A 57,671-nucleotide genomic window follows, 5' to 3' on the forward strand; every position below is an offset into this window, starting at 1 on the left:
GGCAGCATTCGCCTCGGATCAGTTCAACAGCGATTCCTAGGGCCGAACCAGCACGATGGCATCGTAGGCCGGCAAGGTGACTTGCGTGACGGCGGCGCCGTCATTGACGGGATCCTGTCCGGTGCCGCGGATGCGCTGGAAGGTGCCGCCAAGATCGACCGTCCGTGCGGTCGGTGTCGCATTGACCACCACCACCGCGTTGTCGAAGTCGCGCCGGAACACATCGGCATTGCCGGCGAACAGGTACACCGAGTCAACCCACACATCGGTGCTCTCGCGGCCCACGTTGAACTTCACCTGGAAATTGCCGGTGCGCGGGGCGGTGAACGTAAACACCTGCCGGCTCCACTGCGCGGGGATCGTCATCTGTTCGGTTTCCTCGCCCACCGCGACCTGGATCGTGCGGATGGCGCTGGACTTCACGGCGAAGGCCAACGTGTACTGAACTCCGCTCTGGAGGCTCAGCGTCGGACCCTTGGCGGCGGCACCGGCCTCCGTCTTCGCATACACTTGATGTCGGCTGATGCGCAGCGCACCCGCGCCCTCCAGGACGTTGGCCGCACCGCTTTCACGCGTCACCGAGACATTGGTGCCGCTCCAGCCGGTCACGTTCGTGTCGAAATTGCCGTTTGTCAGCAGATTACGCTCGGGGGCAAAGACCACCGGGTCATAGATGCGATAGCGCGGCCCCAGCGGGAATCCCATCCAGCCCTTGTGCTGGAGCACCTGCGCCTCGTTCGCCGGGTTCGAGGCGATGGCCCGGCCGAAGGTCGGCGAGCCGGCCACCACGTCGACAGCATACTCGTCCCACCAGGGATCACCCACGCCGGTATTGTTCTCCTGCGCGTAGTAGCCGTCATCGAGTAAGGTCAGGCCCAGGCTGAAGCGGAATGGCGCATTGCTGGTTCCGGGCGTATCGTAATACTCATAGCGCAGGGTCGACACCCGATTGATGGTTTGCGAATAGCGGGGGCCGATATTGCCCTGGTGCATCAGCATACTATACTGCGACAATCGGCCGTCGATCTCCCGATAATCGGGTGCCGCGCTGCCGATGTTCCGCTGGGGCCAGGCTTCCATATCGTTGCCGTTCAGCGAGGTGAAGCCGCGGGACTCGGTCATCCCACCGACGATCAGCGCATTTGGTATACGCTCGCGCAAGATGGTATAGAAGTCATCCAGCCCTTGACCCCAGAGGTTGACGCCGGTGGAGGAGATTCCCTCATCCAGCACCAGATCATTATTGACATCCGGTTTCTTATTATAGGAATCCATGATGAAATGGAAGTCCGTGTCGAACATCACGCCGGCGATCTTGGCGGTTGTCGCCTTGCCGTTTTGATCCTTGTCGTAGTTGGCGGCCAGCCATTCGGCCATGACCCGGTTCATGCGTTTGCCGTTGGCGTCCAGCGGACAGGTGGTGCTGTGGTTGTAGACCCAGATCTCGGGCTCGCCGGCGTCGCCATTGCCGATGACATGCTCGGCGACGATCGCACCCGCCGGATGCGACCGGGCGGTCGATTTCATGCCGCGAGTGCTCAGGGTCAAGGTCTTGGTCGCGGTGTTCACCGCGGTGACGCGCGCATGTTCCGCATTGAGGAAGGCGCCCGCACCACCGTCATAGATGACGATATAGCGGCCGGCGGTGAACCGACTCGGGTCGGAGACCTGGACGGAGGTCGTGGTGGCGGTAATGGCGCTCAGCAACGCACTGCCGGGGGCATAGAGCCAGTGACCGGCATAGACCTCACAGCCNGTGGTGGCAGGGCCGGTGCCGTTGAAGGGCATGCCGCTGCCGAAGGCGCAGGGGTTTGNATCNCCATAGCCCTGGTAGCCGAACGGTGAATGGATACGCAAGGCCGCGGTATCCGGATTGATCGCCTGGACTGTTGCCATCCAACTGAAGCGGGACGACTTCGCCTCGATCACATCATATTTTGAGAATTGCTCGGCAGTGCCGGTGACCCGAATCGGGCCGGTGGTAATCCGGGGGAACGGCCGCTCGCCCAAGTCGGAATCTACTTCGGTGTCCACACTGTCGGTGGTATCCGCGTCTTCCAGATAAGGATGACCGCACGGCCCCATGGTCCGCAGATCCACGGGCGAACTGACCGGCGTCCGACTGGGCCCGACCAGCAGAACGCCGGTCGGCGCCGTCACGTTAACGCACACCGGCGCACCAGACGGAAACTTGAAATCAAAAGCATCTTTGGCCGTTCCTTTGGAAAGCAAAAGGAATTGGATGATCGACGGATCGCTATTATCCAATAGATCGGTTGTCTCGATCGACGATTTGACGACTGACTCCGCCGCTTGCGCGCCCGTCACTGTACCGATATAGGTCAAATTGGTCGCACTGCGCCCGCCGGTCGTCGACAGCGTCCAAGTTCCGGTCGCGCAGTTCTGCCACAAGAATGTAGCGGCACCGGTCGCCAAGGTGCTCGGCGGCGCCCCGCAACTGTCTACCGCGGCCCCGGCAGTGCCAATGATGACGCCATTGGCTCCAACCACTACCCCAGCGAGCAACAGCAGCTTCATGGCATGAAAGAGCCGTGTGTGCCGACATACCGGATTTAGCTTCGCGGTGGAAATGGAGATCGTCTGCTGGGTTTTCATCTTGGTGCCCCATGGGCGTTTGAGTTGCGCTTAGTTTGCCGAACAATGTCGGCAAAGCTCCCTTTACGTCTTGCTGAGTCGATGAACTGCTGCTCACCGTTGGCGAAACTATAGCGGAGCACTCCCCCGGGAGTCGTGACGCGGTTCTCGTTAATTTCCCTGCTGCTTCGTGCAGTGTGATCGCGTTCTCACATCAGTAACAACGTCCCTTTTCGGATCAGCACAGTAACGACGCGGATCCTGGTCAATAAGCAAGTGGCGGAACAGTACTGCTCAAAGCATGGCCGCGGCCCCTGTCGTTGGCGGCAACGCCGAATAGCAAGTACAGCGCTGCCGCCTTGAGAAACGACGGGCGGTCCCAGCGAAAGATTTGTCGGCCCATGCGCCGGAGCGCAAACCACCCCCGACAGCGGCGGCAATGCGTGACGCGTGACGCGTGACGCGTGAGCAGGATGTCCGAACCAGCGCGGCGCCGCCAAGAGGATCTATGGTCCATCGCGCGTCGCGCGTGCCCTGACTCGGGGCCGCAGCCGGCCTGGATCATCCTTCCGGCCGGGTGGAAAAGCGCTAGTGCAGTCCACCGAATCCCGCTCCGCCGCTGGTGGACTGCGCCGCGCTTGTCCACCCTAAGAGATTCTGTGGCCGGAACCGTCATCAAGGCCCCGCAGAGCACGCACCCCTTCGCACCGATGCGCAAGGCGGCGCGACATGCTAGGCTTACGCTAACGTCACCGGGTTGGTCACCTAGGCACGACGAAAAGGTGCCGCCAACGGAGCGCCGCATGCCGCGCACCGGCTCCCAGCGGTGCGAACTTCACCGTGCCGTGGCCCGGTCAGTGACCGACCGATGGTCCGTTCGCGCTAGACGAGGTGTGTAGCAGGGGCGGCAGCGCCACTTGACTAAGAATCAGCTAGTTCCTGATGATGGTAATCAGATCGTGAAAAGACAGTTGTTCGTAGGTATCGGTGTCCAAAAATGTGCGACGACCTGGCTCTACGATATCTTGCTCGATCACCCGCAGGTCGCGTTGAGCAAGCTCAAAGAGCTCGATTTCTTCTCTTATCATTTTGGGAGAGGATATCAATGGTATGAGGAGCAGTTTCCCCAGGACCGTCCGGGGTGCTTGGTCGGCGAGATCTCGCCATCCTACTTCATCGACGCCAACGTGCCTGAGCGCTTGCAAGCCTATGCGCCGGAAGCTAAACTGGTGGTGTTGCTGCGCGATCCGGTCGAACGGGCAGTTTCCAACCACCGTCACGAAGTACGGCTCGGTAATTTCCACGGCGATGACATCTCGTTTGTTGCCGGCCTCGCGAATAACCCGCTTTACCTCGAACAGAGTCGATACGGAACTCACCTGCTGCGCTGGCTCAGGCATATTCCCGCGTCCCGTATGCTCGTCTTGTTTCAGGAAGACATCGATCGCGAACCACAGGCGGTCGCTCAGCAGGTATACCGGTTTCTTGATGTCGACGATCGACACGTCTCGAATGCAGTCGAGGGGCGCTCGAATGAAAGTCATGTCCATCGCTCTCGCGTGCTCGAACGTGCTCGGCGTGCTGCTCGCGACTTGGTGCGCCTTATGGGTATCGATGGGGTCTGGCGCGCGGCACAGAAGGCCGGGCTGCAATCGCTTTACCGGCATTTGAATCGTCGCCCGCCGGAAGCACGGATCCCACCGGTAGCGGCCGCAACTCGAGAAGGATTGCGCATGCTCTTGGCGGAAGAAATTCGATTGGTCGAAGAGATTACCGGGCGGTCGTTGCCGCAGTGGCGGGGCGAAACCCCGCAATAGGACATGGCAGTGACGGCTGTCGAGCGACGCGTTCAGCAGAGCGCAGGTTTTATTGCTACAAGAAATTTCGTGTCCGCGACGATCCAGTTCGCCGAAATCCGCGGGCGATTCGATCGCGATTGATGCGTGATCCTTTTTCTATCAAACCAATACCCATGTGACCTGCGCGTTCGTTGCGGTTGCATCGTAAAGACTGTTTGAGATCACGAGAGAGCCATGACGATCAGTTCACTGATAGAGATCCTGAAGAGCCGGCTGTGGCTTGTGCTGCTGCTCCCAATCGGTGCAGCAACGACAGCCTTGTTTCTGGGTACGCTGAATCCGGTCACCTATTCAACACATGCGACGATCCTGCTCGATTATCGCAAGCCATTGGAGGGAGAACTCGCCGGCGAGTTGCTGCCGGTTGGCATGCAGCCCAGCTACCTCACCACGCAGATGGATATCATCAAGAGTCGCCCAGTCGCTGAGAGAGTGTCAGCGTTACTCGAGCTGTCCGGCTCGCCGCTGTGGAGGGAACGCTTCGACAGCACCGACGCGCCTCCTGAAGCATTTCCAGACTGGATCGTCGGAACGTTGCTGGAGCAATTGGAGGTTACGGTCGGTATTGAGACCCGACTGATCGACATCTGGTACAAAGACCCTGATCCCGCTACCGCCGCCAGCGTGGCCAACGCCTTCGTTGACGCTTACCGCGAAACGGTCAAACAGTTGGGTGGCACGCCCGCGCTGGAAACGGCCGAATCAGTCGATAAGTTGCTTGCCAGACTCCGGGAGAATCTCGAACGTGCGGAAAATCGAGCCAGTGATTATCAGGCGCGGATGGGGATCATCGCGACCGACGAGCGACTCGATGTCGAAACCGAGCACTTGAACGAACTGATGCGTGAAAAACTGGCGGCGGACGCAGGTCTTCGGGTGGCGGAGAGCCGGCTTGACGGACCCGCTCAGGCGGATAGTCCAGCAGGAGCGGGCAGTGTCGCGTCGGAAGTCATCGGCAACGACCTGATCAATAGTTTGCAGATCGACTTGTCCCGCAAAGAAGGAGAACTCGCCGATCTTTCCACTTCGCTGGGTGAGCGACACCCACAGCTGGTCAAACTCAAGGCGGAGGTCGAAAGCCTACAGCAGAAGTTGATCGCCGAGACTGAGCGGATCGTCTCAGCGACTCGCGCGGAGGCGGTGCGGACCCGGCGCTTGTCCGAGGCAGCACAGCAAGCCGAGGAAACTCAGCGAAAAAAGGTACTTGAATTGAAGCAACTGCGCGACGGATTACAGCCGTTGCTGCGCGAGCTTGAGAGTGCCAAAACCAGCTATGACCGCGCGCTTCAGGTGTATAGCGATTATGCGATGCACAGCGAACTCGGCCAAACGAACATTTCCGTACTGAGTCCGGCAGTCGCTCCAACCGAGCCATTGCCTTCCAATAAGGCGCTCAAGGTTGCCAGTGCCTTTATCGGGGGATTGGTGTTTGCGCTTGGACTGGTGATGCTTTGGGAGTTAGCGGATCGCCGGGTCCGCGGGAAAGAAGGCATCGCAGGGCTGGGAGATGCCGGCTACCTTGGCGGGCTGCCGAAGGCTTGAATGCAGCAGCAGGTTGCGGGTATGGACTCAGTCCTTTTAAGGTTTTGTCGTCTGCTGATACAGGAGAATGAGATGCGGCGCAACAGCATTATTTCGGCGCTCACCGTGCTTCTTTTTGTTTTGTCGCTGGGTGCTCTGGCTGACCAGTCGTATCGCTTGGGCGCCAACGATGTCATCCGCGTGACTGTCTACGGACATGCTGACCTGAGTACGGTCGCCCGAGTCGCGGAGAACGGGGGGGTCACCATTCCGATCATCGGTGAAGTGTCCTTAGGCGGACTGACCGGCAGAGAAGCCGAACTTAAGATCCAGTCGCTGTTGAAGGAACAGAAGATCGTCAAGTCTCCCCAAGTGACTCTCATCGTGGATAAATATGAAAGTCAGCGGGTGTCGGTCTTAGGAGAGGTCAAGAAGCCGGGTGTGTACCCCATTACACGCGGGAGTTCTCTTATGGACCTGATCTCAGAGGCCGGCGGACTCGGCGAGGAAGCCGGGGAGGTCGCCATCGTGACCCGCAAGGATGAGGGGGCCGGCCGCGGCCGAGTCATCGATCTGGTCTCTTTGTTGGAGGGTTCGGCCGTGACGCCCGAGCCCACGGTCGCGGATGGAGATAGGATCTTCGTCCCGAGGATGGAGCGTTTCTACATTTACGGACAGGTCAATAAGCCTGGGGCCTATCGCCTGGAGCGGGGAATGACTGTTATGCAGGCGTTGTCTGTCGCCAGCGGACTCACCGACAAGGGGACTGAACGCGGAATCAAAGTCAGACGCAAGTCCGGCGACGGTACCGAACAAGAGTTTTCCGCACAGTTGACCCAGCGAATTCAGGCTAACGATGTGATTTACGTCAATGAAAGCATCTTCTAGTTCTTCGTCAAGCGATATCACCGCCGCCGTGAGCGATCTCACACCTGCGCTGGATGTACCTGTGGACAAAGCCCATGAATTCCAGTGGCTGACTGAGGTGCAGTTGCAGGGTCCGAATCACGACTTGGTGGCCGGGCGTTTTTCGCAGCGGAAACTTGGCGAAATCATGGTCATGCTGGAATTGCTCAGCGCTGAAAACAGAGATTTCGCGCTCGAACAGCAGGCAACGCTGCGGTTGCCATTCGGCGAGTGCTGCATACATCTGAACCTGATCGACGCGGAAGGTCTCTCCCAAGCGCTGGCATGGCAGTTCGGACTTCTTAGCCCGACCTCCAAGTCATTCACGCTGAGCGAAGATCTCGTGATGCTGACACGTCCGCTCGGAAGTTATGCCGAGGCGCTACGGAAACTCGGTAGCCGACTCGTGTCACACTGGTTACGACCGGGTCGAAATGTCTTGGCGATTACCAGCCCGGCGCCTGGAGAAGGCCGCAGCCATATGGCCGCAAATCTGGCAATCAGCCTGGATCAGGCGGGCTTGAGGACGCTTCTGGTCGACGCTGACTTTCGAAATCCAAGACAACACATCAACTTCAATGTGCCGCAGCATCCAGGGTTGAGTCGACTCTTATGCGGATTCGCGCCGGAAGAAGTCGTCAGGCAAATCCCGTATCTGAGTCACCTGTCGCTCATCACCTCAGGGCCAACGCCGCCCAACCCGTCTGAACTATTGACTCGCAATGGGCTGGCCGTGTTCCTGGAAAAGGCGCGGGAGTACTACGACATCATACTTATTGACACGCCGGCAAGTGTCGCGTTTTCTGACGCAGAGATGATCGCTTTGGCGTCAGGTAGTGCATTGATCATCGCCCGCAGGAACCGGACGCGCGAACGTGATGTGCGGAAACTCGCTGAACGCTTCACAAAAAACGGGGTTCAGGTTGTTGGAACCGTACTAAACAGTTACTGATCCAAGGACAGCCCCTTGCCGGCATGAGGGAAGTATGATCACTTGGCACGTGCAATAAAAATGTTCGCCATTTCCGTCATACCGACGGAACGCATGTGCCCAAGCGCCACTTCCTCCGCCACGGCAGCTGCCAAACGGCGAAGTTTATCGAAATCATGTTCATTTTCAAATTCGTAGGGATGAGCGTATAGATGAATGACTTTCTTCTCTCGCGCGGCACGGCGGATACCACGGATCATGCTGTTGACACGCAACTCACTCAAACCGATCGAATCCAAGGCGTGATCGACCCGCCGATTCAGCCCAAACAACCATCGCGACGCGGGTAGATTGACTAGCCCGGAGTCATCAATGGATGGTAGATAAACCTGAGGCGTTGAGAGAACAGAGACATAGTGGTTGAAATGACGAAGAAAATTACCGATTATCTTTCTATAGTAAGCACGCGGCCAGACTTCCGCGCCGCGAAAGCAGGTAAAGCCGGCTTCCCGTAACAGATTGAGGTGACCAATACGGTTTCGCGGAAATACCATCGCCGTGAGTTTGACACCGTTCAGCCCTGCCACCCGAACCCCTTCGTTAATCTCAATCCGTGCCGCCTCGGTGCTCATTGTTCCCTGGCTGAAGGGTGTATGGGTATAACCGTGAAAACCGATCTCTTGTGGATTTGGGCTGTTAAGCAACCCCTCGATCATGTCTCGGGCATACCACAGGGGATGATCAGTTCCGATAATTTGGTCCGCGCAGGAATAGCGATTTCGCCATTCAAGAATCGGACAGACCTCACAGTCCATGCAGCGATCAAACCACATGTGCCCAACAATCGCCCAAGTCCCGACGATACCAAATTCATTGAGAATCTTGAGTATTTTCTCGACCTTGCGCCGCTCACGTGAACCATCGGGCGAGAACAGACGAGCGCGAATATCGTCGTAGTCGTAGTGCCCCCAGGCGAATTCCGTGTCCAATGAAAAAAGAAAATAGCCGCTGTCAAAAGATTGTTTCATTTTTTCTGTTTCCAAAAAAGCCATCAGGTGCGCACCTTCTTTTCCCTTACAGCGCGTTCAAGTCCACTTTGCAATTTCGCCGCTGATACCTGCCACGTCCACCGGTCCGCAGCACTCCTGGACTCTCGGCCTAATGCAGATAGCATGTCGCGTCCGCTCCACACCTGTTTCAGCGCGTCCACCAACGCTGACTGATCTGCGGTTTCGGCCCAGAAAACATAGGGATCTTGGCCTACGACATCAGTGTGGCAGACCACGCGGGTCGCTAAAATCGGCATTCCAGCAGCCATATATTCGAATAGCTTGATCGGACTACTCACGCGGAACTTCAGCTCGTCCGGAAACGGTAAGACACCAACGTGGGCATTGGCAAGCACCTTCCAAACCTCGCGATGCGGAACCGGAGGACCGACGCTGACGACTCCGGATGTCGTGCTCGCCAGAGCCTCAAGTTCCGCTTGCTGGTTGCCGCTACCCACGATCGAAAGCTGAAAATTCATGCCGTGCGTGTTGGCTTCGAGTACTGCCCGACAGAGCGCCGACAAATTTCTCTCGTGGCGCAGTGTGCCGATGTAAACCAGCCGTATCGGTTCGTCGCCGGAGGGCCAGCGCCGCATTTCCAGGGCAGAGCGAAACGCGCCCAGATCTACGCCGGACGGCCATACACCAAAAAGGCGTTCGGTTCTGATGCTCAGTGCCGAAGCCATCTGCTCGGTGATAACCAAATAGCCATCGACCCATAGATTCGCCAAGCGGTAGGTATACCGGTAGTAATAACCGCGGAGCCGGTCTCGCAGACGCGGTGTGACCGCATCCATAAACAGAGTCCGCACGTCCATGATAAATAGCGGACGGATGCGGGACGATAAGACATATCGCAAACGGGCAGGCAACAGCATAACGGTTGACAGCTCATGAAACATCACGACGTCGATGTCGTCACGATGAAAGAGCCAGCGCATGATCGACCAATGGAAAAAGACCTGCCCGAGGAAGTAGGTCGCCGGCTTTGGAACCAGCAGCAATCCGTCGCGCATCGCAATCGGCGAGCCATCCGATGTCGGCTGCACCAGGAATACATTCCAACCATTCTCGCGAAGCGCTTGTGCCGTCGTCAGCCATGTTGCAGCGTCAAGGATGAGGTTCAGGTCTGCGGTCTGGACCCATAACAAAGTCGGCCGCCGGCCGGTCGCTATCGGAGGTTGAGTATCACTCACTGCGACCGCCCGCGGCATATCGAACGCGGGCGACTCATTCTCGGTACGCCTCGAACTCATTTTCTTGCTCCTAATCAGCTTTGCAACCCACAATGACCGATGCCGACGGCATACTGTGACCGACAATCGCAAGCCGCCACGGCGCCTATCGACGCTACAGACCGATCGTTAAAGCAAGCTGCACATTCTGAAAGTCGTAATCTTTGAGTAATCGTGTGGACTCACGTGACCCCAGGCTATAGCCCAACGATAATCCGACATTCGTTTTCCATTTCCAGTCCCACCATATCCCGACGGTTGTCACGTCATCGACTCGGGAATCATTTTCGGAGACGTCGTCGGAAGTTTGAAAACTTTGATAATCCTGGCGCTGAAAACTTGCGAGAACGCGCAGGGTCGTTTTCGTGCTGATCCTCCACGTGGGCTCCAGGCTAATGCCATCGACAATGGCGAAGCTGACACTCTCATCCTCCAGATTGCTGAAGTCGCGCCAGACCAAGGCGTCGATGGAGGTTTTCCCGGTGACTTGCCAAGTTGCTCTGATGCGCCCGACCAAACCCTCGAAATCACGCTCGGACAGCACTTCGTGTCTGAAAGTCTCGTACTCGATGTTACCCTTGATCAGCGTCTTGACTGTCGGTTTCCATTCCGCGGTCGGGCCGATGTTCACTTGCGCGTAGTCGCGATCCTCCACATTCCAGTAATGCCCCTCAGAGTATCGCGTCTCGATGCCGAATACGCTCCCGGCAAGACTTACATAGTTGAGATTGACACCAATGCCAAAAAGCGTTTGATTTAGATCGACATTCTCGTCGAAAGCGGTGGTGTTCAGGTTTGCAAGCCCGCCGAGCCGCCAGCGGGGAGAGAGCAGCCGGCGCACGGTTGCATAAACCCTGTTACGATCGATCATGTCGTTGGTCGGAACATTCTCGTTCGCGAAGTCGCGCTGCCGCCGGACAAATGTATAGCCAAGATTCCCCTCCCAGAGACTTCCTGCGACCCACTGCCAGCGGATCGCGGCATCGCCCCCCGTGTTGTCATACTCGGCGAGCTTGTCGTAGAGCACCTGATAGATTCGAGCGTTCAGAAAGAGGTTCTGGCGCCCGAGATTGATCTGGGTGTCAAATCCCGCGGCAAGCGTCGTGTAGGTATCTGCCTCGGGTTGGTAGAGCGCTGACGGTACTGTCGCAGGCACGCGAGACGCCTCATCAGAACGACGCAAGGGATTGGTGTCATAAGCAACAGCGACGGTTGCGTAGGGATGCAGACCTTTGAGTGTCTCAAGCGGTAACTCAGCCATCGCCGGCGATGGGTATGCCTCAAACCCAACAAGCAATAACGCGGCCAAGTGTGCGCAACGGCATCTGGCTGGTGAGCCGAACAAGCACGGAGGAGCGTTCATAAGAAGACTTAACGCACTGAAAGTTATCGCTAATCACTACCAGGAAACCACCGGATGCAGCGCAGACTGCTCTGGAGTTTGAACCGCGATGGAGTACGGGTCCGAGCATAACTGTACCTCTAAAACGGCAAGGATGTCACTGGAGATCGACCATAAACAGTGTTTGAAGCCTTCCGGCGACGCGATCGGCTGACTTCTTCTTGAGAGCGCAAGGGCCAGTTCGGCGCAGGTGACAACACATCGCTGCCTGCCGCTCGCCAGCCCGGACGGGGACTCTGGCCGAAGATTTTTCGGCATCGGTCATCAACCCCGCCACATCGTGACCTGGTCGACCGTCGCGCCGACGCTATAGATCCGGCACTTACCGTCGCGTCAGCAGTACCGACCAGTCACCGCTTGCCGCCATGGCGATTGAGGCGCGTCGGTCGGTTGCACGCGCTACGGATTTTCCCGGCTATCACACCAACGCCGTCGGTCTCTTGCTGCGGTCTTGATGCCAATGCGCAACCCCGTAACGGTCTTGCCCGTCACCCGCATCGGCGCTATCATCCTTGACGACGCTTCGCGGCTACTATGTTTCAGCGGTTATCCCGAACCAGGATCCAGAGACTTGAGAGCACTTCTCGCAAACAAGTTCTTCTATCGCAAAGGTGGCGCTGAAGTCGTGATGCTTCAGGAGCGTGCCTTCCTGATCGAAGCAGGATTCGATGTCATTGATTTTGCGATGCAGGACTCACGTAACCTGCCGAGTGTCTATGCTGAGTATTTCAGTCCGAACCGGCTGTATGATCAACCGCTGGGCGCGATCACCAGGATCGGTACGGCATTCAGTCTGATTCATTCGCCCGAGGCCGTGAAGAAGTTCGAACAGCTAATCGAAAAGACACGGCCGGACATCGTTCACTGCCACAATATTTACCATCAACTGACCCCATCGATCATTCGCGTGGCAAAGGGTCGGAACATACCCGTCGTACTCACGTTACACGACTATAAACCGGTCTGTCCCACCTACACGCGCCTGCGCAATGGTCAGGTTTGCTCGGACTGCCTCGATAACCGCTTCTCGAACGTCGTCAAGCATCGCTGTGCTGACGGCTCGCTGAGCAAGAGTTTGCTCTTGTATGCGGAGGCCCAGGTCCAGCGCCTGCTTGGAAGTTACGAACAAGTCGACCGATTTATCGCACCCAGCGAGTTTATGCGGTCCTCCGTCACCCGGCACCGCTTTCCGAAAGACCGGGTCGAAGTGATTTATAACGGTGTGGATTGCAGTGAGATTTCGGCTTCGCATCATGACCGGGGATATGCGCTTTACATTGGGCGCTTGACGCCGGAGAAAGGCGTGGAGACGCTGCTTGCCGCACACGCCGGGATCGCCGAGCAGGTGCCGCTGGTCGTCGCCGGGACTGGACCGATGGAGGACGACCTGCGGGCACGCTATCCCAGGGCCAAGTACCTTGGACACCTATCAGGCAGCACGTTGGAAAACACTATTCGTGACGCATCGCTGATTGTCGTCCCCTCGGAATGGTACGAAAACTGCCCGATGTCGATCCTGGAAGCCATGGCACATGGAAAAGCGGTGGTCGCCGGCGATATCGGGGGCATTCCCGAACTGGTGCTGCATGAGAAGACCGGCCTCTTATTCCCACCAGGCGACCGTGCAGCACTGAAGGAATGCCTGACACGTTTGATGGCTGATCCGGACCTCCGACGCAGTTACGGCACCGCCGCGCGAAGCCGATTGGAAGCAAAGTTCGCACTTGAACAACACAACAGCGAACTATTGAAGCTCTATCTCAGCGTGATCGAGCAGTACTCAGGGCGTGCGTCGGCGGACACTGCGGAGCAATTGATCACCCATCGATCCTGACCCGGTGTCGAATTTTTGTTGTGACGCGTCCCGTCAGGGAGCCGTCGGCGCCCGTGGAGCGGCGGTCACCCGATTCTGCCCAGAACCCTCCAACTAACGAGTGTGAATATGAAAAAGAAGATTTATATCGCAGGATGCGGCGGGATGCTCGGCGAGGCATTCTACGCCCAGTTCAAAGAAGATTTTGATTTGAAATGCACGGACAAAGACGTCAACGAAACATGGCTGTCTTTCCTGGATTTCCGGGATTTCGAGGCATACAAACGTGACGTGAAGGCCTTTGCGCCGGATTATCTCTTCCATTTGGGCGCTTACACCGACCTTGAATTCTGCGAGCTTAATGCCGACGACACCTACAATACCAACACACTCGCCGTCGAGAACGCGGTTTCGTTGGCCAACAGCCTGAATATTCCAATACTTTATATTAGTACCGCCGGCATCTTCGACGGCAAGAAGGACCTGTATGACGACTGGGATACCCCGAATCCACTGGGCGTCTATGCGCGCTCTAAGTACATGGGGGAACGGTTTGTCGTCGAGAACGCACAACGCTACCTGGTCTGCCGTGCGGGATGGATGATGGGCGCAGGCCCCGCCAAAGACAAGAAGTTCATACAGAAGTTGATGAAACAAATCAAGGAAGGGCGGAAGGAGTTGTTCATCGTAAACGACAAAGACGGCACTCCTACCTACACTCACGACTTCGCGAAGACAGTGAAAGAACTGATCTCCAAAGAGTATTGGGGTCTGTACAACTGCGTCTGCGGCGGACAAACCAGTCGCCTTGAAGTCGCCCAGGATCTGGTCAAGCTGCTCGGCAAGGAAGCTGACATCAAGATTACTCCGGTCGGATCGGATCACTTCAAAGACATCTATTTCGCCGAGCGGCCGCCGTCAGAGCGACTGCTGACGAAAAAGCTTGACCTTCGGGGTGTGAATCAGATGAAGGAGTGGCGGCAGGCGTTGGCTATCTACCTGAAAGACTACTATGCCGGATATCTCTAAGCCGATCTCGCAGAAACCGCGAGTTCACATCGTGGGAACGCATGGCGTTCCCGCGAGGTATGGCGGATTCGAAACGTTGGCGGACTTTCTCTGCCAGTATCTGGCCGATGAGTTCGACATCACCGTCTATTGCAATGCCCACAAATATCCGGAGCAGCCGAAGGAATACCATGGGGCAAAGCTTGTTTACATTAAGATAGAGGCGAATGGTTTCAAAGGTATCTTCTATGACCTAATCACCTATGTCATGGCTCTGGCTAGGTCGGACATCATCCTCTATCTAAGTCCGGTGGGCTCTGGTTACATGACGCCTCTCAAGTTCCTCAGCAAAGCAAAAGTGCTGGTGAATCATGGCGGGCTGAATGAATGGGAGCGAGAGAAGCTCACCTGGTTCGAAAAAAAGTGGGCGAAGTTCAACCATCGGGTTGCGGCACGGTTCTCCGACGTCAATATCGTTGACAACGAGTTGTACAGGGGCAGTTTGAAAGACAACTTCGATGCCGATTCGATCGTGATTCGGTATGGTGGAGATCACGCGACCAAGATCGCCGCAGACCATGCTGCACTGGCGTCCAAGTATCCGTTCGTCAAGGAACAGTATGCCGTCAGCGTGGTTCGTGCACAACTCGACAACAACATCCACCTCTTACTGGAAGCCTTCGAGGATTTCGATCGGTTCAAGCTCGTTGTCGTATCCAACTGGGACGTATCGAGCTATGGCAAGGAATTGAAGAAGCGCTATAGCAACCGCGACAACATGATCTTGCTCGATGCGATCTACGCGAAAGACGAGCTTGATTTCGTCAGGGGCAACGGTTACCTGTACATTCATTCGCATTCCAGATGCGGTACGGCGCCGTCGCTGGTCGAAGCGATGAGTCTGGGGCAAGCCATTCTCTCATTTGACGTCGCCACCAATCGCGAGACGACTGAAGGCAAAGCCTTCTTCTTTCAAGATGCCGCCTCGCTGAAGAAGGTACTTCTCGGTCTCAGTGACGAGGCAATTGCAGCCAATCGATCAGAGATGAAGCGAATCTCCGGCAGCAAGTACCGATGGGAAGTCATATCCAAGCAGTACAGTGAGCTGATGAATCGATTCGGGTAAGGCTCCGCCGCAACGGCGACCATCGCCCGGCACCGTCCGGCGGAGCAATCCGCTGGATGTGCTTGCTCCGGTCGTCACTGCCGATCGTTCCCGCCTGGACAAGCGCCGGCGCAATCTGCCGGGTTCATCTTTCCCACCGGTGGACCCAGCAGCGCCTGCGCAGCCCTGATGACGGGTGGCCGGAACCCTGACCAAGGCCGTTGCGCCTGCCGGCACACCATCTTGCCGGAATCCGAAACTCGGCTTCGAGGCTGTTGATCCAAGACGCTGTCGGCCCGCGGCGGATCCCGGCGTCGCCGCAGGTGCTCGTCTCGGGCGGAGCGCAGCGGCCACCCAGGGAAATCCCGCTAGTGATAATTACATAAAAAACAAAGACGTTGCAGCATCTTCCATTCAGGACTTGATAAAGTTCCGGGAAAACCCTAAGCTTGTCTCAGGCCCGAATCTGCTCGGGCGTCATTTAGGGTGCTACGCCGAGGTCGGCGCAGCCTTTTGCGGTCTTGGGACGAGGGGGGCCGAACGATGGTCAAACAACGCACGCTGAAGAACGTGATCCGCGCAACCGGCGTGGGCCTGCACACTGGCGACAAGGTTTACCTGACACTGCGTCCCGCCGCCCCTGATACCGGGATCATCTTCCGGCGGGTCGACCTTGACCAGCCGGTCGAGATTCGCGCCTGTCCGCACAACGTCGGGGACACCCGGCTCTCGACGACCCTCGTAAACGGCGATGTCCGGATCTCCACGGTTGAGCACCTGCTGTCCGCGTTCGCGGGCTTGGGGATCGATAACGCTTACGTCGACGTCAGCGCGCCGGAGGTACCGATCATGGACGGCAGCGCCGGCCCCTTCGTGTTCCTGATCCAGTCCGCCGGGGTAGAGGAACAGAATCGCGCCAAACGCTTTATCCGCATCAAGCGCCCGATTGAGGTGCGTGATGGCGACAAGTACGCACGGTTTGAGCCCTATGACGGCTTCAGCGTGGAATTCACGATCGATTTTGACCACCCGGCCTTCAACGCCAGGGCCAAGCGCGCCAACATCGATTTCTCTACCTCATCCTTTGTCAAGGAGGTCAGTCGGGCCCGCACTTTCGGTTTCCTGCGTGACATCGAGGCACTGCGGGCGCAGAACCTCGCGCTGGGCGGCAGTCTCGACAACGCCGTGGTCGTCGATGAGTTCCGGGTCCTGAATGAGGAGGGCCTGCGCTACGAGGACGAGTTCGTCAAGCACAAGATCCTGGACGCCATTGGCGACCTGTATCTCCTTGGCCACACCCTGATCGGCGCTTTCAAGGGCTACAAGTCGGGACATGCCTTGAACAACGAACTCTTGCGTGCGCTGGTCGCAGACTCGGAGGCCTGGGAAGAGGCGGTGTTCAAAGATGGGGCACGGGCTCCGATCAGCTACGCCCAGCCGCTGGCACTCGCCTAGCGGTCCGGATCGATCGGGGGTACGCCCTGGCGGGACGCCAGGCGCCGAAAGACCTCCGCAAGCCCCGCATCGGCCATATGCTCGGCGCTGGCCGTCAGGTGAGCAACGACCGCGGGGGTCAACCTGGCAACCCGCCCCGTGGTCTGTCGCGCCCTTCGTTGGTCGCTCGGGCGCGCCCGAATCTTCACCCTGGTGATCCCCGCGGATGCCAGGCCCTGCGCCAACTCAGGCGCCAGATAGCGAAGACGGGTCGCCCACACGGCCGCATCCACGGTTACGGTCAGCGTGTCCTCGCTGGCTGTCGCCTGGAGGCAATGCGGCCGTGCCCCAGGGTTGAGCAGATCACGCACCCGCGCCAGCAAACCGTCCTCCCGGCGCTGGCACTCCAGGGCGTGCATGACTGCCGGGCTGCCGGTGAGCAGATCCCGAACGTGCACGGAACGAAGTCGAACAGGGCGTTTAGCAGGCATAGCAGTCCAGAGTATTGCTCTATTCAATAATTTAAATGATTGATCCAGCGCAACCATCAAGTGCATCCCGACGGTCGCCTCGTCAGGGCATCTGTAGTATAAACCCGGCTCTATGCCGATTCACCACGCAGCAGAGGTCAATTGATGTATCACCTCGATCGTAGAAAAACCGTTCGCGGCCAGACAGTTGTCGCACTCCTTGCGGTCCTGTTGTTCGCTGTCGCCGGGGGTGGCGTCGGATTCTGGCTCGGCCGATACGCCACTATCCCAGCCCTGACCAGCGATCTGGCCGTCGGATTCCGGACCCTGCCGACGACGCCGAACCAAGACAGAGCGAATGATGACACGGACGCACCGGACGTCGACGCCATCACCTCCAGCCTGGGGAACATGCAGGCCGAACTCATGCGGCTCGATGCGCTGGGGGAACGTCTGGTCGAGATGGCCGGCCTGAGCGCCGAAGAGTTCGATTTCCAGAATCCCCCACCCCAGGGCGGGCCTGAAGAAGGGCTGGCCAGGGACTACACCATCAAGGAGATCGCGAGCGAGTTGGGAAGCGTGGTCGGCCTGCTCAAGGATCGCAAGCGCAAGCTGGAGATCCTTGAAGAGGCGATCATGGAGCGGGATATCACCGCCAAGTCCGTGCCGTCGGGCTGGCCGGTTCGGGCGGGATATATCACATCGAACTACGGCTTTCGTATCCATCCGATCAAGGGCCGCCGTCTGTTTCACCAAGGCGTCGACTTCGCCGCGCCCTCTGGTTCGCCGGTCGTGGCCGTGGCTGACGGACTCGTCACCTTCAGTGGGCGGCGCAGCGGCTACGGAAACATGATCGAGCTGCGTCACGTGGACGGATACGCGACCCGCTATGCCCACAATCAGGCCAATCTGGTGCAGGAAGGCCAGCAAGTGCGCCAGGGACAGAAAATCGGCGCCGTCGGAGCGACCGGCACCGCCACCGGCCCCCATGTCCACTTTGAGGTCCTGAAGAACGGCGAGCATCTGAACCCGATCCAGTTTGTCGGCAGACAATCACCATCGGTGCTCGTCGCGGCGAATCCGGATAATCCCAGCTAGACCCGATCGCTCACGGCCCAGCAACCACTCGCAGCGGCCGCCGGCCCGAACGGCCGGCGGCCTTTTGGTCCTTGATCGTAATCCCGGCCAGCGGCGTGCGTAGTCAGGGCTTCCAGCCCTGACGGTGTCAGGCCAGGATGGCCTGACTACACACCCGGCGAGCTCAAGTGGCCGGAATCTTGATCGAGGCCGCCTTTTGCGTCTGGCGCAGCGAAACGCGGATTCGACAAAGACCCTGGGCTGACCCCGGCTCAGCGGGCATCGCCGAATTCCGGTATCATTCCGGGACTTTCCTCACGGCATCTCTTCCCATCGATGGTCAGTAACCTGCTCAAGAAGGTCTTCGGCAGCCGCAATGAGCGGCTGGTCAAGAAGCTGCTCAAGTCCGTCAGTCGGATCAATGCGCTGGAGCCCGAGGTCCAGACACTCTCCGATGCGGCGCTCGCGGCCAAGACCCAAGAATTCCGCGGGCGGCTCGCGGCCGGCGAGGACGTGGAAAGCCTACTCCCCGAGGCCTTCGCCGTGGTCCGCGAGACCGGTCGGCGCGTGCTCGGGATGCGCCACTTCGATGTCCAGATGGTCGGCGGCATGGTGCTGCATCAAGGCAAAATCGCCGAGATGCGGACCGGCGAGGGCAAGACCCTGGTCGCCACCCTGGCCGCCTACCTCAACGCCCTGCCGGGCAAGGGCGTCCATGTCATCACCGTCAACGACTACCTCGCCCGCCGCGACGCCACCTGGATGGGCCGCATTTACCACGCGCTGGGTCTCTCCGTCGGGGTGATCAACTCCTCGGGCGGAATGGGGCCGGATACGGCCTCCTATCTCTATGATCCCGGGTTCGAGGCACCAGCAGGCGGCGGCTACCGCCACCTGCGCCCGGTGAGCCGCAAAGAGACCTATGCCGCGGACATCACCTACGGAACCAACAACGAGTATGGTTTCGACTATTTACGCGACAACATGGCCTTCACCGCCGAGCAGCGGACGCAACGCGTGCCTTTCTACGCCATCGTCGACGAGGTGGACTCGATCCTCATCGACGAGGCGCGCACGCCGCTGATCATCTCCGGCCCCTCGGAGGGCAATACCGACCTCTATCGCCAGATCGATGCCCTGATCCCGCGGCTGACCCGCCAGGACCCGATCACCAACGAGGAAGGCAAGCCCGACTTCGGCCCCGGCGACTTCTCGGTGGATGAGAAAGCCCGCCAGGTCTTCCTGAGCGAGGACGGTCACCAGAAAGTCGAGGACATGCTGGTGGAGATCGGGGTCTTACGCGAAGGCGATAGTCTTTACGACCCCGGCAACATCGTGCTGATGCACCATGTTTACGCGGCCCTGCGCGCCAACGCCCTGTTCCAGAAGAACGTCGAGTACATCGTGCGCGACGGTCAGATCATCATCGTCGATGAGTTCACCGGACGCACCATGCCCGGCCGGCGCTGGTCCGAGGGTCTGCACCAGGCGGTCGAGGCCAAGGAACGGGTGCCGATTCAGCCGGAAAACCAGACGATGGCCTCCATCACCTTCCAGAACCTGTTCCGGCTCTACCCGAAACTGGCGGGCATGACCGGCACGGCAGACACCGAGGCCTACGAATTCCAGCAGATCTACGGGCTCGAAGTGGCGGTCATCCCCACCAACCAGCCGATGATCCGCAAGGACCACGGCGACTTGGTCTACCTGACCCAGAAGGAAAAATATGATGCGGTCACCGAGGACATCCGCGACTGCGTGACCCGTGGTCAGCCGGTCCTGGTCGGCACGGCCTCCATCGAGACCTCGGAACTGGTTTCCAAGCTTTTAACCGAGGCCAAGATCCCGCACGAGGTGCTGAACGCCAAGCAGCACGAACGCGAGGCCGGAATCATCGCACAGGCCGGTCGCCCCGGCGCCGTCACCATCGCCACCAACATGGCCGGCCGCGGCACCGACATCGTGCTGGGCGGCAACCTCGATGCCGAATTGGAGGCAGCCGGCCCGCAAGCCGACCAGGAGGCCATCCGCACCGCATGGAAACAGCGCCACGAGGCCGTCATCGCCGCCGGCGGACTGCATGTGGTCGGCACCGAACGCCACGAGTCCCGACGGATCGACAACCAGTTGCGCGGCCGCTCCGGACGCCAGGGCGATCCCGGTTCCAGTCGCTTCTATCTGTCGCTGGAAGACAACCTGATGCGCATCTTCGCCTCCGACCGGGTGGCGGGTATGATGCAGAAACTCGGCATGCAGCAAGGCGAGGCGATCGAACACCCCTGGGTCACCAAGGCCATCGCGAACGCCCAGCGCAAGGTCGAGGGCCGCAACTTCGACATCCGCAAGCAACTCCTGGAATACGACGACGTCGCCAACGACCAGCGCAAGGTCACCTATGGCCAGCGCCGCGAGTTGATGGACACCGCCGATGTGTCCGAGACCATCGCGGCGATGCGCGCGGATATCCTGGAGCGCGTGATCGACAGCTGCATCCCGCCGCAGAGCCTGGAAGAGCAGTGGGATACGGCCGGCCTGGAAAGCGCGTTGGCGGACACTTTCGGCGGTGACTGGCCCATTCGCCGCTGGCTCGAAGCCGACGACCAACTGCACGAGGAAACCTTACGTGAGCGGATCGGCGCCACCCTGGCCGAGCGCTACGCGGAGAAAGAGCAGCGCATCGGCACCGCAACCCTGCGCCAGATCGAAAAGGCGGTCATGCTCCAGACCCTGGACACCCACTGGAAGGACCACCTGGCGGCCATGGACTACCTGCGTCAGGGCATCCATCTGCGCGGCTACGCGCAAAAGAACCCCAAGCAGGAGTACAAACGCGAAGCCTTCGAGATGTTCTCCGCCATGTTGGAGGAGATCAAACAGGAGGTCATCGGCACCCTGGCGAAGCTTCGGGTAGAACCCGAGGAGGAGTCGCTCGCCCTGGCCCCGCACGCGGCACCGGCGCACGAGTTCGCGTTCACGCACGAAGAGTTCCGGGGCTTCGACGGCGATACGACGCCGGATGACGCTGCCGAGCGGGAAGACAGGAGCGCCGCGCCGGCTCAGCCCTTCGTGCGCGATGGCCATAAGACCGGCCGCAATGAGCCCTGTCCCTGCGGATCGGGCAAGAAGTTCAAGCACTGCCATGGCAAGGTCGGTTGAGGCCGCGCCATGAGCGAGCAAGCCGAACTGCATTTCCTCCCGGTACCCGGGGTCCGCCTGGCCGCAACCGCGGCCGGCATCCGCTATCGCGACCGCAATGATCTGGTTCTCTTCGAGTTGGCGGAAGGATCACAGTGTGCCGCGGTGTTCACCCGCAATGCATTTTGCGCCGCACCAGTCACGCTGGCGCGCACCCACTTGCACGCGGGTGCACCACGCTGGTGGCTCGTCAATGCCGGTAACGCCAACGCCGGCACCGGCGCCCGCGGCCTGCTGGACGCGGCCGCCACCTGTCAGGCACTCGCTGAACTGACCGGGGCGCCCGCCGAGCGGGTACTGCCCTTTTCGACCGGGGTCATCGGCGAGCACCTGCCGGTCGACCGCTTCGCCGCCGCCCTGCCGGGGCTCTTGGGACGGCTGGACGGCGCCAACTGGCCCGCTGCCGCCCGCGCCATCATGACCACGGATACGGTACCCAAGCTGGTCTCCAGGCAGTTCGACCTTGCTGGACGTACCGCGACCTTGACCGGCATTGCCAAAGGCGCCGGCATGATCTGCCCCAACATGGCCACCATGCTCGCCTTTCTGGCCACCGATGCAGCGCTCACACCCGACCTGCTCGATGGCTGCCTGCACGCCGCGGTCGAACGCTCGTTCAACGCCATCACCGTGGACGGCGACACCTCCACCAACGACGCCTGCGTCCTGGCCGCCACCGGCGTCCTGGGCAACGCCCCCATCGCCGCGGCCGACAGCCCGGACTTCGCCTCGTTCCAGAGCGCCCTGGAGTCGGTCTGTGTGGAACTGGCCACGGCCATCGTGCGCGACGCGGAGGGCGCCACCAAGCTGGTGACGGTCCGTGTCGAAGGTGCCGCCAGTCACGCCGAGGCGCGCCAGGTCGGTTACACCATCGCCCACTCGCCGCTAGTCAAGACCGCGCTCTTCGCCTCCGACCCCAACTGGGGCCGTATCCTCGCCGCCGTGGGGCGCGCCGGGCTCCAGGACCTTGACATCAGCGGCGTGCGGGTCTGGCTCGGCGACGTGCTGATCGTCGACAGCGGGGGCCGCGCCCTCTGCTACACCGAGAACGCGGGCGCTGCCGTCATGCGGGCACCGGAGATCCTGATCCGCGTGGCGCTGGGTCGTGGCACGGCCGCCGCGGAGATTCTGACCTGCGACCTGTCCTACGACTATGTGCGGATCAATGCGGAGTATCGGTCGTAAACCGCGCCTAGCACGGTATGCGATGTTTTTGAATGGGATCGGCGTCGGCAGACTCGACGATTGCTGGAGTTGGCGCGGTTTAAGGTTTTGAACCGCGTCTCCACCGAGCTCGGTGAAATCTCAGTCGCCTATTGACTTCATGGACACCGCTTCTTCACGGCTGAGCAATATGACCCGGCAACAAATTCATGTCATGGCGGGAGCCATTCTCGATGATCAGGGCCGGGTGCTGGTCACACGCCGCCCCGATCATGTTCACCAGGGCGGACGCTGGGAGTTTCCCGGCGGCAAACTGGAGCCCGGCGAAACCCCGGAGCAGGGACTCGCCCGCGAATTGGCAGAGGAACTGGGGATCAGTATCGGCGCCAGCCGACCACTGATCCGCGTCCACCACGACTATGGCGACCGCCATATTCTGCTCGACGTGCATCGGGTCGAGACCTACTCCGGACTCCCCGTCGGCATGGAAGGCCAGCCCCTGGCCTGGCTGGCACCGGAAGCCATGGACCCCGCGCGCTTCCCGGCCGCCGACCGGCCGATCATCAGCGCCCTGCGCCTGCCCTCGCTCCTGCTGATCACCGGGGCGGACCCGCGGGACCCGGCGAATCTCCTGGCACGACTGCGACGCGCCATCCAGGACGGCATCCGCCTGATTCAACTGCGCGCCCATGCACTGGATGACCGGGCCTACCGTGAACTCGCCGCCCAAGCCTATCCGCTCTGTGCCGTGGCGGGCGCGCGGCTCATCCTGAATCGCGACCCGGCGGCCGTCGCGTCCTGTCCGCGTCACGGGCTGCATCTGCGCGCCCAGACCCTGGCCGCCCTGGATCAACGTCCTGGCGTCAGCGGCGAGTGGGTGAGCGCCTCCTGCCACACGGCCGCGGAACTGACACGCGCCGCCGCCTTGGGGCTGGACTATGCGCTGCTCTCCCCGGTCAACCCCACCGCGACCCATCCGGATGCGCGACCATTGGGCTGGGCACGCTTCCAGGAACTGATCGAGCCGACCCCCCTCCCCGTCTACGCCCTGGGCGGACTCGGCCCCGCGGATCTGACGACGGCGATCCGCCATGGTGCCCAAGGGATCGCCGCCATCAGCGGATTGTGGCCGGCGGCAGTCGACGGCGGCTGAGCGACCATTCTTCTCGTTCCCACGCTCCAGCGTAGGAATGCCGTCCGGCCGCTCCAGCGGCCGGTGGCCCCAAGTGACGCGGGAGCGTGGGAGCCAGATCAAATCCTCTTCTCGTTCCCACGCTCCAGCGTGGGAATGCCGTCCGGCCGCTCCAGCGGCCGGTGGCCCCACGTGACGCAGGAGCGTGGGAGCCAGATCAGATCCTTAGCGGTCTCTTACACCCAAGCGACGCAGAAAACCGATCGGCAGCGGGCTGCTCATGCCCGACTTGAATCGCTTCTCCGATTACGACAACGACAACGATCGTATTCGATGTTTAACTAAATTCCGACTCGTTCCTACCACTCTTTTCAGCATCACCACCACGCCTCAGCCGGTAAGCGAGACTCTCGCGCAACCCGTGATAGAGAAACTGCGGGCCATCGATGAGATCCCGCCGCCACACCTTGCGCGGCTCCATGGCCAAGCGCCAGAGCCACTCGAAACCCGCATCCCCCAGCCAGGACGGCACCCGTGTCACCGTTCCACTCAGGAACCCGAAGGCGGCACCGACACCGATCACCACCGGCACCCGCAGGCGCTCGCGATAAGCATCGATCCAGCGTTCCTGCCGCGGCAGACCCAGTCCAACCCATAGCAGATCGGCCCCCGACGCATTGATACGGTCCAGATCGGCGTCAACCTCCGCGGGGCTCAGGGGTCGGAACGGCGGCGATCGGACACCGACAATGCGATGACCCGGATAGTCACCGGCGAGGCGCCGACTCAGCGCGTCCAGGGTCGCCTCGGTATCGCCGTAGAAGAAGCTGGAATAGCCACGGGCATCGGCAGCCAGCAGCACCCGCCGCATCAACTCGGCGCCCGGCACCCGCTCCGGCAGGGGCTGCCCGCGCAGACGCGCCAGCCAGATAGGCGCGATGCCATCCGGACAGAACAGGTCGGCGCGGTTCAGGATGGTACGAAAGGCAGGGTCCCGATAACCGGTCCAGATGCCGTGGAAACCGGTCACCACGACATGGTGCGGCCGTGGGGGACGTTCGGCGATCCACCCCTCAATGCGGGCGACCGCATCGTCGGTCCCCACGCGATCGATCTGCGCACCCAGGATCGTCACCTGCGCGCGCGGCCTGACCTGCGGCAGTATGGAACCGGCGCTTGCGGTGCCGCTCATCGCGCCGCCTCCGCCGCCGCGACCTGGCCCGCGATCCAGGTATAGGTCGCCGCCAACCCCTCGCGCAGGGGTCGGCTCGGTGCCCAGCCAAGCCGGGCGCGGATCAGCCGGTTGTCCGAGTTGCGCCCACGCACTCCCAATGGACCGGCAATATGCTCGATGGTCAGCGGCTTGTCTGCAATCTCCATGATCATCCGCGCGAACTGGTTGATCGAGACCATCTCGGTCGAACCGATATTCAGTGGACCGGCAAAGTCCGACGCCATGAAACGCAGGACCCCCTCCAGACATTCATCGATAGCCAGGAAGGAGCGCGTCTGTTCCCCATCGCCCCAAATCTCGATACTGCCTCCCGGCGGCGCCGCGGCAACCTTGCGGCAAAGCGCCGCGGGAGCCTTCTCACGGCCATCGTTCCAGCTTCCCTCAGGGCCGAAGACATTGTGGAAGCGCGCGACCCGCACCTGCAGCCCGTAGTTCCTGGCGTAGGCGAAGTACAGGCGCTCGCTGAAGAGCTTCTCCCAGCCGTAGTCGCTATCCGGGTCGGCCGGATAGACCGAGTCTTCGACCGTGGTCGGCGCCTCGGGATCGCACTGGTTGTGGCGCGGATAGACGCAGGCCGACGAGGAGTAGAACACCCGCTCGACCCCGGCCCGGCGGCAAGCCTCCACCACGTTGAGATTGATCAGAGCCGAGTTGTGCATGATCTCGGCATCGTGTTCGCCGGTGAAGGTGAAGCCGGCGCCCCCCATGTCGGCGGCGAGTTGATAGACCTCGACGCTGCCGGCCACCACGCGGGCTACCAAGTCGGGGTCGCGCAGGTCACCGAGAATAAACTCATCCGCCGCGCTGGCTGCGAAGGGCGGCGACTTCAGATCCACGCCGCGAACCTGCCGGCCTTCGGCCTTGAGGCGTCGCACCAGGTGCGCGCCGATAAATCCGCCGGCACCGCAGACCAGCGCCAGATGATTGCTCATACCAGGACCTCCGGCATCCCCGCGACGGCTGGGGCGCTATCGCCGCCACCAACCAAACCCCAACGCTTGCTCATGCTCTTCCTCGCTGCAACGTCACATCGTCCAGATCCGCGCGACTGTCACGCTCCCAGTGGACCGCGCCGACCGAGGCCAGCGATGGACTGCGTCAGCCGCGCGCGTCGCCACTCCGGCCCGCGCACCCGTTCGAGGGTACCGAGATAGGCGAGCAACGGCGCATGCAGCAGCAGATCGACACTGTACAGGGCGGCGGTGTTTTCGGGGATGTTGCGAATCGTCAAATACGCCATGATACCGCCAACCTGGAGCAGGAACAGCCACTCCCCATGGTCGCGCGCATAGCCGCGCAGCACCGCTCGGGCGAACAACACCCAGCCCCACAAAAGCCCGCCGAGATAGAGTGCGGCGCCCGGATAGCCGGCGGCCAGCGCGGCGTACAGCAGTCCGTTCTGCGCATTCAGACCGATCAGGCGGCTATCCGCCTCGGGTCCGGAACCGAGCCACGGTGCCGCCTCCACCACCCGCCAGCCCAGGCGCCAGATCAGGTCGCGGCCGGTCATCGACTGCAGTTTCGACAACGCATCGCCGCGGGTCGCGAAATCGATCAGATAGCGAAGCCAGCCCTCCGGAAACAGCCCCGATAGCAGCGCCAACCCGGCCAGCAGCATCGCAGCGACTCCAACGTATCGGGTCCGACCGCCAAACAACCAGACCACCAGGCCCAGCGCGAAAGCGGCCCCGACGATGCCCTGACGGGCTTGAAACAACCAGATCGCCCCCAGCGCGGCCAGGCTAAGCGCCGCCCAGATCAAGCGTCGGAAGCCATGCCCCCCCAGCGCCATCACCAGTCCAACCACCGCGGGTATCATCGCCAGACGCGCCATACCAGTGGAGCGCGAGATCGCCCCGAACCGACCGAGATCCGTCCGGTGGACCAACCCGTGGGCAGTCATCCCAAGCTCACTCTTTACCAGCAACACATCGCGGGCGATGAATAGCATCCCGACGAATAACAGGGTTGTCAACAGCCAGATCAAGCGATTGCTCGCCATCGCCTGCGGCAGCGGAGCAACACTGCCGAAAGACCAGTCGATGGCCGCGAATACGCCGAGATAGGCGAACGCCCAGTACCAGACCGAAAAATCGGTGCCGGTCAGCAGGGCGGCCAGCAGCGCCAACAATGCATAGCCGATCCACAGCCCCTCGGCCAGGGTCGGCACCCGGTGTCGCTGCCGCAGCAGCGGCGATAACAGGGGCCAGAGGGCGAGGGGGAGCAAGGGCCCCAGCGTGCGCAGTGCATTGACCCAATCAACAAAGTCCTGTGGCGCCTCTTTCAGATGCCAAGGGCCGCCATTGATCCCTGCCCAACAGCTAAGCCAAACCAACAGCAGCCAGAACCACCGTGCGCCAAAGACGGGGGGTACCCCGTCAGCGGATCGGTGTGACCGGAACACCCGTCTCTCCTGGTATGCCGTTCGGGGTACACTGACTATCGGGGATGGCCAAAACCCGCGTATACACATATTGAAGCGCTTCGATCTTGGCCGGAAGATCGTATTGCCCGGCCCGCGCCAAGGCACCGGCGGCGAGGCGCCGACGCTCGGGTTCATCGGCCGCAAGCTGCCGCAGCGCCGCCCTGAGCGCACCAACGAAGGTCGCCGGCCGGTCGATTGGCAGACAGATCCCAGCGGCCGCCGTCACTACATCGGGGAAGCCGCAATGGTCGGGGCAAAGCACCGGCAGCCCCTGACTCATCGCCTCCAGCAACACCGTTGAGGTCAGGTCTTGCAGACTGGTGATGACAAACAGATGCGCCCGGCGCAGCCCGCTGATCGCCTCCGAGCGACGCACCTTGCCGTGCCAGGTACAGCGCGAGGCAACAAGCCCGAGCCGCGCCACCTGCCGTTGCCAGGCAGCGGTTCGTGGCCCGCTACCGTAGATGTCGAGCCGCCAGTCGAGATCCGCGGCCAATCCGGCAAGCGCCCGCAACAACAGCGGCAGGGCCTTGCGGGGGATATGGGCGCCACTCCAGGCCAGTCGCAGGGGTTCATCGGGACCGCGCAACGAGATCGCCGAGACACGGGGCGGGGACGTCACCTCGCTGACGATCGTGCTCGGGCAACCATAGCAGCGTTGCAGCGCCCCGGCGATGCCGCTGGTGGCGGCGATCAGGCCGGGACCGGCGCGGACCGCCGCCTGCCGCGGTGCCCTCAATAGCCAACGATGGAGTTGATTCATGACATTGCGCCCGCCGAAATAAAGCATACCGACGGGACCCAGCGCGCCGAACAATCGCCAAGGAGTGTCCTCCATGCCGCCGATGGGACCCCAGACGAAGGGAGGCGCGAGACGCCAGAGCCCCCCGGGGAAGCGGAACCCGACATAGGTGAGTTGATGCGTCAGATCGTAGTGCTGCCCCGCGACGAGCCGGGCCGCGATCCGCGCCGCGGACCGCAGCCAACTGCGATAGGCGTGGTTCATCAGCGGCTTCAGTAATGAGCCTTCAATCCGGCACCAGGATGGTGTTGGCCGGTAATGCCAGGGGCGGGACGGTGGATAGATGAAAGTGACATGCGATGCCCACGGGGCACTGGCAGTCCGCAGATAGGCCTCGATCGCATCACGATGAAAGCCGGCTGTGATGACGGTGACCTCGCAAAATGAGGCCATCGCCTGAACCCAATTCCAGCCTACTGCCTCCTCGGAACCCCGGGTCGGATGGCAGGCGTAGGCGCAGACCAGGATGCGCGGGCGCGGCAGCACCCAACCACTGGTCGTGCTTGGGGTCGCGGTTGGCAGAGCCATGCCCGGGCGACCTGAGGTCCAGGTCCAGCTAAGCTCATCGGCCATCGGCGTCCTGCCCTGGTCTGGCCGCGGGCACCCGATGCACCGGTTTGCTGATGAATGATAACTGCTCACCCAGGCCGCGCACATTGCCGACGAAGCGCTCCAGCATGCCGCGATCGCGATGCCGCAGGGCCGCGGCCAGCGTCATGGTGCCGCGTATCAGGAGCCCGATCAGACAGCGCGGCATGGACAAGCCATGCTTACGCACGAAGTAGAGCCGGTTGCGGACCTCGATCCGGCCAAACTCGGCGGCTCCAATCTTTCCCGCGGTGGCATACCGATGCTCGTAACGCGCGTCATTCACGACCACGAGTTCACCCACCCGGCGGGCTCGCCAACTGAGATCAAGATCCTCCAGATAGCTGTAACTAATGAAATATTCATCGAATCCGCCGATCCCACGGAACAGGTCCGCGCGCCAGACCGCGGCCCCGGTCGGCAACCAGTCGACCGACGTGTCGCAATCGACGGTGCCAATGACACTCTGCCAGCCGGACGGCGCCACGGCACCGGGACGACGCGCGTAAAGGCCGAAGCGCTCCGCCAACCAAGTGCGCTTGAGGCCGCCCCGGGCTTGGTCGGCGGCGGCATCGACCTGATTGAAACCTGCGCCCACGACACCCTCAGCCCGCGGTGAGGACCAGAAAGCGAGCATCCGCTCGAGGGCATCAGGGGCGAGCGCGATGTCATCGTCAAGGAGTGCGATCAGTTGCGCCTGGCCGTGGACCTCTTTTACGCCCCGATTGCGTTGCGCGGCGGCAGAGGGCGGCTGATGTCTGATCACCGTTACCCGGTTCGGATCTGTAAGACCCTCAAGACGAGTCACCAGGGCCTCGCCGCTCGCATCGACGACAATGACCCGCGCCGGGGGGCAGGTTTGCTCCTCCAGATCAGCGAGCAGGTCCAGCAACATGGCGCCGCGATCCTTGGTCGGGATGACTACGATGAGACTTGCAGATGGGGGCAAGGCGGCTACTCGCATGGGTTCGGCGGCGACTTCGCAAGAAACAGGATGATTGTCGCACATCCTTGATTTATCGTGCGACAGGTACGATCATTTTCTCGAAAAACTTCCTGAAGTAGTAACCGGCAATCAACACTGCGTACGTCATGACAAAAGAAAATACTGATAATATGCTATGCGAGTGCTGCGGCAACGCGACGGCCCCCGAAACTGCTTCAAAACGAGGATACGCACTAAGGAAATGTTTAAGCTGCGGTTTGTTTTTTGTTTGGCCGCAGCCGTCGCGAGAAGATCTCGGTTTCTTGTACAGTCGATCTCAGGGCTATTTCTGTACAGCAGCTACAGATCTCGCGAAGACTTCCGGGAAATCAGCTCTGAATCTACATAAGTTATTAGCAGAGCGCAGGTTGGGTAAAGGCATGCTGCTTGATATAGGGTGTTCTACGGGAGAACTTATTTTTCACATGAAAAGATTAGGCTATACAGTAGCAGGTTGTGATGTGAGTGCCGAGGCGGTACGTATCGCGATAGATAACGGACTTGATGCCAAGGTGGGCGATATTGCGAGTTTGCAATATCAAGCAAAATCATTTGACATAATAAACATGGGGGATGTTCTTGAACATGTTTCGTCGCCTTATGATACTTTAAGGACAGCTTTTTTCTTGCTCAAGCCAGGCGGCGCTATTGTCATTGCGACACCTAACTCAAATTCCGGCTTCGCGCTTTCGACCCTGTTTCTGTCAAGAATAACCGGGTTTCCGTGGGCACACTCAGAAGCGCCCTATCACCTGTTTGAATTTGCTCCGAAATCGATTCTGGAGCTACTGGGGAAAGTGGGGTTTTCTGCTTCCGAGGTCATGACGTCCGGTAATGTCTCATTTAGGTACACAGTTGGCGCTACCGGCTATTTTGATGATCTAAAGCGGGAACTTAAATCCACCGGTCAATATAAGATACGCACTTCCGTTATTCCGCATATCGCGAAGCTGTTCGCGATTGCCGGGTTGCTCTTGCCTTTTTACTTGTTTTCCAGAATAGCTAACCAAATGAAAAATAGGGGAGAAGTAATTACAGCAATTGCTCGCAAAACATACTGATCAAGGCCGCGCCCCCAAGAAGCGCATTGCCATTCTCAGACTGCAGGAGCCTTGGTATGCCCGACGCACAGCAAGACCATTACTACAACAACGTACGCCGAGACCTGATCGCGCTGATTTCCGGCCGGGGCCTTGTGGTTCTGGAAATCGGCTCCGCAGAGGGGGCAACGCTGGCGGCGCTGAAGCAACTTGGCATTGCGCAGCATGCCACGGGGGTTGATATCCGGTCCCTCCCGGGGCAGGGTCAACATCACCGCCACATCGACGAGCTGATAATAGGAGATATCGAGCAAGTCGCCCCGACGTTACCTGAGTATCGCTATGATCTCATCATCTGCGGGGACATACTCGAACACCTCATCGACCCCTGGAGCACACTTGGTCACCTGAGCCGCTGCCTGAAGCCCGACGGTAGCATCATCGCGAGCATTCCCAATATCTGCTATATCGGCGCGTTGAAAAAAATTGTGATCAACCGTGATTTCAGGTATGAAGATCAAGGTATTTTCGACCGGACTCACTTGCGCTTTTTCTGTAAACGCAACATCATCACCCTGTTTAAGCAGGCGGGGTTCAAGATCGTGGCGATCAACTCCACGGTTGACGGACGTAATCGCAGCAAGTGGCTCTTCAATACGCTGACCTTCGGCCTCTTTTACGAGTACCTGGTGAAGCAGTTTTTCGTTACGGCTGTTCTCTCAAGGGCTTCTGATGAGTAACTTGGTCCACCAGGCCGAACGCGTCGCAACCGCGCCAGCGCCGGCCGCTACCCGGTTTGCTCCAACGGTGGTCGTCGTCGTCCCGATCTACCGCCTCATCCCCACCGACGACGAACATCTGTCGCTGTCGCAACTATTCCGTCTCCTACGCGGAACGGATATTGTATTTATTCACCCGCAGTCGCTGAACACGCGCGCCTACCAGCAATGGCCTGCGGCGCGAATGTCATTGGAAGATCGACATTTTCGTTCTTCCGCCACCTATAGCCGACTGCTGTTATCGTCTGCTTTCTACCGCCGTTACCGCGCATACGAGTTTGTGCTGATACATCAAACCGATGCTTTTCTATGCCACAACGACCTCTCCTCCTTCACGCGATCTGACATCGATTATATCGGCGCACCCTGGATGACCCCTAAACGTTGCCCACCATGGTGTCTGCGAGGTACTCGCTTCTTCACTCTACCCGGGCTGACGCGCACCTTCGTGGTTGGCAACGGGGGACTGTCGTTGCGGCGGGTGACCAAGTTTATCGAAGTCATCGAGTCCAACAGATGGTATTCGGCCGCCGCCCGGCTCAGTGCGACGCACGAGGATATTTTCTTTTCCTCCCTGCGCGGCGACGCTCAGGGGCGCCTGCGGATTCCTGACCGACACCTTGCTATCTCATTCTCTTTTGACAGGAATCCGCGTGCGTCTTATGCCGCCAATGAGTACCGGCTGCCCTTTGGTCTGCACAACCCCTGGGGATACGATCGGGAATTCTTTCTGCGCGAGATCCTGCCGCAGTGTGGCGACCTGCCCCAACTCCGGTAGCCACGATCATAAAGCACCATCACCTTCAATCGTTCCGACAGAGCCAGTCTGCGACCAGCGTGCGGATCTCCGACATGAACCGCTCGATTGAGAACATCCTTGCCCGCTGCGCCAGGTCGGTTTGCAGCGCTCGCTGCCGATCTGGATTATCCAACAACGCGACGATTTTCGCGACCGCCTCATCTTGATCCCGGTAAATCAACTCATCGCTCATAACGATCTCCGCTGGTCCTCCTTGGCTCGGCACAAAGGGAATGCATCCCGCCTTAACATACTCGGCTACCGAAATGCCAAAAGCCTCTCCGGTACACCCGTGTATCGCAAAACGATGTTGCGCCAGCAACGCCATCTTCGCTGTTCCGACCAGATAGCCATCGGCAAAACACCAGGCAGCGTTGCGCGCGATCTGATCGCGGATCGCCCGCCCGTATCCATCATCGCCCACCGCCCCGACGATATGCAGGTGAACGTCGCGACCAGCGGCCCTTACCCGTCCCAGGATGTCGATCATCCGCTCGATACGCTTCTCTTGACTGACACGCCCCGTCAGGACAAAGCCGACTTCCCGTTGCTCCCAGGCAAGCGTCGGCGCCACGTCGGCGACCGGCGGAAAAATCACGCGATTGCTGATGAGTCCCAGGCGTGAACGGAGCAGATCGGCGGTCCATGCGGAATTGGCGACCAGCCAATCTTCACCGCCCTGATAATGGCTTGTGCCGGCGATCGTACGCGCCAAGGCAAGATAGCCATCGCGCGGCGTACCACCGCGATGAAACCAGCGTCGCACCCCCCCGGCGACTGGGTGGAATTGGCGACGCAACGTATCGTCAAAGGAAAAATCGGCGACGAAGTGGATCGCGGGCCTGCCGAAATCCATCATGTTATAACCACTGATACAGACATCGAACCGCGCCGCCACCGAGCGCAGGAAGCGCGCGAACAACGCACCACGTAGAGCATCCGTATGACCTATAGCCCATCGTCGCCATTGCGGTGAAAGCAATGCGTCGCAGTGATTCGCTTCGAGATTCGTTCCACAATGCCCGTTCAACCTCGCGAGATCGATCGGGCAACCGGTTGCGATGCTCACCTTGCAGGACGCGCGCAGTGCTTCGACACCCCACAGCACCCTGAACTCTGAGCCTCCGGAGGCCAGACAGGGGTGCGCGATCAAGACCGTCTGCATCGCATCCCCAGGATCATTCAGTACGCTCAAAGTGGTAATGGATTTCCGTACCGCGCGGCGCATGCCACGCTGACTGGAAGCCGTGCTCTCGCATGAACGCCACAATATCCCCGGCGGAGGCGCCCTGCGACCGCAGCAGATCCGGATGGACTTCGACAAACACGTCACGGAGATCCCGGATGCCGAATGACTCGGAGAAGCCCCCCAGCACAGCAAGCTCCCCCCCTTCCACATCGATTTTTATCACGTTTGGCCAAAGTCGTGTCTCCCTGACCAGATCATCCCCGCATCGGACCAGCACCTGCGTCACCCCAACCCCTGCTCCCGTTCGGTAGGTCAAACGATCTTTGCCCTCGGCGCCGTCACCGGCGGTCAGCAACCATCCCACTCCCGCCGTGTCGCCAAGCGCAGTTGCGACCACGCGGGTCTTGACACCGGCAACGCTATTCAAGGCAAGGTTACGTGCAGCGGTATCCGCGATGAGCGGATTGGGCTCGACGGCGAGAACTTCCCCGCCTCCGAGCCGATTGAGTCGCCGTGCCGCAAGCACCGAGAAGACACCGATGTTGGCACCCACGTCGTACACCACATCATTTTGCCGGAGACAGGCCAGGAAGCGCGCGACCAGATCTGGCTCGTGGTGGCCCGCCATATCGACACGGGTGAGTTCGGCCTTGGTCCTGGCCAGGAACTCCAGTTGGAAACCAAAGGCGCTCACGCGCTGCCGGCCACGCGCCAGCAGACGGCGCTCGTAGAGCGCCAGCAACGGGCGACCCAGACCAAGCCTCCGCAAACCGGTTTCCAAGCGCGAGCCGGCGAGCGTCTGACGCAAACGCTGGATCAGCTGCATCGCGGATTAACCTCCGATTCAGAACGCGGATCACAAGGCGGCGACCCGTCCGGACCAATGACTTGCTTATCATGGAACCCGACCGGTCCCCAGCACAACCACCAGAACCGTAACGACCAACAGCGAGGGCGCGGCCACCGCCCGCAACGCCGCCCGTCCCAGGTCTGCATCGGCCCGACGCAAACAATACAGAGTCCATGGCATGGTCAGACCCCAAGTACACAGCGATGTCGCAAGCGCGACGCCAGCGATCCCCAGCGGCAAGCCGGCCAGGATCGCCAGTCCCTGGATCAGCGCGCTGCCGAGCGCCCAGCGCCGATAGCGCCCGCTTTCGCCGCGACTGATAAAGGCCCAACCCGTCGATGAGAGCAGTGGCTGCAATGCCAGGGTCGGCGAAAGGTTACGCAACACCGTTACCACCGGGTCCCATTGGGGCCCGAACACGACTCCGACGATTTGCGGCGCCCACAATAGGGCCGTGAGCGCCAAACCGGCGCTGACCCAGGCCAAAGTCGCCAAGACGCGACGGAAGGTGCGTTGAAAGCGCTCCGGGTCGGCGGTCAGTCGGCTGAGGGTTGGTACGATCACTTCGTGCAGCGGCGTGGAGATCTGCGAACTCGGCAGCATGAACAGCTGATAGCCGCGACTATAATAGCCGAGCAATACGGGTCCGTAGAGGACACCCACCCCGATCTTGTCGATCTGGCGTGCCAGATACCCGAACAGGGTTACCCCGAGCAGATCGCCGCCGAAACGCAGCATCGGCCGCACTCCACAGCCGCGCACCGGCCGTCCCGGCCGCCAATCGGAGGCAAGCCCCAATCCGAGCAATTGGATCGCACCTTGAACCACCGGCATGGCCACCAGGGACCAATAACCGGCCCCCCACCAAGCCATCATCAGCCCCGCCAACACCGACAGAGTGAGACCGAGAATGTCGCTCAGCATCAACATGCGAAACCGCATCTGCCGTAACAGCAGCGCGCGGTAGTGGACCGCCGCGCTGGCGATGACATATACCGGCGCGCCGAGCAGCGCGATCCCGGTTAGCCGGGGGTCATGATAAACCCAGGCGATCAGCGGCGCGAACAGCATCACCGCCAGCGTCAACAAGAGGCCAAACCCGAGATTCAACCAAAACAGCGTACTGAGCTGGGCCTGGGTGATCTGCGCCCGCTGCACGATGACCTGGGACAATCCCAGACCGGCAAAGAGCCCGACGAGCCCGGTCAGCGCGGTGACCATCGCAACCAGCCCAAAGTCCAGCGGCGTCAACAGCCGCGCCAGTAGAACCATAGCGGCAATCTGAAGCCCCAGCTTGACGACCTGCGCAGCCAGCACCAACGCGCCGGCGCGCAGCGAGCGCGCACCCGAATCGGCGTTCAGATGCTCGGTTCCCGGTCACTACAACCGAATGATCCCGTCATCGTCCTCATCGACCAGCGAGATCCCCTCGATCGAACGATCCATCGCCGCGCGTTGCGCACTGCCGCCCTGAAGTTTGATCATGAGCCGGACCTCATTGGCTGAGTCGGCCAGGCGCAGGGCGTCCTCAAAGCTGATCTCGCCCTCCTGGTAAAGGTCGAACAACGCCTGATCGAAGGTGATCATCCCCTGCTCCGGCGACTTCTTCATCAGTTCCTTGAGCTTGTAGACCTCGCCCTTGCGAATCATGTCGGCGGCCAGCGGCGTATTGATGAGAATCTCCACCACGGCGCGCCGTCCATGACCCGATTTGCGCGCGATCAACTGCTGGGCAACCACGGCCTTGAGATTCAGCGACAGATCGAGAAGGAGCTGGTTGCGCGCATCCTCCGGGAAGAAGTTGATGATGCGATCCAAGGCCTGGTTGGCATTGTTGGCATGCAAGGTCGCCAGCACCAGGTGCCCGGTCTCGGAGAAGGTCATGGCATATTCCATGGTCTGGCGGGTGCGAATCTCGCCGATGAGGATCACGTCCGGCGCCTGCCGCAGCGTATTCTTCAACGCCACATCGAAGGATTGGGTATCAACCCCCACCTCGCGCTGGGTGATGATGCAGCCGTCATGATCGTGCACATACTCGATCGGGTCTTCGATCGTGATGATATGACCCGTACTATGGCGGTTGCGATAGCCCACCAAAGCGGCCAGCGAGGTCGACTTGCCCGTCCCGGTGCCGCCGACCAGGATCACCAGGCCGCGCTTGTACATGGCGAAATCACGCAGTGCGGAGGGCAGCTTGAGCTCCTCGATGGTGGGAATCTTGGTCTCGATACGACGCAGCACCATGGCGGCAGCATCCCGCTGAACCAGGGCGCTGACGCGGAATCGGCCGAGCTTGGGCCGATCGATCGCGAACTGACACTCGTTGGTCGCCAGAAACTCCGCACGCTGACGCTCATTCATCAGCGAATGCACCATGTCGCGGGCCTGTTCCACACTCAACGACTGCTTGCCGACCGGGCCAATCATCCCGTCGACCTTCACGCTCGGCGGCCAACCCGCGGTGATGAACAGGTCCGAGCCTTTCTTATCCACCAGCGTGGCCAGCAATTGCTCCAGCGTTTGCCTCAGGTCCATGGAGAAAATACCTCAATCGTGGGTTGGCAACCTTGCGTCAGTTCGGATCACCCGGTCTACCGCGAGGATCCTGTCCGCACGCAACGGTCGCGATCACATAAAGTCGTCCTTGTTTTGCGCCTTGCTGCGGGCATCCTTCCGCGAGATCAAACCTTTTTGCATCATGTCCTTGAGGTTCTGATCCAAGGTCTGCATCCCGTGGGCCTGGCCGGTTTGAATGGCCGAGTACATTTGTGCGACCTTGGCCTCGCGGATCAGATTGCGAATCGCCGGCGTGCCGATCATGATCTCATGGGCGGCAATCCGCCCGCCGCCGACCTTCTTCAGCAGCGTCTGGGCGATGACCGAACGGAGCGACTCCGAGAGCATGGACCGCACCATCTCTTTTTCCGCCGCCGGGAAGACGTCGATGATCCGGTCGATGGTCTTGGCCGCGGAGGTGGTATGCAGGGTGCCGAACACCAGATGACCGGTCTCGGCGGCGGTCATCGCCAGGCGGATGGTCTCCAGATCGCGCATCTCACCCACCAGGATGATATCGGGGTCCTGGCGCAGGGCGGAGCGCAGGGCCTCGCTGAACCCCAGGGTATCCTTGTGCACCTCGCGCTGATTGACCAGGCACTTCTTGCTGGTATGCACGAACTCGATCGGGTCCTCGATCGTCAGGATGTGGGCATACTCGTTGTCGTTCAGGTGGTCCACCATGGCCGCCAGGGTCGTCGACTTGCCCGAACCCGTAGGCCCCGTCACCAGCACCAGACCGCGCGGGACATTGACGATATCCTTGAAGATCTTCGGGGCGTTCAGGTCCTCCAGGCTCAAGACCTTGGACGGGATGGTTCGAAACACCGCCCCGGCCCCGCGTTTCTGGTTGAAGGCGTTGACTCGGAAACGCGCCACGCCGGGAATCTCGAACGAAAAGTCAGTCTCCAGAAACTCCTCGTAATCCTTACGCTGCTTGTCGTTCATGATGTCGTACACCAAAGAGTGCACGGTGCGGTGCTCCAGCGCCGCGACATTGATCCGGCGCATATCCCCGTCCACCCGGATCATCGGCGGCAGGCCGGCCGACAGATGCAGGTCGGAGGCGTTGTTCTTGACGCTGAAGGCAAGCAGTTCGGCGATGTCCAAGGCTTAACTCCCGTTGGATGCGAGGACCAGAGGAGCGCGCGGTCGCCACCCGTCTGGAGCCCGCCGCGCGCGTCAGTGCGCCAAGCATAGCGCGAAATGGGCGACGATTACGGATCACTGTCTGGTCCGACGGAAGCCGCGTTACGGGCGCGCTACTCAGCACCAAGACCGACGCCCTCAACGCGGCCGTCGCGCCGGCGATTTCTGATCCAGCGAACCGTTACCCGCTGCCTGAGGATCGCGGTTGCTCATCCGTTATGCCGGGACGAGCGTCGAGCTTTCCAACCAGATAGGCATCACGGGACAGGCCGCCGGGGAACCACCGACACTCGGATCAGCCTTGGTGGTACCGATCACCGTGTACTACTGATCCCGCACCGGTGCGTGTACTAAGGTCCCGTCCATCGCCTGCCAGTCCCACTGAATGCCTTTCAGGTCGTGAATCACGCCCTCCGCTGCAGAAATGACTCTCCTCAATCAGCTCTTATGGCCGCGCAGCCCAGCCCCGCGCAACCCATCCTGTATCTGTTGCGCGATGCTGCGCCCCCGCGACGTCTCGGCCGAATCGCCGATCCACAGCATGATCGTAGAATCCGCGTTGCCAAACTGGATCGCAACGATTCAGGAATCGGTTGCTACTCAATGCCGAAGAGGCCTTGAAGCCCTTCATGGCGTGCGACAATGTCCGGTCGTTCCCAAGCTGGAATAACCAGTGAACATGGTCCGGCATGATGACCCAGGCAAGTGATGTTAATGTTTCGCTGTCGTTTAGTGCCTGCATCTCCCTTACCACCAGCCTTGCATCGGTCGGGGCGACGCCGACATAACGGCCGGGGGTCAGGCTCCAGTCGGCGGCGGCGATCTCGGCACGGGTGACGGCTTTGCACAGACCCGGCACGGCGATCGTGCACAACGCAGATGTCGGCGGCCGGACCGCCTTCGACTGCCACCGCGGCCGTCCGGATGATCGTCTGGCCCGGCGAATTCCCATCGATTCGCCGGGGTGTCGTTTCCGTCCGCAACAAGCTACCTTGTCCGAAGAGTTGCGTTCATTCGCGGCTGAAGTTGTCCCTCCAAAGCCATCCACAGCGAAGGAAAGAACCCGCGTGAGCATCCAGTCCGCGCCCCTGCCCAGCCAGCTCGTCGATCGCTTCGGTCGGCAGGTCACCTATGTGCGCCTGTCGGTCACCGATCGCTGCGACCTGCGCTGCCTCTACTGCATGGCGGAGGACATGGCGTTCGTGCCCCACAAGCAGATTCTGACACTGGAGGAACTGGCCCGACTGGGCCGCTGCTTCAGTGAACTGGGGGTGGTGAAGTTGCGGGTGACCGGCGGTGAGCCGCTGGTGCGGCGCAACGTGGTGTGGCTGTTCGAGCAACTCGGCGTGCTGCCCGGTGTCCGCGACCTCACCCTGACCACCAACGGCACCCAACTCGCCCGCCATGCCGCCGGGCTCAAAGCCGCGGGCGTCACCCGCATCAACATCAGCCTGGACTCACTGCGCCCCGAGCGCTTCCACGCCATCACCCGCTTGGGCGACCTGCACAAGACCCTGGCGGGGATCGACGCGGCCCTGGCGGCGGGCTTCCAACGGGTGAAGTTGAACGCGGTGATCCTCAAAGGCCGCAATCATGACGAGGTACCGGATTTGGTGCGCTTTGCCGCTGAGCGGGGCCTGGACATCAGCTTCATCGAGGAGATGCCGCTCGGATCGATCGGCGATCACGACCGCGCCGCGGTCTATTACTCCAGCGACGCCATCCGCCGCGACCTGGACCGTCACTGGGAGCTGATCCCCACCACCGAGTCCACGGGCGGGCCGGCGCGGTATTTCCGGATCGCGGGCAACGACACGCGGGTCGGTTTCATCTCCCCGCACAGTCACAATTTTTGCGGAGACTGCAACCGGGTACGGGTCACCGCCGAGGGCCGGCTGCTGCTGTGTCTCGGGCAGGACCACTCGGTCGACCTGCGCCGCGCGCTGCGTGCCAATCCGACCGACGATGCGCGGGTCAAACAGGCTATTGTCGGCGCCATGTCCATCAAGCCGCGCGGACACGAGTTTGCCTTGAACGGCCATCCGCTGATCCTGCGGCACATGAACGCCACGGGCGGCTAGCAGGGGGTTCCGTCCTGCGTAGTCCGCTAACAGTGGCCACCGATTCCGGCGGGTTGGGGGCGGGAGCTGAGGAACCAGCAAAGGCGCTTACCATTCGCGGGTACCCGCATCGTCGCAAGTCTTGTTATAGACCTTGATCGCCAGTTCGCGACTGGCACCGCTGATCTCGACGGTCCCTGAGCAGACCTGGAGGTTTTGGCCTTCCCCGAACTGCGCTGACCATGAGTAGGTACCGGCCAGGGCACCGCCATAACCCGTGCAGACGAAGACGTGGGAGGTTGAACATCCGTGGTCGCTACCATAACCAGCGTCCACGATACCAGGCCCTCCACTCACACAGAGGCGCCTCGTCTGGCACCACGGGTCCCCCAGGCCGCATACCATCGTCGCGGTGACAGTGACGCATCGGGACGCGGAATTGCCTCCCCCACTGCTCGCCGCCGCCCGCTGCCGTTGTGCCGCCTCGGCCGCCTGCTGGGCCGCCACTTGCGCCTGTTGCGCCTGTTGCGCCTCGCGCTGGCGTTGGGCCTCGGCCTCCTGGCGGGCGCGCTCCGCCGCCACCCGCTCGCCCTCCTCTTTGGCCGCCTTGGCCGCCCGGTTGTCGGCGATCAACTGCTCGACAGCGCGCAGATCATCCGGGCTATAGGCCATGTTGCGGGCGGTGGCGAGCTGCTTTTCGGCCTCCGCGAAGTCCCAGTTGCGCGCCGCCGCCCGCGCCTGCTCCAGCACCTCCTGCTGGCCGCGCTGCTGGCGCTGCTTGTAGCCCTGGTATTGATCATAGAGCGCGCGGTCCACGGCGCCAGCGTTCGCGCCGTACACAAGGCCCGCGACCAGGGCGAGCCTGAGCATTGACTTGCTATTCATTCGTCTCTCTCACCGTATAAATCCCGTAGGGTGGATAAGCGCAGCGCATCCACCAAAGATCTTGCCGAGCGCAGCGCATCTTGGTGGATGCGGCGCGCCAGGCGTCATACCAAACCCGCGGCACCGTGCGGCGCGCCTTATCCACCCTACAGGTCCCCGGGCTCGATGCCGGGGAGGTTCTCCGGCGCCACGCTGCCCCACTGCGCCTCATACCAACCTCGCGCGACCGCCCGCTTGAATGAAGACCAGGGCCAATCCTGCACCCGTTGGGCCAAGCCGTGCTTGACCGGGTTGTAATGCAGGTAATCCAGATGCCGCCGCCAATCAGTGTCATCGCGGATCGCGTGTTCGTAATGGCGCCGTTGCCAAACCGGGCGCTCGTTGCGGGCGTTGGTCGTGGGGTCCACCCGCGCGGAGAAGCGCTTCTTGATCTCGCGCCAGCGTCCCGGATAGTCGGTATCGCCCTCCGGTAACCGAATGATGCAATGCAGGTGGTCCGGCAGAATCACGCTGCCATCGATGGTGAATGGGCGTTGCTCGCGCACATGGGCAAACGCCTCCCGGAGCAAGGCGACCCGTTCCGGTGACCCCAGCAACGGCTGGCGCTGCCAGGTCACCAGCGTGAAAAAGAAGGTGCCGCCCGGGATGAAGACGCGGCGGTAGTTGCTCATCGGCGGTTCACCCGGGGCTTGGTGGATGCGCTGCGCTTATCCACCCTACGGGTTGCGGGGCGGGCGTCGGGTGGATAAGGCGCGCGGCACGGCGGTTGGGGCTGGGCATGACGGCGCGGCGCGCCGCATCCACCGACCGCCGGGGTTGATGCGGGCGCGGTGGTGGATGCGCTGCGCTTATCCACCCTACGGGTTGCGGGGCGGGCGTCGGGTGGATAAGGCGCGCGGCATAGTGGTTGGGGCTGGGCATGGCGGTCGGGCGCGCCGCATCCACCAACCGCCGGGGTTGGCGCGGGCGCGGTGGTGGATGCGCTGCGCTTATCCACCCTACGGGTTGCGGGGCGGGCGTCGGGTGGATAAGGCGCGCGGCATAGTGGTTGGGGCTGGGCATGGCGGTCGGGCGCGCCGCATCCACCAACCGCCGGGGTTGGCGCGGGCGCGGTGGTGGATGCGCTGCGCTTATCCACCCTACGGGTTGCGGGGCGGGCGTCGGGTGGATAAGGCGCGCGGCACGGCGGTTGGGGCTGGGCATGGCGGCGGGGCGCGCCGCATCCACCAGCCGCCGGGGTTGGCGCGGGCGCGGTGGTGGATGCGCTGCGCTTATCCACCCTACGGGTTGCGGGCTGGGCGTAGGGTGGATAAGGCGCGCGGCACGGCGGTTGGGGCGGGGCATGACGGTGGGGCGCGCCGCATCCACCAAGCGCCGGAGTTGGTGCGGGCGCGGTGGTGGATGCGCTGCGCTTATCCACCCTACGGACTTGGATTCCCAAGCGGTAAAGAAGAAAAGCATCAAGGGGTAAGCGTCCTGGCTACGCGGAAACCGAGGTGCGGGTACCGGGCGCCGGAGTCCAAATCGGTGCGGGTGGCCGAGCGCAGTTCCCAGGGGAAGCTGCCCCAGGACCCGCCGCGGAGCACGCGCCGCGCGCAATCGCCGGAGGTCCAGGCACTACCACCGCTGGGCGCACCCCGGTAGTTGTTATTCCAGCAGTCCTGGGTCCACTCCCAGACATTGCCGTGCAGGTCGGAGAGGCCCCAGGGATTGACCGGGTAGCTGCCGACCGGCTGGGTCTTCCCCAGATAGACACTGGTATTGGCGCCGCAGTTGGCATAGTCGGAGTCGCCGTTGTAGTTGGCCTGGCGAATGCAGTTGCCGGTGCTGAAGGCCGTGGTGGTGCCGGCGCGGGCGGCGTATTCCCATTCGGCCTCGCTCGGCAAGCGGTACGCCTGACCGCTCTTGCGGCTGAGCCATTTGACATAGGTCTGGGCATCGTCCCAGGAGACGTTGATCACCGGGCGGTCATCGCGGCCCCAACCTTGATCCTCGGGCTTGTGGCGGCAGCCGCTGTCGGCGACGCAGGCGTCCCAGTCGGCGAAGGTCACCTCGGTCTTGCCGAGCTCGAAGGCGGGGACGCTGACCCGGTGGGCGGGTTTTTCGGCATCGGTGCATTCGGCCTCGCCGGGCTGGCAGCCCATCAGGAAGGTGCCGCCGGGGATGCGCACCATCGCCGGTGCGGTGAAAGGCACCAGGTGGACCGGCTGGATGGCACCGGCGCCGACGAAGACCTGCGCGCTGGCCTTGCCGGGGCGCTCGCCGGCGGTGACGGCCTCCACGCGGTGCTCGCCCTCCTCGATCTCCAGCACCAGTGCCTTGCCCGCCTGCGCCGGGGTGCTGCCCTTGCGCTGGCCGTCCACGAAGACCTTGGCGTCGCCGGGCTCGGAGGTGACCTCCAGCATGCCTTTTTCGGCTTGAGCAGCGAGCGGGAGGGTGAGCCACAGCGTGGCCAGGAGGGCGGTGCCGGCGAGGCCGGGGCGGCGGAAACGGGGCATGCGCATGGGGGGATTCCGGTGGGGCGATAAAACCAGGGCGCAGTATAGGGGATAAGGGCGACGTGACGGCCCGTTAGGCGCTTGCCGGAAAATCCGGTACCAGATCGCGAAGGATTGTCGTCTGCCTTCAAGGAGCGCCGACAGGAGCATCGCCGGGCGATGCGACTCTCGGCGCGACGCGGACGACAACCCTTTCAGTATAGAATTTGCGGGTACGTGCCCTCCGGCCGTCTAGCGGTTATCCTTAGCAGCATTGACAATTATCTTAGCTCCGATCCCTCAATTGCGGCGCAGGAACGATTACCATGAAGATCACTCACACTCTCCCAAGCCGACCGACCGGCGCGCTGTCCGTCCGGCTGCTCGCGACGCTGCTGGCCGCTCCGCTTGCTCTGCATCTGACCGGTTGCACCGAAGTCACCCGCTTCCTGGCCAGACCCGAGGCCAGACCCGAGGTCAAACCCGAGGCCACGCCAGCCACCTCGGCCCCGCAGGTGGCAGCGCAACCGGCCGAGCCGGCGGCACCCGAGCCCATCCCCAAACCCCAAGAGAAGCCAAAGCCCGGCAAGCTCTACGAATGGAATGGTGACGGGCGCAAGATCTCGCACATCGTGGTCAACACCGATGAGCAGAAGGCCCGTTTCTACGACGGCGAGGAACAAGTCGGCTGGACCACGGTGGCGTCGGGCGTGCGCAAGCATCCCACCCCGGTCGGCCGTTTCGAGGTCCTGGAAAAGGTCGCCAACAAACGCTCGAACCTCTACGGCAAGGTCTACAGCTCGGGCGGCGGTGTGGTCCGCTCCGACGCCAAGGCCGGCCGCGATCCGATTCCTGCCGGCGCCCGCTTCGAGGGCGCGAAGATGCCGTATTTCCTGCGCGTCACCTATGACGGCGTCGGCCTCCATGCCGGGCCCATCCCGCGGCCGGGACACCCAGCGTCCCACGGCTGTATCCGCCTGCCCAGCAAGATGGCCCCGGTGCTGTTCCAGCATGTCGGGGTCGGCACCAAGGTCAGCATCATCGGCTCCGGACCGGATTACGGGAACTATGCCGAGCGTCAGCGCGTGGTCGCCGCCGAACGCGCCGAGCGCGCACGCGAGCGGCGTGAGATCGCCGCGCGCGTGGCGGCCGAGAACCCAGCCGCTGGCCCAGGTGCAGCGGCCAGCGCCGAGGGCATCAGCGCCACCGAGTTGTTCGGCCCCACGGGACCGAGCATAACCCCAACGCCGCGCGCGGAGCCGACTCCCAAGGCGGCCCCGGCTGCGAGCCGGCCGGTTCGCGTTGCCACCGTGGCGGCACCGGCGCAGACCCGGCGGCCAGCGGCCCGACCCAAACCGCAGCCCGTCGCCCGGCCGGCGACTGACCGCACTGTCCAGACCGCGAGTGCCGAGGCGAGTGAGACGAGCGCGCCGACGCCCAGCGCAACCGAACCTGCGGTCCAGACGGCGTCCGTGCCTGCGCCGGCCATCGCACCGCAGGCCGTCGCTGACTCCACCCCGGCCCAGCCGAGCGTTGCCCCCGCGGCGTCTGTCACACCGGCAGCAGCCCCGTCGGCACCGGTAACCGCCACCGCGTCGCCCCCGCCGACAGCACCGCCGGCCGCCAACCCAGCGCCGCCGCCGCAGCCGGCCGAGACAGCGCCCGTCGCGGCAGCGCCGCCCGCCCCCGCCCCCGCTCCCGCCGCGGTTCCCGCCCCCGCAAAGCCCGCGGAGCCGGCGCCGGCTCCGGCAGCGCCGCCACCGGCGCCAGCCGCGGCGCAGCAGGCAGCGCCGGCCGAAGGAGGGACCTAAGCGCGGTCGGCTTCCGCCGCTGCGATGTCGAGCGGCTGGCGACCGTAACAGGGGGAGATCTGCCACCCCGTTACATGACCGTCCCCCGTGGGAGCGGCGTCCCGCCGCGATGCGGTGCTGACCTCGAACGCTGCGGTGACGCGCCCGGCCCCGTCGCGGCGGGACGCCGCTCCCACGGGGTCGCTACGCGACTTTCACGGCAAGCCTCGGCCTCCGGTTTGCTTGTGACCGGAACGGCGATCAAGACCAAAAAAAAGCCGCGGCATAGATGCCGCGGCCTTTTCGTCCGCCTGGTTCTGAGATTGAAACCGATCAGTTCTTGGACTTGTCGACCAGCTTCTTCTCCTTGATCCAGGGCATCATGTCGCGCAGCCGTTCACCGACCACTTCGATCTGATGCTCCGCGCCAAGGCGGCGCATGGCCTTCATGGTCGCGGCGCCAGCCTGATTCTCCAGAATGAATTCCTTGGCGAAGGCGCCGGATTGGATTTCCTTCAGGATGCGCTTCATCTCCGCCTTGGTGTCTTCGGTGATAATCCGCGGACCGCGGGTCAAGTCACCATACTCGGCCGTGTTGGAGATCGAATAGCGCATGTTCGCGATGCCGCCCTCGTAGATCAGGTCGACGATCAACTTGACCTCATGCAGACACTCGAAATAGGCCATCTCGGGCGCATAACCGGCCTCGACCAGGGTCTCGAAGCCGGCCTGGATGAGCGATGTCAGGCCGCCGCACAGCACCACCTGCTCGCCGAAGAGGTCGGTCTCACACTCCTCGCGGAAACTCGTCTCGATGACGCCGGCACGCCCGCCGCCATTGGCGCTGGCATAGGCCAGGGCGACATCGCGCGCCTGGCCGGAGGCATCCTGGAAGACGGCAATCAAGCTCGGCACGCCGCCGCCCTGGGTGTAGGTGGAACGAACCAGATGACCGGGCCCTTTGGGCGCAATCATGATGACATCCAAATCTGCCCGCGGCTCGATCTGGCCGAAGTGGATATTGAAGCCATGCGCAAAGGCGAGCGCGGCACCTTCGCGGATGTGCGGGGCGATCTCTTCGCGATAGAGGCGCGCCTGATGCTCATCCGGGGCCAGGATCATGACCACATCGGCCCAGGCCGCCGCTTCCGGGATGGACTTCACATCCAGACCGGCGTTGGCCGCCTTGGCGGCGGAGGCCGAGCCGGGGCGCAAGCCAACCGCTACCGTGACGCCCGAATCCTTGAGGTTATTGGCATGGGCATGACCCTGCGAGCCATAACCGATGATGGCCACCCGCTTGCCCTGGATCAGGGACAGGTCGGCGTCTTTATCATAATAAACGTTGATGCTCATTTGCGTTTTTTGCGTTCAGTTGCGGACGATAAAGTGTTACAGAGTCAAACCCTTGTCGCCGCGGGCGATGCCGGTGGGGCCGGAGCGCACCACCTCGACGATCAGTCCCGCGGGGACCGCGTCGATGAAGGCGTCGAGCTTCTTGGAGGCGCCGGTCAGCTCCACGACATAGCTGGTGTCGGTCACATCGATGATCTTGGCGCGGAAGATATCGGTCAGGCGTTTCAGCTCCTCACGGTTCTCCCCCGCGGCACGCACCTTGATCATCATCATCTCCCGCTCGATGTGCGGGCCCTCGGTGAGATCAAAGACCTTCACGGTGTCGATGAGCTTGTTGAGCTGCTTTTTGATCTGCTCAACGATCTCTTCGTTCCCGTTGGTGACCAGGGTCATCCGGGACAGGGTCGGATCATCCGTCGGCGCGACGGTGAGCGACTCGATATTGTAGCCGCGGGCGGAGAAGAGCCCCGCCACCCGGGACAACGCGCCTGCCTCATTCTCCAGCAATACGGCAATGATATGTCTCATCTTAGGCCAGCTCCCTATCAGACAAACTGGGCGGCAGGTGCATCTCGTGCTGACCCTTGCCGGCCGCGATCATCGGGTAAACGTTCTCGGTGGGGTCGACGACCACATCGAGGAATACGAAACGGTCTTTCATGGCAAAGGCCTCCTGCATGGCGGCCGCCAGGTCGGCGGGCCGCTCGACGCGCATCCCGACATGGCCGAAGCTCTCGGCCAACTTGACGAAATCAGGCAAGGCGTCGACATAGGAGTTCGAGTAGCGGCTCTCGTAGAAGAACTCCTGCCACTGCCGGACCATCCCCATGTAACCATTGTTCAGCAGCACCACCTTGATCGGCAGCTTGTACTGCTGGCAGGTCGCCATCTCCTGAATGCACATCAGAATACTCGCCTCGCCCGAGATACAGGCAACCTGCGCCTGCGGGAAGGCCAGTTGCACCCCCATCGCCGCGGGCAGACCGAACCCCATGGTGCCGAGCCCCCCCGAGTTGATCCAACGACGCGGCTTGTCGAAGGGATAGAACTGGGCGGCGAACATCTGGTGCTGACCCACGTCGGAGGTCAGATAGAGGTCCCCCTTGGTCACCTGGTACAGGGTCTCGACGGCAAACTGCGGCTTGATCTTGTCGCTATGACGATCGTAATGCAGGCAATCGACACGCCGCCACTCCTCGATCTTGGCCCACCAGTCCGCGACCGGCCGCCCGGTAGTGGTCGGTGCCTGCTCTTTCCACAACCCCAGCATGTCGGTCAAAACGCTGGCGACCTGACCGACGATCGGCACGTCCACCCGCACATTCTTGGAAATGGACGACGGGTCCACGTCCACATGCACGATCTTGGCGTGGGGACAGAAATGCTCGATCTTGCCGGTCACCCGATCATCGAACCGGGCGCCGATGGCAATGAGCACATCGGTCTCGTGCATGGCCATGTTGGCTTCATAGGTCCCGTGCATCCCCAACATGCCGATGAATTGCGGGTCGGTCATCGGGTAGGCACCCAGCCCCATCAGGGTGCTGGTGAGGGGGAACCCGGTGAGCCGCGCCAGCTCGGTCAACTGCGCCGCGGCCTCGCCCAGCACCACCCCGCCGCCGGTGTAGAGCACCGGACGCTTGGCCTGGAGCATCAGCTCCACCGCCCGCTTGATCTGACCCAGATGCCCCCTCTCAATGGGCTGATAGGAGCGCATCTGGATCTCGCGCGGATAGTGATAAGGAATCTTGATGTTCGGATCGGTGACATCCTTGGGGATGTCCACCACCACCGGGCCCGGACGGCCGGTCATCGCGATATAAAACGCCTTGCGCAGCGTCGTCGCCAGGTCGCGCACATCCTTGACCAGAAAGTTGTGCTTGACGCAGGGACGAGTGATGCCGACGGTGTCGACCTCCTGGAAGGCGTCGCTGCCGATCACCGGCGTCGGCACCTGCCCGGAGATGCACACCATCGGGATCGAGTCCATGTACGCGGTCGCAATCCCGGTCACCGCGTTGGTCGCACCCGGACCCGAGGTCACCAGACAGACCCCACACCGCCCCGTGGCCCGGGCATAACCGTCGGCCGCATGGGCCGCCGCCTGTTCATGGCGGACCAGGATATGCTTCACCTGATCCTGCTTGAACAGGGCGTCATACATGTGCAGCACCGCGCCGCCCGGATACCCGAAGACATACTCGACGCCTTCGTCGATCAACGCCTGGACGACGATCTCGGCGCCGCTGAGATCCACCCCGTTCATATCCACAGTATTAACCTCCGACTCAAAACAGCCCGTCAGACGTGCGGCGGGCGGTGACCGACGCGCAGCGTAACCGCCGCCCCGTCCGGACCAGCCGTCCCGGCCGCCGCATCGGCAGCGGACTGGGAAAACAGCATAGACTGTTCAAAAAAGAGAGGACGTTACAGGAGACGCGCGCCCAGGGTCAATATCCCGTCCCAGATCCGCGGCATCCGATCGACCGCGGGTACGAGCGGACCCTTGCAACCAGCGTCTCTTAGAGCATAATGGAGGACATGGTACGCGGATCCCATGTCGTTGTTGTGATAGCCCGATGCTCGACTCGCAGGGGTCCAGGCAGCCGCTCGCACCGGTGGGCGCTGGGCTTGGTCGTCGCGAGCATCGGCCTTGCCGCCTTTTCATCCCAGTCTGTGGGGGAAATGTACCGTTGGGTGGACGAGAGCGGCACCACCGTCTACGCGCAACAGCCGCCGCCGGGGATCACGGCAACCCCCATCAAGCCGGACCCGACACCCCGCGCCGACACCACCGGGCAAGCCGTCGAGCAGTTGCGCGGCCTGGTTGAACAAGACATCGACAAACGCGAGGACCAGTCCCTAAAGGCTGAGGAGGCCGCCAAGCAGGCGACTGAACAAGCCGCACGCAAAACCAACTGCGACGCGGCGCGCAAGAACCTCGACACCCTCGAGAACCACGGCCGGGGGCGGTTGCGCACCCCGGACGGAAAATCGAAGTTTTTCTCCAAAGAGGAACTCGCCAAGGAGTTCGACAAGGCCCGCGAGCAGATCAAGGCCAACTGCCGGTGAGTCCGCCGCGACCGCCCGCCCGTCACGGATTTGTCTTGGGACCGGCCGCACCCTAGACTAGCGCGTTTTTACTCCGGGACCCCTGGCCCCATGCGCACTTCCCAATTTCCGCTCCACACCGTCAAGGAGACCCCGGCCGACGCCGAGGTCATCAGCCATCAACTGATGCTGCGTGCCGGCATGATCCGCAAGCTGGCGGCCGGACTCTACACCTGGCTGCCGCTGGGGCTGCGCGTCCTGCGCAAGGTCGAGCACATCGTGCGCGACGAGATGGACCGGGCCGGCGCCCTGGAAGTCCTGATGCCCGCGGTGCAGCCGGCGGAACTGTGGATCGAGTCCGGCCGCTGGGACCAGTACGGCCCGGAACTGCTGCGCCTGAAGGACCGCCACCACCGCGAGTTCTGCTTCGGCCCCACCCACGAAGAGATCATCACCGACCTGGCGCGCAACGAGCTCAAGAGCTACAAGCAGTTGCCGGTCAACTTCTACCAAATCCAGACCAAGTTCCGTGACGAGATCCGCCCGCGCTTCGGGGTGATGCGGGCCCGCGAGTTCCTGATGAAGGATGCCTATTCCTTCCACGCGGATGACGCCTCGCTGGCCGCGACCTACGCGGTCATGCACGCCGCCTACGCGCGCATCTTCACCCGCTGCGGCCTGGATTTCCGCCCGGTGCAGGCCGATACCGGCAGCATCGGCGGCAATGCGTCACACGAGTTTCATGTGCTCGCCTCCTCGGGGGAGGACGCCATCGCCTTCTCCTCCGACTCGGGCTATGCCGCCAACGTGGAACTGGCCGAGGCCCTGGCCCCGGCCGCCGCCGCACCGGCACCCGCGGAGGAGTCACGGCTGGTCGATACCCCCGCCGCCAAGACCATCGCCGACCTCGTGACTCAGTTCGGCCAGCCGATCGAGCGCACGGTCAAGACCCTGGTGGTGGCCGCCGCGGAGGGGGTCGCGGGCGGTCTGGTCGCGCTCTTGGTGCGCGGCGACCACGAGCTCAACGCGGTCAAGGCCGCCAAGCTCCCGCAGGTGGCCGCACCGCTGCGGATGGCCGGCGAGGCGGAGATCCGCGCCGCCGTCGGCGCCGGCCCCGGCTCCCTGGGCCCCAAGGACCTGCCGCTGACCTGCATCGTCGACCGCGCGGCGGCGGTCACCGCCGACTTCTGCTGCGGCGCCAACCAGGACGGCAAGCACTGGTTCGGGCTCAACTGGGGCCGCGACCTGCCGTTGCCCGAGGTCGCGGACCTGCGCAACGTCATGGACGGCGACCCCAGCCCGGACGGCCGCGGCACGCTCACCATCGCCCGCGGCATCGAGGTGGGACACATCTTCCAGCTTGGCCGCAAGTACAGTGACGCGATGAAGGCCACGGTCCTGGGTGAAGACGGCCGCGCCCTGACCATGACCATGGGCTGTTACGGCATCGGCGTCTCCCGCGTGGTGGCCGCCGCCGTGGAACAGCATCACGATGAACGCGGCATCTGCTGGCCGGCCCCCATCGCCCCCTTTGCGGTCGCCCTGCTGCCGATGAAGCTCGGCAAGTCCTACCGGGTGCGTGAAGCGACCGAACAGATCTATGCGGACCTGCAGGCTGTCGGGATCGAGGTCCTGCTCGATGACCGCGACGCCCGGCCCGGCTTCATGTTCGCCGACATGGAATTGATCGGCATCCCCCACCGGGTGGTGGTGGGCGACAAGGGTCTGGACGACGGCATGGTCGAGTACAAAGGCCGCCGGGATGCCGAGATGCAATTGATCCCGATTGCTGAGATCGTCGGGTTCCTGATGGAACGTCTGCGGCCCGCGGAACAATGATACTGGAGCCGCGGCGGATACCTACTGCCGCGGCTTAGTCACGAGGCAGAAATCAGTTAAACACTCGTTGTCGTTGTCGTAATCGTAGCATCGATTCAATGTGCGCATGAGCAGCCTGCTGTCTATCGGGTTGCGATTCGCGACGTCTCCTGGAGGTACAAGGCGGCCAAACGTTTGAAAAACTTCGCTCGCCATGTCCGGGACCAACGAATTGCTGCGACGCTCACAACACTCGAACGGCGAAACGACGCGGTACGAGAGAATCCTCGCGGGACTCATCGCTTCGATTACGACAACGACAACGATTATCACCCTTCAAACGTCAGGATTCACCGGCCCCCTCATGCACAAAGACGCTTCCTTCGATCGCGATCAACTCCTGGCCTGCGGGCATGGCGACATGTTCGGCCCGGGCAATGCCCAGTTGCCGATCCCCAACATGCTGATGATGGACCGGGTGGTCCGCATCGCCAACTACGGCGGAGCCTACAGCAAGGGCGAGATCCACGCGGAACTCGACATCAAGCCCGAACTCTGGTTCTTCCAATGTCACTTTCCCGGCGACCCGGTCATGCCCGGCTGCCTGGGCTTGGACGCCTTGTGGCAACTGGTCGGCTTCTATCTCGCGTGGGTCGGCAATCCGGGACATGGACGGGCGCTCGGCGTCGGTGAAGTCAAGTTCACGGGCCAAGTGTTGCCGACCGCCGCCAAGGTGACCTACCAGATCGAAATGAAGCGGGTCATCAGCCGCAAGCTGGTGCTCGGCATCGGCGACGGGGTTGTTCAAGTCGATGGCCGGACCATCTATACGGCCAAGGATTTGCGGGTGGGGCTCTTTACCTCGACCGAGGGGTTCTAGCGGTGATTTTCTGAACACCTTGCGATGCCACGGTAACACCGATGGTATCGCGATCACGCGCGGCCGCATCGCGGCCGGAGGCCGCTCCCACGGGGTCGCGGTGTGATCATCACGGTCACGCAAGCCTGATCAGCCACGGGACAAAAAAACAGGGGCGCCTGGCGCCCCCTGGGTCAACAGTTCGGCGAAACCCGCCGCGCCGATCAATTATCGAGGTTGTCGAGCGCCTTTTGGAACCGGTTGGCGTGCGACCGCTCGGCCTTAGCCAAAGTCTCGAACCAGTCCGCAATCTCCTCGAAGCCCTCGGCGCGGGCGGTCTTAGCCATGCCGGGGTACATGTCGGTGTACTCGTGCGTCTCACCGGCGATCGCGGCCTTCAGGTTGAGACTGGTGCCGCCGATCGGCAGACCGGTGGCTGGATCACCGACGGCCTCCAGGTACTCCAGGTGGCCGTGAGCATGGCCGGTCTCGCCCTCGGCAGTCGAGCGGAATACGGCAGCGACATCGTTGTAACCTTCGACATCCGCCTTGGCGGCAAAGTACAGATAACGACGGTTTGCCTGAGACTCGCCGGCGAAGGCGTCTTTCAGGCTGGTTTCGGTCTTGCTGCCCTTGAGATCCATAACGGTTTCCTCGGTTGAGTGGAGTTAGGGTACCTGTGGTCCAAACGTTAGTGACCCAAGCGTCACGGCAAAAATTGTTTATTCCTATGACGCCGATAGTCGGATTTTATGACCATGTGACTTGGTTCCATACTGGTAACCCGTGATTTTGCTACAACAACTCCGACAGGGAGATTGAGCGGATAATCGGGACAAACCAGGCGAAGAGCCCTCATGGCAACCACAGCGTCGACACCGTACGTGACCTACCAATACAGCGCATCGACCCAGCGAGATGAGACACCCCGGCCGGCCAACGCCACCTGGCGGCTGATCCAGATCACGGACTCGCATCTGTTCGCCACCGCCGACGAGCGCCTGCTCGATCTGAACACACGACTCAGCTTCGCGGCGGTACTTGCCCTGGCCCTGGGTCACGCGGAACCGGCCGCCGCGCTGGTGATGACAGGCGATTTGGTGCACGACGAGAGTGCCGCCGGCTACGCCTACCTGGCCCAGTCGCTCGGCACCGTCGGCTGCCCCTCCTTTTGTATCCCCGGCAACCATGACCGCCGGGGTCTGATGGAGACTTGGCTGGGTGAGGCCGCCATCGAATCCGTTGCCGAGCGTCGGCTTGGCAACTGGAATCTGATCTTTTTGGACTCGACCCAGCCCGGTGAGGACGGCGGGCGGCTGACACCGCGCCAAGTCGCGCAAGTGGACACCCTGCTGCGACGGAATCCGGGGCCAACCCTAGTGTTTCTCCACCAACACCCGATCCCGGTGGGCAGCGACTGGATCGACACCATCGACGTCGCCAACGGTGCCGAACTGCTCGCGGTGTGCGACCGCCATCCGCAAGTCAAGGCGATCGTCTGCGGCCACATCCATCAGGAATTCGCAAGCGTCCGCGGGCACTATCAAATCCTGGGCACACCATCGACCTGTTTCCAATTCATGCCCGGCAGCCCCGTGTTCGCCCTGGACGCGCGCACCCCAGGCTACCGGGAATTGCGATTGCACGCGAACGGGCGCCTCGACACCTGGGTCGTGCGCCTGGCCGAGTACCCGGAACCCCTCGTCTACAGCTCCGTCGGATACTGACCGTCCGACGCGCGGCGCCCAGGCGATTGCCGGAAATCGCCTCGTCGCCTCAGCCGACGGTGAACCCCGACCGCCCCTGGTAGACCAGACGGTCACAAGCAACCCCGCTGACCCGCGCCATGGGCGGTCCGCTGCGCAGCCAGTCACGCAATGCCGCGACGGCCTCCGGGGCGCCGCAGGCCGTGACCTCCACGCGCCCGTCAGGCAGATTACGGACATGGCCGGTGACGCCGAGACGCAGTGCCTGTTCGCGCGTCGCCGCACGAAAATAGACCCCCTGGACGCGACCGCTCACGACGCACCGGTAACAAACCGGAGGGTCGGTTGCCGCCCCGTCCGCCGTCGCATCACTCATGGCACCCTCACGCCCGACTCATCCCGGCGCCCCGACCGGGGCGGCGGGCTTGGCCGCGGCGGCCTCGCGCTCGCGTTTGTACTTGGGGAATGGGGTGTCCTGATAGCGGCCGCTGGTCACGTAGTCGCCAAGCCACAGGAACTCCTGCGCGTCACCGGTCGCACCGGTGTATTTGGCGAGCAATTTGCCCTGCAAGTCGAAAAAGGCGAAAACCGGGGTGGCGCGCACCCGGTAGTCCTTGAGTGCGAAATCCTTCTGCGTCTTGGGCTGACCGCTGAAGTCGGTAATCTCCACGTCGCCTTCGATGTCGACCGGGAAAATCAGGAAATGCTCCTTGAAATAGGCCTGCACCTCCGGACGACTGAGCACCGTGGACTTCATCCGATGACAAAAGGGGCATTCGTCCATCTCAAACATCAGCAGCACACCCTGCTTGCCCTGTGCCTTGGCGTTCGCGAGTTCCTCCGCGAAATCACCGAAGGTTTGGTCGAAAAAAGCCGCCGAGTCAGCGGTCTGCGCCAAGGTCGGCGCAGCCGACAGCGCGGACCACAGCAGTGCGGCCAGAAACCAGTGGGCTCGGGGTCTGATACGGATAGGCAGTCGGGTCATGGTGCGAGGATTCCTCATGATGGCGTGGATGACCGGTGCTCGTGATCTGCGACGATGTCGCGCGAGGGCCTTGATCGTAATCCCGGCCGGCGGCGTGCGTAGTCAGGGCTTCCAGCCCTGACGGTGTCAGGCCAGGATGGCCTGACTACGCACCCGGCGAGCTCAAGTGGCCGGAATCTTGATCCAGGCCCCAGCCGGGTGACGGCCGGATTTCGGCACGAACAGCATTCTGGCCGTAACGGCGGCCCCGTTGCAACGCGGGCGTCGGGCCGGGACACTGTTAGACTGGTGTCTGCAACGCACACTCGACCGCCCTCTCGGAGACTCGCACTTGAGCTACATCCTGATTCTCTATTACAGCCGTCACGGCGCCACTTTCGAACTGGCCCGCCAGATCGCCCGCGGGGTCGAGTCGATCGCGGGGATCGAGGCGCGTCTGCGCACCGTGCCCGCCGTCTCCACCGTCTGCGAAGCCTCCGAAGCCGCGGTTCCCGCAACGGGCGCCCCCTATGTCACACTCGACGACCTGCGCGACTGCGCCGGACTGGCCCTGGGCAGCCCCACCCGCTTCGGCAACATGGCGGCGCCGATGAAATATTTCCTGGACGGAACCAGCGCCCTCTGGCTCGCGGGTGCACTCGTCGGCAAGCCGGCGGCGGTCTTCACCTCGACCTCCAGCCCACACGGCGGCCAAGAGGCGACGCTGCTGACGATGCTGGTCCCTTTGCTGCACCACGGCATGTTGCTCATGGGCATCCCCTACAGCGAGGGCGACCTGCTGCACACCCGCGGCGGCGGGACCCCCTACGGTGCGTCGCACCTGGCCGGCCCGGACAATAAACTGCCGGTGTCGGACGAGGAACGGCGGCTTGCCCAGGCGCTGGGCAAACGGCTGGCCCACACCGCGCTGACACTTGCGCGCGCGCCGACCTGAGCACGGCTGGCCGCCGGCCGTGTCCGCCCGCGCCCTGCAGCTGCATCTGCCCATCGAGCTGATCCGCGAGCCGACCTTGGCCGAATTCCTGCCCGGACCCAACGCCGAGGCGGCGGCGGCCATTCGCGGGACCGCCACGGGTCAGGGCGATCCCTTTCTCTTCCTGTATGGCCCGCCCGAGACCGGCAAGACGCACCTGCTCCAGGCCGCCTGCCTCACCGCCGCCGCGGCCAAGCGCCAGGCCCATTTCATCCCGTTGGGCCGGACCGGAATCGCGCCCGGCATCCTGGAGGACCTGGAGCGGTTGGACCTGGTCGCCGTGGATGATGTGGACCGCATCGCCGGGGACCGGGGGTGGGAACTGGCGCTCTTCAACCTCTTCAACCGCCTGCGCGAATGCGGGCGCGCACTGATCACCAGCGCCGCCGTCGGACCCGCCGACCTGGCACTGGGTCTGCCCGACTTGCGCTCACGTCTGCACTGGGGGCCGCGCTACCGGCTGCTCCCGCTGACCGAGCCGGACTGCGAACAACTCCTGGTCGAGTCCGCCCGACGCCGCGGAATGGCCGTGGGCGCGGAGGTGACGCGCTACATCCTGACCCACCATCCGCGCAATCCGTCCGCGCTCCTGGACCTGGTGGAGCGGGTCGACCGACTGTGCCTGCGCGAGCAGCGCCCGCCGACCATCCCGGTGGTGCGGCGGGTCATGCGTGGCGAGTCGGCCGAGTAGATCTGTCCTGCCTCTACTCATCCCGCCAGCCATGGCGGCGGGCCTTGGCCGACCACACCAGCACATACTGCACCCCGCTCACCAGCGTGGTCGCCAGACAGCTCCAGATCAGGGCCTCGATCAGCCAACCCGGCACCGGCATGGGCACCGCCTGCATGATCACACCGACCACCAGAACCAGTTGCACCAGCGTGTTGAGTTTGCTGATGCGGGTCGGTGACGCCTCCAGAATCTCGACCCGATAGTTGTAGAGCAGCGCCCCGCCGACGATCACCAGGTCCCGGAAAACCACCGCCAACACCAGCCATACCGGGATCAATCCCAGCGAACCCAGCACCAGGAAGCAGATCACCAATAGGGCTTTGTCGGCCAACGGATCGAGAATGCCGCCCAGCCGGCTCTGCCAGCCGTACTGCTTGGCAAGAAAACCGTCGACACCGTCGGATACGCCGGCAAACGCAAACAGCGCCAGCGCCCAGCCGAACTCGTAAGACAACAACAGCCAGACCACCGGGATCACGGCGGCCAGGCGCAGTGCGCTGATGATATTGGGAATGTCCTTCAGCCTCACGGGAGTCACCTATGGCGCCGCGCGGCGGCAAGCAGGGCAGATGCTAGCGCCCCGCGGCGTCCTTGGGAAGTCGGACGGTCACTTGGGACAACATAAGGGTCGCTCAGTCCGGCAGGATGCGGCAAGCCAAGGCCGCACACGGGACTCGCTCCAG

The 57,671-nt window shown here is 62.2% G+C and carries 49 protein-coding genes; 23 read left to right on the forward strand and 26 right to left on the reverse strand.

The window, feature by feature from the left end; genetic code table 11:
* Positions 1-36: 36 nt before the first annotated feature.
* Positions 37-2,616, reverse strand: coding sequence for a carbohydrate binding domain-containing protein (locus A39O_RS0117085; protein WP_456073030.1), 2,580 nt, complete (start codon positions 2,614-2,616; stop codon positions 37-39).
* A 938-nt stretch (positions 2,617-3,554) separates the two neighbouring features.
* On the opposite strand from A39O_RS0117085, the gene A39O_RS38650 reads away from it, so the two are divergent.
* From A39O_RS38650 to A39O_RS0117105, 4 genes are all read left to right on the forward strand, one after another.
* Complete coding sequence (locus A39O_RS38650; RefSeq protein WP_169338458.1) at positions 3,555-4,412, forward strand: sulfotransferase domain-containing protein; 858 nt, start codon at positions 3,555-3,557, stop codon at positions 4,410-4,412.
* 216 nt (positions 4,413-4,628) lie between these two features.
* Positions 4,629-5,996, forward strand: a complete 1,368-nt coding sequence (locus A39O_RS0117095) for a hypothetical protein (protein WP_020505888.1) — start codon at positions 4,629-4,631, stop codon at positions 5,994-5,996.
* Positions 5,997-6,863, forward strand: coding sequence for an SLBB domain-containing protein (locus A39O_RS0117100; protein ID WP_020505889.1), 867 nt, complete (start codon positions 5,997-5,999; stop codon positions 6,861-6,863).
* Complete coding sequence (locus A39O_RS0117105) at positions 6,847-7,833, forward strand: polysaccharide biosynthesis tyrosine autokinase (RefSeq protein WP_083924729.1); 987 nt, start codon at positions 6,847-6,849, stop codon at positions 7,831-7,833. The genes A39O_RS0117100 and A39O_RS0117105 overlap by 17 nt, the downstream gene beginning before the upstream one ends.
* Positions 7,834-7,871: 38 nt before the next feature.
* Here A39O_RS0117105 and A39O_RS0117110 read toward each other — a convergent pair whose 3' ends face one another.
* The 3 genes from A39O_RS0117110 to A39O_RS0117120 all read right to left on the reverse strand — a co-directional run bounded on the left by A39O_RS0117110 (position 7,872) and on the right by A39O_RS0117120 (position 11,357).
* Positions 7,872-8,864: a polysaccharide deacetylase family protein gene (locus A39O_RS0117110; RefSeq protein WP_020505891.1), complete on the reverse strand. Its 993-nt coding sequence runs from the start codon at positions 8,862-8,864 to the stop codon at positions 7,872-7,874.
* A complete protein-coding gene (locus A39O_RS0117115) occupies positions 8,864-10,117 on the reverse strand; it encodes a glycosyltransferase (protein WP_020505892.1) in 1,254 nt (417 codons plus the stop codon). Before A39O_RS0117115 ends, A39O_RS0117110 begins: the two co-directional genes overlap by 1 nt.
* A 94-nt stretch (positions 10,118-10,211) precedes the next feature.
* A complete protein-coding gene (locus tag A39O_RS0117120; RefSeq protein ID WP_020505893.1) occupies positions 10,212-11,357 on the reverse strand; it encodes an outer membrane beta-barrel protein in 1,146 nt (381 codons plus the stop codon).
* A 601-nt stretch (positions 11,358-11,958) separates the two neighbouring features.
* Here A39O_RS0117120 and A39O_RS33905 point away from each other — a divergent pair.
* The 4 genes from A39O_RS33905 to lpxC all read left to right on the forward strand — a co-directional run bounded on the left by A39O_RS33905 (position 11,959) and on the right by lpxC (position 16,879).
* A complete protein-coding gene (locus tag A39O_RS33905; RefSeq protein ID WP_083924730.1) occupies positions 11,959-13,332 on the forward strand; it encodes a glycosyltransferase family 4 protein in 1,374 nt (457 codons plus the stop codon).
* A 108-nt stretch (positions 13,333-13,440) separates the two neighbouring features.
* The gene (locus tag A39O_RS0117130; RefSeq protein WP_020505895.1) at positions 13,441-14,340 is read left to right on the forward strand and encodes an SDR family oxidoreductase; all 900 of its coding nucleotides are present in this window, start codon (positions 13,441-13,443) and stop codon (positions 14,338-14,340) included.
* A gap of 31 nt (positions 14,341-14,371) precedes the next feature.
* Entirely contained in the window at positions 14,372-15,445 is a 1,074-nt protein-coding gene (locus tag A39O_RS0117135) for a DUF1972 domain-containing protein (protein ID WP_211211621.1), read from the forward strand.
* Positions 15,446-15,967: 522 nt separating this feature from the next.
* Complete coding sequence (lpxC, locus tag A39O_RS0117140; RefSeq protein WP_020505897.1) at positions 15,968-16,879, forward strand: UDP-3-O-acyl-N-acetylglucosamine deacetylase; 912 nt, start codon at positions 15,968-15,970, stop codon at positions 16,877-16,879.
* Here lpxC and A39O_RS36740 read toward each other — a convergent pair.
* Positions 16,876-17,316, reverse strand: a complete 441-nt coding sequence (locus A39O_RS36740) for a DciA family protein (protein ID WP_157640226.1) — start codon at positions 17,314-17,316, stop codon at positions 16,876-16,878. The two genes, lpxC and A39O_RS36740, sit on opposite strands and share 4 nt — an antisense overlap.
* Before the next feature lie 177 nt (positions 17,317-17,493).
* On the opposite strand from A39O_RS36740, the gene A39O_RS0117150 reads away from it, so the two are divergent.
* The 4 genes from A39O_RS0117150 (at position 17,494) to A39O_RS0117165 (ending at position 23,917) form a co-directional block, all read left to right on the forward strand.
* Positions 17,494-18,426: a M23 family metallopeptidase gene (locus A39O_RS0117150; protein ID WP_020505899.1), complete on the forward strand. Its 933-nt coding sequence runs from the start codon at positions 17,494-17,496 to the stop codon at positions 18,424-18,426.
* Between the two features lie 315 nt (positions 18,427-18,741).
* Complete coding sequence (secA, locus tag A39O_RS0117155; protein WP_020505900.1) at positions 18,742-21,561, forward strand: preprotein translocase subunit SecA; 2,820 nt, start codon at positions 18,742-18,744, stop codon at positions 21,559-21,561.
* A 9-nt stretch (positions 21,562-21,570) separates the two neighbouring features.
* Positions 21,571-22,785 (forward strand): bifunctional glutamate N-acetyltransferase/amino-acid acetyltransferase ArgJ, encoded by a 1,215-nt coding sequence (gene argJ, locus A39O_RS0117160; protein WP_020505901.1) that lies wholly within the window; start codon positions 21,571-21,573, stop codon positions 22,783-22,785.
* A gap of 169 nt (positions 22,786-22,954) precedes the next feature.
* Positions 22,955-23,917, forward strand: coding sequence for a Nudix family hydrolase (locus A39O_RS0117165; RefSeq protein ID WP_020505902.1), 963 nt, complete (start codon positions 22,955-22,957; stop codon positions 23,915-23,917).
* Between the two features lie 316 nt (positions 23,918-24,233).
* Here the strand turns inward: A39O_RS0117165 and A39O_RS33915 are convergent, their stop codons facing one another.
* The 5 genes from A39O_RS33915 to A39O_RS0117190 form a co-directional block, all read right to left on the reverse strand.
* Positions 24,234-25,088: a WecB/TagA/CpsF family glycosyltransferase gene (locus tag A39O_RS33915; RefSeq protein WP_020505903.1), complete on the reverse strand. Its 855-nt coding sequence runs from the start codon at positions 25,086-25,088 to the stop codon at positions 24,234-24,236.
* Positions 25,085-26,062: an NAD-dependent epimerase/dehydratase family protein gene (locus A39O_RS0117175; protein WP_020505904.1), complete on the reverse strand. Its 978-nt coding sequence runs from the start codon at positions 26,060-26,062 to the stop codon at positions 25,085-25,087. The genes A39O_RS33915 and A39O_RS0117175 overlap by 4 nt, the downstream gene beginning before the upstream one ends.
* A gap of 119 nt (positions 26,063-26,181) precedes the next feature.
* The gene (locus A39O_RS0117180; RefSeq protein ID WP_020505905.1) at positions 26,182-27,357 is read right to left on the reverse strand and encodes an O-antigen ligase family protein; all 1,176 of its coding nucleotides are present in this window, start codon (positions 27,355-27,357) and stop codon (positions 26,182-26,184) included.
* 151 nt (positions 27,358-27,508) lie between these two features.
* Positions 27,509-28,885: a glycosyltransferase gene (locus A39O_RS0117185; protein WP_157640227.1), complete on the reverse strand. Its 1,377-nt coding sequence runs from the start codon at positions 28,883-28,885 to the stop codon at positions 27,509-27,511.
* Positions 28,886-28,919: 34 nt separating this feature from the next.
* Positions 28,920-29,894 (reverse strand): glycosyltransferase family 2 protein, encoded by a 975-nt coding sequence (locus tag A39O_RS0117190; protein WP_157640228.1) that lies wholly within the window; start codon positions 29,892-29,894, stop codon positions 28,920-28,922.
* A 143-nt stretch (positions 29,895-30,037) separates the two neighbouring features.
* On the opposite strand from A39O_RS0117190, the gene A39O_RS38655 reads away from it, so the two are divergent.
* The 3 genes from A39O_RS38655 to A39O_RS40930 are packed head-to-tail and all read left to right on the forward strand — an operon-like array spanning position 30,038 to position 32,527.
* Positions 30,038-30,991, forward strand: a complete 954-nt coding sequence (locus A39O_RS38655; protein ID WP_083924734.1) for a class I SAM-dependent methyltransferase — start codon at positions 30,038-30,040, stop codon at positions 30,989-30,991.
* A 56-nt stretch (positions 30,992-31,047) separates the two neighbouring features.
* Positions 31,048-31,710, forward strand: a complete 663-nt coding sequence (locus A39O_RS0117195) for a class I SAM-dependent methyltransferase (RefSeq protein WP_020505908.1) — start codon at positions 31,048-31,050, stop codon at positions 31,708-31,710.
* The gene (locus tag A39O_RS40930) at positions 31,703-32,527 is read left to right on the forward strand and encodes a DUF5672 family protein (protein WP_157640229.1); all 825 of its coding nucleotides are present in this window, start codon (positions 31,703-31,705) and stop codon (positions 32,525-32,527) included. Before A39O_RS0117195 ends, A39O_RS40930 begins: the two co-directional genes overlap by 8 nt.
* A 25-nt stretch (positions 32,528-32,552) precedes the next feature.
* On the opposite strand, the gene A39O_RS0117205 is transcribed toward A39O_RS40930, so the two are convergent.
* The 6 genes from A39O_RS0117205 to A39O_RS38660 form a co-directional block, all read right to left on the reverse strand.
* The gene (locus A39O_RS0117205; protein WP_157640230.1) at positions 32,553-33,713 is read right to left on the reverse strand and encodes a glycosyltransferase family 4 protein; all 1,161 of its coding nucleotides are present in this window, start codon (positions 33,711-33,713) and stop codon (positions 32,553-32,555) included.
* A gap of 13 nt (positions 33,714-33,726) precedes the next feature.
* Positions 33,727-34,563 carry an FkbM family methyltransferase gene (locus tag A39O_RS0117210; protein ID WP_020505911.1) on the reverse strand — a complete coding sequence of 279 codons (837 nt, stop codon included), beginning with the start codon at positions 34,561-34,563 and terminating at the stop codon, positions 33,727-33,729.
* A 69-nt stretch (positions 34,564-34,632) separates the two neighbouring features.
* On the reverse strand, positions 34,633-35,904 hold the full coding sequence (locus A39O_RS33920; RefSeq protein ID WP_157640231.1) for a lipopolysaccharide biosynthesis protein: 1,272 nt from the start codon (positions 35,902-35,904) through the stop codon (positions 34,633-34,635).
* A gap of 63 nt (positions 35,905-35,967) precedes the next feature.
* Positions 35,968-37,125 carry a PilT/PilU family type 4a pilus ATPase gene (locus A39O_RS0117220; RefSeq protein ID WP_020505913.1) on the reverse strand — a complete coding sequence of 386 codons (1,158 nt, stop codon included), beginning with the start codon at positions 37,123-37,125 and terminating at the stop codon, positions 35,968-35,970.
* A gap of 93 nt (positions 37,126-37,218) precedes the next feature.
* Positions 37,219-38,256 carry a type IV pilus twitching motility protein PilT gene (locus tag A39O_RS0117225; protein WP_020505914.1) on the reverse strand — a complete coding sequence of 346 codons (1,038 nt, stop codon included), beginning with the start codon at positions 38,254-38,256 and terminating at the stop codon, positions 37,219-37,221.
* Between the two features lie 484 nt (positions 38,257-38,740).
* A complete protein-coding gene (locus A39O_RS38660) occupies positions 38,741-39,169 on the reverse strand; it encodes a transposase (RefSeq protein ID WP_157640232.1) in 429 nt (142 codons plus the stop codon).
* A 193-nt stretch (positions 39,170-39,362) separates the two neighbouring features.
* On the opposite strand from A39O_RS38660, the gene moaA reads away from it, so the two are divergent.
* Positions 39,363-40,376, forward strand: coding sequence for a GTP 3',8-cyclase MoaA (gene moaA, locus A39O_RS0117235; RefSeq protein WP_020505916.1), 1,014 nt, complete (start codon positions 39,363-39,365; stop codon positions 40,374-40,376).
* Between the two features lie 87 nt (positions 40,377-40,463).
* Here moaA and A39O_RS0117240 read toward each other — a convergent pair whose 3' ends face one another.
* The 3 genes from A39O_RS0117240 to A39O_RS0117250 all read right to left on the reverse strand — a co-directional run bounded on the left by A39O_RS0117240 (position 40,464) and on the right by A39O_RS0117250 (position 43,744).
* The gene (locus A39O_RS0117240) at positions 40,464-41,240 is read right to left on the reverse strand and encodes a hypothetical protein (protein ID WP_083924738.1); all 777 of its coding nucleotides are present in this window, start codon (positions 41,238-41,240) and stop codon (positions 40,464-40,466) included.
* Between the two features lie 146 nt (positions 41,241-41,386).
* Positions 41,387-41,911, reverse strand: coding sequence for an REP-associated tyrosine transposase (locus A39O_RS0117245; RefSeq protein WP_020505918.1), 525 nt, complete (start codon positions 41,909-41,911; stop codon positions 41,387-41,389).
* A gap of 789 nt (positions 41,912-42,700) precedes the next feature.
* Positions 42,701-43,744, reverse strand: coding sequence for an SUMF1/EgtB/PvdO family nonheme iron enzyme (locus A39O_RS0117250; RefSeq protein ID WP_020505919.1), 1,044 nt, complete (start codon positions 43,742-43,744; stop codon positions 42,701-42,703).
* Positions 43,745-44,043: 299 nt separating this feature from the next.
* On the opposite strand from A39O_RS0117250, the gene A39O_RS36745 reads away from it, so the two are divergent.
* Positions 44,044-45,528, forward strand: a complete 1,485-nt coding sequence (locus A39O_RS36745) for a L,D-transpeptidase family protein (protein ID WP_051088839.1) — start codon at positions 44,044-44,046, stop codon at positions 45,526-45,528.
* A 312-nt stretch (positions 45,529-45,840) separates the two neighbouring features.
* Here A39O_RS36745 and ilvC read toward each other — a convergent pair whose 3' ends face one another.
* Genes ilvC through A39O_RS0117270 form a run of 3 tightly spaced genes read right to left on the reverse strand, consistent with a single transcriptional unit; the run spans position 45,841 to position 49,129 of the window.
* Positions 45,841-46,857 (reverse strand): ketol-acid reductoisomerase, encoded by a 1,017-nt coding sequence (gene ilvC, locus A39O_RS0117260; RefSeq protein ID WP_026199487.1) that lies wholly within the window; start codon positions 46,855-46,857, stop codon positions 45,841-45,843.
* 42 nt (positions 46,858-46,899) lie between these two features.
* The gene (gene ilvN, locus A39O_RS0117265; RefSeq protein ID WP_026199488.1) at positions 46,900-47,391 is read right to left on the reverse strand and encodes an acetolactate synthase small subunit; all 492 of its coding nucleotides are present in this window, start codon (positions 47,389-47,391) and stop codon (positions 46,900-46,902) included.
* 1 nt (position 47,392) lies between these two features.
* Positions 47,393-49,129: an acetolactate synthase 3 large subunit gene (locus A39O_RS0117270; protein ID WP_020505922.1), complete on the reverse strand. Its 1,737-nt coding sequence runs from the start codon at positions 49,127-49,129 to the stop codon at positions 47,393-47,395.
* Positions 49,130-49,404: 275 nt separating this feature from the next.
* On the opposite strand from A39O_RS0117270, the gene A39O_RS0117275 reads away from it, so the two are divergent.
* From A39O_RS0117275 to fabA, 3 genes are all read left to right on the forward strand, one after another.
* A complete protein-coding gene (locus A39O_RS0117275; RefSeq protein WP_281170092.1) occupies positions 49,405-49,935 on the forward strand; it encodes a DUF4124 domain-containing protein in 531 nt (176 codons plus the stop codon).
* 90 nt (positions 49,936-50,025) lie between these two features.
* Positions 50,026-51,753 (forward strand): proline--tRNA ligase, encoded by a 1,728-nt coding sequence (locus A39O_RS0117280; protein WP_020505924.1) that lies wholly within the window; start codon positions 50,026-50,028, stop codon positions 51,751-51,753.
* A gap of 343 nt (positions 51,754-52,096) precedes the next feature.
* The gene (gene fabA, locus A39O_RS0117285) at positions 52,097-52,612 is read left to right on the forward strand and encodes a 3-hydroxyacyl-[acyl-carrier-protein] dehydratase FabA (protein ID WP_020505925.1); all 516 of its coding nucleotides are present in this window, start codon (positions 52,097-52,099) and stop codon (positions 52,610-52,612) included.
* A 203-nt stretch (positions 52,613-52,815) separates the two neighbouring features.
* Here fabA and A39O_RS0117290 read toward each other — a convergent pair whose 3' ends face one another.
* The gene (locus A39O_RS0117290) at positions 52,816-53,235 is read right to left on the reverse strand and encodes a rubrerythrin family protein (RefSeq protein ID WP_020505926.1); all 420 of its coding nucleotides are present in this window, start codon (positions 53,233-53,235) and stop codon (positions 52,816-52,818) included.
* A gap of 213 nt (positions 53,236-53,448) precedes the next feature.
* On the opposite strand from A39O_RS0117290, the gene A39O_RS0117295 reads away from it, so the two are divergent.
* Positions 53,449-54,318, forward strand: coding sequence for a metallophosphoesterase (locus tag A39O_RS0117295; protein WP_083924741.1), 870 nt, complete (start codon positions 53,449-53,451; stop codon positions 54,316-54,318).
* A gap of 49 nt (positions 54,319-54,367) precedes the next feature.
* Here A39O_RS0117295 and A39O_RS0117300 read toward each other — a convergent pair whose 3' ends face one another.
* Positions 54,368-54,673, reverse strand: a complete 306-nt coding sequence (locus A39O_RS0117300) for an acylphosphatase (RefSeq protein ID WP_026199490.1) — start codon at positions 54,671-54,673, stop codon at positions 54,368-54,370.
* An 18-nt stretch (positions 54,674-54,691) separates the two neighbouring features.
* Positions 54,692-55,282: a thioredoxin family protein gene (locus A39O_RS0117305; protein ID WP_020505929.1), complete on the reverse strand. Its 591-nt coding sequence runs from the start codon at positions 55,280-55,282 to the stop codon at positions 54,692-54,694.
* Between the two features lie 331 nt (positions 55,283-55,613).
* Between A39O_RS0117305 and wrbA the strand changes: the two genes are divergently transcribed.
* Together wrbA and hda are read left to right on the forward strand one after the other, a co-directional pair.
* A complete protein-coding gene (gene wrbA, locus A39O_RS0117310) occupies positions 55,614-56,216 on the forward strand; it encodes an NAD(P)H:quinone oxidoreductase (RefSeq protein WP_020505930.1) in 603 nt (200 codons plus the stop codon).
* A complete protein-coding gene (hda, locus tag A39O_RS0117315; protein ID WP_020505931.1) occupies positions 56,197-56,946 on the forward strand; it encodes a DnaA regulatory inactivator Hda in 750 nt (249 codons plus the stop codon). The genes wrbA and hda overlap by 20 nt, the downstream gene beginning before the upstream one ends.
* Positions 56,947-56,959: 13 nt before the next feature.
* Here hda and A39O_RS0117320 read toward each other — a convergent pair whose 3' ends face one another.
* Positions 56,960-57,517: a CDP-alcohol phosphatidyltransferase family protein gene (locus A39O_RS0117320; RefSeq protein WP_020505932.1), complete on the reverse strand. Its 558-nt coding sequence runs from the start codon at positions 57,515-57,517 to the stop codon at positions 56,960-56,962.
* Positions 57,518-57,671: the final 154 nt, after the last annotated feature.

It is taken from the genome of Lamprocystis purpurea DSM 4197 (assembly GCF_000379525.1).
In the GTDB taxonomy this organism is placed as follows: domain Bacteria; phylum Pseudomonadota; class Gammaproteobacteria; order Chromatiales; family Chromatiaceae; genus Thiodictyon; species Thiodictyon purpureum.

Coding starts and splice junctions, on each gene's coding strand:
- A39O_RS0117095 (WP_020505888.1), top strand. CDS start 4,629: ATGACGATCAGTTCACTGATAGAGATCCTGAAGAGCCGGCTGTGGCTT.
- A39O_RS0117100 (WP_020505889.1), top strand. CDS start 5,997: ATGCAGCAGCAGGTTGCGGGTATGGACTCAGTCCTTTTAAGGTTTTGT.
- A39O_RS0117105 (WP_083924729.1), top strand. CDS start 6,847: ATGAAAGCATCTTCTAGTTCTTCGTCAAGCGATATCACCGCCGCCGTG.
- A39O_RS0117110 (WP_020505891.1), bottom strand. CDS start 8,864: ATGGCTTTTTTGGAAACAGAAAAAATGAAACAATCTTTTGACAGCGGC.
- A39O_RS0117115 (WP_020505892.1), bottom strand. CDS start 10,117: ATGAGTTCGAGGCGTACCGAGAATGAGTCGCCCGCGTTCGATATGCCG.
- A39O_RS0117120 (WP_020505893.1), bottom strand. CDS start 11,357: ATGGCTGAGTTACCGCTTGAGACACTCAAAGGTCTGCATCCCTACGCA.
- A39O_RS33905 (WP_083924730.1), top strand. CDS start 11,959: ATGCGCAACCCCGTAACGGTCTTGCCCGTCACCCGCATCGGCGCTATC.
- A39O_RS0117130 (WP_020505895.1), top strand. CDS start 13,441: ATGAAAAAGAAGATTTATATCGCAGGATGCGGCGGGATGCTCGGCGAG.
- lpxC (WP_020505897.1), top strand. CDS start 15,968: ATGGTCAAACAACGCACGCTGAAGAACGTGATCCGCGCAACCGGCGTG.
- A39O_RS0117150 (WP_020505899.1), top strand. CDS start 17,494: ATGTATCACCTCGATCGTAGAAAAACCGTTCGCGGCCAGACAGTTGTC.
- secA (WP_020505900.1), top strand. CDS start 18,742: ATGGTCAGTAACCTGCTCAAGAAGGTCTTCGGCAGCCGCAATGAGCGG.
- argJ (WP_020505901.1), top strand. CDS start 21,571: ATGAGCGAGCAAGCCGAACTGCATTTCCTCCCGGTACCCGGGGTCCGC.
- A39O_RS0117165 (WP_020505902.1), top strand. CDS start 22,955: ATGACCCGGCAACAAATTCATGTCATGGCGGGAGCCATTCTCGATGAT.
- A39O_RS33915 (WP_020505903.1), bottom strand. CDS start 25,088: ATGAGCGGCACCGCAAGCGCCGGTTCCATACTGCCGCAGGTCAGGCCG.
- A39O_RS0117175 (WP_020505904.1), bottom strand. CDS start 26,062: ATGAGCAATCATCTGGCGCTGGTCTGCGGTGCCGGCGGATTTATCGGC.
- A39O_RS0117185 (WP_157640227.1), bottom strand. CDS start 28,885: ATGGCTCTGCCAACCGCGACCCCAAGCACGACCAGTGGTTGGGTGCTG.
- A39O_RS38655 (WP_083924734.1), top strand. CDS start 30,038: ATGACAAAAGAAAATACTGATAATATGCTATGCGAGTGCTGCGGCAAC.
- A39O_RS0117195 (WP_020505908.1), top strand. CDS start 31,048: ATGCCCGACGCACAGCAAGACCATTACTACAACAACGTACGCCGAGAC.
- A39O_RS40930 (WP_157640229.1), top strand. CDS start 31,703: ATGAGTAACTTGGTCCACCAGGCCGAACGCGTCGCAACCGCGCCAGCG.
- A39O_RS0117205 (WP_157640230.1), bottom strand. CDS start 33,713: ATGCAGACGGTCTTGATCGCGCACCCCTGTCTGGCCTCCGGAGGCTCA.
- A39O_RS0117210 (WP_020505911.1), bottom strand. CDS start 34,563: ATGCAGCTGATCCAGCGTTTGCGTCAGACGCTCGCCGGCTCGCGCTTG.
- A39O_RS0117220 (WP_020505913.1), bottom strand. CDS start 37,125: ATGGACCTGAGGCAAACGCTGGAGCAATTGCTGGCCACGCTGGTGGAT.
- A39O_RS0117240 (WP_083924738.1), bottom strand. CDS start 41,240: ATGAATAGCAAGTCAATGCTCAGGCTCGCCCTGGTCGCGGGCCTTGTG.
- A39O_RS0117245 (WP_020505918.1), bottom strand. CDS start 41,911: ATGAGCAACTACCGCCGCGTCTTCATCCCGGGCGGCACCTTCTTTTTC.
- A39O_RS0117250 (WP_020505919.1), bottom strand. CDS start 43,744: ATGCGCATGCCCCGTTTCCGCCGCCCCGGCCTCGCCGGCACCGCCCTC.
- A39O_RS36745 (WP_051088839.1), top strand. CDS start 44,044: ATGAAGATCACTCACACTCTCCCAAGCCGACCGACCGGCGCGCTGTCC.
- ilvN (WP_026199488.1), bottom strand. CDS start 47,391: ATGAGACATATCATTGCCGTATTGCTGGAGAATGAGGCAGGCGCGTTG.
- A39O_RS0117270 (WP_020505922.1), bottom strand. CDS start 49,129: ATGAACGGGGTGGATCTCAGCGGCGCCGAGATCGTCGTCCAGGCGTTG.
- A39O_RS0117275 (WP_281170092.1), top strand. CDS start 49,405: ATGGTACGCGGATCCCATGTCGTTGTTGTGATAGCCCGATGCTCGACT.
- A39O_RS0117280 (WP_020505924.1), top strand. CDS start 50,026: ATGCGCACTTCCCAATTTCCGCTCCACACCGTCAAGGAGACCCCGGCC.
- fabA (WP_020505925.1), top strand. CDS start 52,097: ATGCACAAAGACGCTTCCTTCGATCGCGATCAACTCCTGGCCTGCGGG.
- A39O_RS0117290 (WP_020505926.1), bottom strand. CDS start 53,235: ATGGATCTCAAGGGCAGCAAGACCGAAACCAGCCTGAAAGACGCCTTC.
- A39O_RS0117295 (WP_083924741.1), top strand. CDS start 53,449: ATGGCAACCACAGCGTCGACACCGTACGTGACCTACCAATACAGCGCA.
- A39O_RS0117300 (WP_026199490.1), bottom strand. CDS start 54,673: ATGAGTGATGCGACGGCGGACGGGGCGGCAACCGACCCTCCGGTTTGT.
- A39O_RS0117305 (WP_020505929.1), bottom strand. CDS start 55,282: ATGACCCGACTGCCTATCCGTATCAGACCCCGAGCCCACTGGTTTCTG.